Origin of the sequence: Robertmurraya sp. FSL W8-0741, assembly GCF_038004005.1 — a bacterium.
GTDB classification, from domain to species: domain Bacteria; phylum Bacillota; class Bacilli; order Bacillales; family Cytobacillaceae; genus Robertmurraya; species Robertmurraya siralis.
Genome location: NZ_JBBOQG010000001.1, coordinates 1,285,415 through 1,343,085 on the forward strand (window position 1 = coordinate 1,285,415; position 57,671 = coordinate 1,343,085).

Consider the following 57,671-nt stretch of genomic DNA (forward strand, 5'->3'; position numbering starts at 1 on the left):
TGTCCCGCTAATCCCCCAGGAGTCAAGCGCCCTTCGCTCCAATCCGCAGTTATATTCTTAAAACTTTGACTCAAAATTTATTTAGAGTCAAAGTTAAGCAACGAATCCCAAAAATGTATTATTATAAAAACACCATTTTAAATAAAACGACTCGACCCCGCCCGCGAAAAAGCGTCCACCCGGAGTGGAAATCTAACCACATTGGTGTTTCATCTATATTTTAAAATAAAAAAGTCCGTAAAAATACGGACTTTTTAAACGAAGGGGGGCCCAATTTAAGTTGAGGGGGTAAATTGAGCCTAACATCTATGATTAGGAAAGGTACTCGCTATGAAAAGGCACAGTCAATGCCGTTCCTACAGTTGGTAATGATAATCATTATCAACTATATCTTTATAATAATGCCATTTAAAGAGAATGTCAACAAAATCAGTAAAATTTTTTTCATGTGCTTGGTTAAACAGAATTGTTGAGCAAACGATTTATCTTTTAAATTGATTATTTTGACTGTTCTTCTTATCCTTGTCGCCCATCTCAGAGCCTGGTCCTGCATTTCCTTGAACGCTGGCTGCACTGACTCCGGCCTTTGATGGATTATTTTTCCGTTTTGCCATATAAACACCTCCACAAATAGAATTCAATGTTAACATGCCCGTTAATCATAAAATTATAAAAAGCAAACTTTCGAAAAAATTTAAAAATTACGCATCTAATTATTGCGGAAAGAGTACAAATATTTTATGATGATAGTAACAGATACCACTTTATGGTGGTTATTTCTATGTAAAAGCAGAAGGGATACCTCTTAGTATCAACATCGTTTAAAAAAGCAAATTCATAGTTGCTTTTGCATACGAGTTTCACTTTCCTTAATTCAGCAATATTTTTTTTAGTTAAAAAATGAATGAGTATTCATTCAAGGACTTGAAGGAGGAGATGGAATTGATTCAACAAATTAAAAAAGCTGCTGTTCTTGGATCTGGTGTGATGGGTTCTGGGATTGCCGCTCACCTAGCGAATATTGGAATCCCCACATTATTGCTTGATATTGTGCCTCGAGAACTAACGGACGCAGAAAAAGCGCAAGGCTTTACGCTAGATGATAAAAGGGTGCGCAATCGCATCAGCGAAACGGCACTCCAAAAGCTTTTAAAGCAAAAACCAGCACCTCTAACTTCCAAGAAGAATCTTGCCTTAATTGAAGCGGGGAATTTTGAGGACGATCTACAACGATTGAGTGACGTCGATTGGATCATTGAAGTCGTTGTAGAGAATCTCACCATTAAACAGCAAATCTTTGAAAAGGTTGATAAATACCGCAAGCAGGGAAGCATTGTAAGTTCAAACACTTCGGGAATTTCGGTGGAAGCGATGGCTGAAGGACGTTCGGAGGATTTTCAAAAGCATTTTCTCGGAACCCATTTTTTCAACCCTCCACGTTATTTAAAGCTCTTGGAAGTCATTCCAACGAAGCATACTGAAAAAGAAGTACTTTCATTCATGAAAACGTTTGGTGAGGATGTTCTTGGTAAAGGTGTAGTAGAAGCAAAGGACACCCCAAATTTTATTGCCAATCGAATCGGAACATATGGTTTGCTTATTACAGTTCGTGAAATGTTAAATCGTGGCTATAGTGTCGGTGAAGTGGACTCTGTTACTGGGCCGCTTATTGGCAGAGCGAAGAGCGCCACGTTTAGAACTCTTGATGTAGTTGGACTTGATACATTTGCTCATGTGGCACGAAATGTATATGACCAAGTTGAGGGCGCGGAAAAAGAAGTGTTCGAGGTGCCGCCATTTCTACAGAAAATGATTGAAAAAGGCTGGCTTGGAAGTAAGTCAGGCCAAGGCTTTTTCTTGAAAAAAGGGAAAGAAATTCTTGAAATCGATCCTACTTCCCTTGAGTATGGACCTCGTAAAAAACTAGAGGCACCTTCGATTGAGATGGCGAAGCAGGCAAAAGGTTTAAACAATAAAATGAAAACGCTTGTATTTGCGGATGATCGAGCTGGAGAATTATTATGGAATATTTTTAGTCCTGTGTTTGTTTATTCCGCAGACTTACTGGGACATATAGCAGACGACATTGTGGCGATCGATCGAGCCATGAAATGGGGCTTTGGCTGGCAGCAAGGACCATTTGAAGCATGGGATGCAATTGGTGTTGAAAAATCCGTGCAAAAAATGGAAGAGCAGGGTATAGCAGTTCCAGCTTGGGTAAAAGACATGCTTGCTCAAGGGTTTACCTCATTCTACAAAGAGGATGAACAAGGCCATTTGTATGTTTACGAAAATGGTGAGTATAAATTAGTAGAAGAAAATCCAAAAGTTATCAATCTAGCAAAAATGAAGAAACAAAAAGGGGTTATCAAAAAGAATAGCGGTGCAAGCTTAATTGATATCGGTGATGGGGTAGCATTGCTAGAATTCCACTCCAAAAGCAATGCAATTGGTTTAGATATTTTACAGATGATTAATTTTGCGATTGACGAAGTAGAAAAAAATTATAAAGGTCTTGTTATTGGTAATCAAGGGAAAAATTTCTGCGTCGGTGCCAATCTGGCGATGATTTTGATGGAAGCACAAGACGACGTATTCGAATTAGATATGGTCGTAAGACATTTTCAACAGGCAAGCTTAAAAATTAAGTATAGCCGCAAACCGGTTGTAGCTGCTCCATTTGGAATGACACTCGGTGGAGGTGCGGAGGTTTGCTTGCCTACGGCTCATATTCAAGCTTCCTCCGAAACCTATATGGGTCTTGTTGAAGCCGGAGTGGGTCTTATTCCGGGAGGCGGCGGAAATAAAGAGCTTTACTTGAAGCATTTGAACAGCTTGCCAAATGGTGTCGACTTTGATTTGCAAAAAGTGGCGAACGCTGTTTTTGAGACAATTGCAATGGCAAAGGTTTCAACTTCTGGAGAAGAGGCTCGTGAACTTAATTTCTTAAACAAAGCTGATGGCATCAGTGTTAATGGCGATCACTTAATTTATGACGCCAAGCAAGTTGTTCTTGCCCTTCATGAGCAAGGCTACACACCTCCAATTCGTAAAAAAGTCCCTGTTGTAGGGGAGCCTGGTTATGCAACACTGCTGCTGGGTGCGCAAAATATGTTCTATTCTGGTTATATTTCTGAACATGATATGAAGATTGCCAAGAAACTTGCCTATGTTATCGCAGGTGGAAAGGTTCCATATGGTACAGAAGTTGATGAACAGTACTTGCTGGATCTAGAAAGGGAGGCTTTCTTAAGTCTTGTTACAGAACCAAAATCCCAGCAGCGCATGCAGCATATGCTTCTTAAAGGAAAGCCGTTACGTAACTAGAGTATAGAAGGCAATGAGGTAAAAGAGCGATTTATACAATGCGATTAGTGAAATTAGAGTGAACATTGTTTTCATTCGCTCCTAATCTTGTGAGATTTTGTTTTAAGTCGTTATATGCTGCTGTTGATTCTGCCTTAGGCATTGCTCTTATTCCATTAAACGTTTGGAGTGAGTAAATGCAAAAAGCGGCTCAAAATAAAATCGGCTATAAGATTTTGAAACTGGAAGTAAAACTGGTTAGTAGATAACGAGATTTTACCTAAAAATGAGCAGAAAGAGAGGGAATAAGATGAGAGAAGCGGTAATTGTTGCAGGAGCGCGTACTCCGGTCGGAAAAGCAAAGAAGGGTTCGCTTGCAAATATGAGGCCCGATGATTTAGGTGCTCTTGTTGTCAAGGAAACGTTAAGAAGAGCGGGCGGGTACGAAGGAAATATCGATGACTTAATTATTGGTTGTGCCATGCCTGAAGCTGAACAAGGTTTGAATATGGCGCGAAATATTGGCGCTTTGGCTGGCCTACCTGACACTGTTCCGGCTGTAACAGTCAATCGTTATTGTTCCTCAGGTCTGCAAACGATTGCTTATGGAGCTGAAAAAATTATGATCGGTCATGCTGATACGGTTCTAGCAGGCGGAGCAGAGTCAATGAGCATGGTGCCGATGATGGGGCATGTCGTCCGTCCAAATGCCAAACTTGCTGAAACAGCTCCTGAATATTATATGGGCATGGGCCATACAGCTGAGGAAGTAGCAAAAAAATACGGAATCACACGAGAGGATCAGGATGCTTTTGCTGTACGCAGTCATCAAAGAGCTGCCAAGGCAATTCAAGAAGGGAAATTTGTTGACGAAATTGTCCCGGTCGAAGTCATAAATCGTTATGTGGACAGCAAGAACAAACTTGTCGAAAAAACATTTACTTTTAGCGAAGATGAAGGGGTTCGTCCTGAATCGACGGTGGCAACATTGGCTAAATTACGACCGGCTTTTTCAGTTACAGGTTCTGTTACCGCAGGGAACTCCTCGCAAACGAGTGATGGTGCTGCTGCTGTGCTGATAATGGATCGAGAAAAAGCGGAAGCACAAGGGCTAAGGCCGCTTGTCAAGTTCAGATCCTTCGCCGTTGGTGGCGTACCGCCTGAAATTATGGGTGTTGGCCCGGTTGTGGCTATCCCGAAAGCTTTGAAACTAGCTGGACTAGAACTGTCTGATATTGGTCTATTTGAATTGAATGAAGCATTTGCTTCACAATCCCTTCAAGTCATTCGCGAGCTTGGATTGGATGAAGAAAAGGTGAATGTTAACGGAGGGGCCATTGCCCTGGGACATCCGCTTGGCTGTACAGGTGCGAAATTAACATTGTCCTTAATACATGAAATGAAGCGTCGCAATGAACAATTTGGCGTCGTCACGATGTGTATCGGCGGCGGAATGGGTGCGGCTGGAGTATTTGAGCTGCTGTAAGCAACGTTAAATCTGGGGTGTAAATAATACATCTCTTTAAAATGAATGGAGGAATTTTCGCATGTCAAATCAAACTGAAAACCTAATTAAAGGTGGAAGCTTTCTTATTGAAGATGTGAGCTATGAACAAGTCTTTACTCCAGAGGATTTTTCCGATGAGCAAGTAATGATTGCCAAAACAACAGAGGATTTCGTTGTTAATGAGGTTTTACCTGAAGTGCCGTATCTTGAAAAGCATGAGTTTGATCGTTCTGTGAAACTGTTAAAATCAGCGGGGGAGCTGGGTCTCCTCGGAGCAGACGTTCCTGAAGAATACGGAGGTCTTGCGCTTGATAAGGTGAGCTCTGCGTTGATTGCTGAAAAAATGGCGATTGCCGGTGGATTTGGAATTACCCATGGGGCCCACGTCGGTATTGGTTCTCTTCCAATTGTCCTTTTTGGGAACGAAGAACAAAAGAAAAAGTATCTTCCTGAGCTGGCAACTGGAGAAAAAATTGCCGCTTATGCTTTAACAGAACCTAGCTCTGGTTCTGATGCACTTGGAGCAAAAACGGTAGCAAAGCTTAACGATGCCGGCACACATTATCTATTAAATGGAGAAAAACAATGGATTACCAACGCTGGATTTGCGGATGTATTTGTCGTTTATGCAAAAATAGACGGCGATAAATTCTCAGCTTTTATTGTTGAAAGAGAATTTCCTGGGGTATCCACCGGTGCTGAAGAGGATAAAATGGGAATTAAAAGCTCATCAACTCGTACGCTTATTCTTGAAGATGCGGAAGTGCCAGTAGAGAATTTATTAGGTGAAATCGGCAGAGGCCATATTATTGCCTTTAATATTTTGAACATTGGCCGCTATAAATTAGGCGTTGGTGCATTAGGGGGAGCGAAACGGGCATTAGAGATTACCATTCCATATACGAATCAACGTCAGCAATTTAAAACACCGATATCTGCTTTCAATTTAACAAAAGAAAAAATTGCGACGATGGCATCGAAATTATATGCTGCAGAAAGCTCCATATACCGCACCGTAGGATTATTCGAAGAGCGGATGAGCAAGCTTACTGATGAAGAAGTCAATGGAGGGAAGGCAGTAGCTGCCTCAATTGCCGAGTACGCAATTGAATGCTCTTTAGGAAAGTTTTTCAATACAGAAGTGCTTGACTATGTTGTAGATGAAGGAGTTCAGCTTCATGGTGGTTACGGATTCATGGAAGAATACGAAATTGCTCGTGCTTACCGGGACTCACGTATTAACCGAATATTTGAAGGTACAAATGAAATCAATCGTCTCCTCGTCTTAGGCACTTATTTGAAGAAGGCCCTAAAGGGCGAGCTGCCGCTCTTCCAAAAAGCGATGGCCTTACAAGAAGAGTTAATGATGCTGATGCCAGAAGAACCAGGTGATGAACCATTAGCACAAGAGAAGCTTCTTGTTGGCAATGGAAAGAAAATCTCGTTGCTTGCTGCTGGTCTTGCTGCTCAAAAATACGGAAAAGATGTCGATAAAGAGCAGGAAATCTTCGTAAATGTAGCTGACATTATTGCGAATGTTTATGCAATGGAATCTGTTATTTTGCGCACAGAAAAAGCAATTGCTAAAACAGGTCTTGAGAAGAATCAGCAAAAGCTTCTTTATACACAAATTTTCTGTCAAGAAGCCTTTAATAAAATCGAAGCAGATGCAAAAGAAACATTGGTGGCGGTTGAGAGTGGTGACACATTGCGGATGATGATTTCGACACTTCGTAAGCTTACTCGCCACACACCGATTAATGTCATTGCTAAAAAGCGCGAAGCGTCCCTTAAGTTAATTGATGCAGAGAGATACGTATTATAAGAGTTCAGACAAAGTTTTCTTAAAGTAAAGCTCCCTTCATATTGAGGGGAGCTTCAGACTGTCGACAAAATCCATCGAAAGGGCTCCCTATCGATGGATTTTGTCATTTTTGGATTGGAATTGCGCTAAAAACGTTGATTTCCTCTCCAGACGCTTGCTTTCCGGGGGGCGGTGAGCCTCCGGAGCAGTCGCTTGAGCCACTTGAAAAGTTTTCAGCCGTCTATTTTTGCAGTATTTCTAGAACTGCTTTCCTCTGTTCTGTCGAGGGAGAACGCAAATAACGTTGGTTCCGCAGATTGTTTTAAATATTGGACTCTTGCAGACTACATTTATTCTGGTTAGTCGAATTGGGAGCTTATTCGGACTTGACCTTAAAAGTTTCACTCGTTGTTCTGTCCGAATACACCTCTCATTCGGACAAATATCTTTCTCGCTTTTCCCGTTTGGTCCAAATACACCTCTCATTCGGACAAATATTTTTCTCGCTTTCGTTGTTCTGTCCGAATACACCTCTCATTCGGACAAATGTCTTTCTTGTTTTCCTTGTTCTGTCCGAATACACCTTATAAATGTCAACACAAATATGTACAATTTCACTTGCGTAAGGATGTACAAAATCACTCGTTTTCCTTTGTTAAATGATCCTTTAACCGATAGGAATCACCCACAATTGAAACGACTGTTGCGTGATGTAAAATGCGATCTAAAATCGCATTTGCTATCTTCGTCTCTTGAAAGATTTTATCCCACTCTTTGGAATTTATGACCATCTTTTGTTTCAAAGGGAATGCTTTCTTTTCAATCTAATTGTGCTAGTTTACCAGCTGGAGTTTCAAAACGAGCTGCTCCTTTAGGAGAGGTAATTATTTTGTCCTCATCAAAATATGCTTTAAGTTCTGGGTGTTCTCGCAATATAAGCTTTGAATGTAGAAGCTGAACCATCAAGACCATGATTATCCTTTAAATATTGCCAAAGCACTCTACGATAATAAAACTGCTGCTTTGAATCCTCTGATAGAAGTGCTGATATTATTTGATAATAAGCATCGATTTTTGAAGGCTTATCACGCTTACGTTTTGGAATAAAACCATTTAGATATTTATCAATTGTTCTACGATCCACACCCAAATCCCTAGCTAACTGACTTTTATTTATTTTCATTTTTAAATGCTCCATTACTTGTTTGAATTTTGGTAACTCCGAAGGACTGTTAATCTCAAAGTCTGTTTCTACATTTCATTTTATGTACATACTAATTACCCAAGATTAGTATGAATTCTGTTGTCAATTTTGTACATATTTATTCAAGCAATCCTGTACATATTTAAATTATCATTTGTACATTGCCTGCATAACTTGTTTTTAAGACCTCGTAAGGTTGTCCATCGCATCCCCTGCTTGTCCTTCGCATCCGCAAGGACACGTTCAATTGTCTCCTTGCGTTTCGCGTAGATCTGTTTGATTTCATTCATCGTTGTGACATAGATGTTCTGCCTCTTCTCTGTAAGATTAGGACGTTGTATAAGTTTTGGAGGGTGTTACCTTTCCGTACACGGGGATAGGAACGGACCTTCTGCACAAATCGCTGAATTTGATTGCTATTGCCGCTCTCCTTCCTTTGTTGTCGTTGTGTACTTGAAGACCTGCACTTGCAGGCAGCGATCACCATCCTAATACTGATCCTACACATAATCATGCTTTCGGAAGAGACCATCTTTTGTTTTGTTTGGACGGGGAATTCGTTAAAGTTGAAAGAAAGAGTCTATCTCGATCGTTGTGATGACCAGGCTCATATGGTACTATTCAAATATAGATGGCAAACTTTATCTAAATATGGATAACATAACATAGGTAGGTGAAAACATGGCATTAACCTTTTATTGGTATCCGAAATGTGGGACTTGCCGAAATGCTAAGAAGTGGCTCGATAACCATGAAATTTCGTATAAGGAAGTACATATTGTTGAAGATCCGCCTTCTCGTTCAGAGCTTGAGCACCTATATAAAAGCAGCGGATTGGAACTGAAAAAGTTTTTTAATACAAGTGGGATGAAATACAGAGAGCTTGGTTTAAAAGACAAGATGAAGACCGCTTCCGAGGACGAACTGCTTGATATTCTTGCTTCTGATGGTATGCTCATTAAGCGTCCGTTATTGACAGACGGCAATAACGTCATTTTGGGATTTAAAGAAAATGAATATGAAACAGGCTGTTGACAAACGCTCGCTTTCTTTGTTGCTCGTCTTGTCCGGTGCTCATTACCTATTATGGTAACTCCGCTCCTCCCAAGGCTTCGCGCCTCGAAAACAAACGTTTTCACTCAGCCTGAAGAGAACTGATTTTATTTTTGACTTTGTCTACACTCTGTATGAAAGTCTTTTTTCAGGACAATAAATATTTGTTGCAAAAATTTAATTCTGGTTACAATAACCTTTGCTCGTAAAAAACAAGGGGATTGATGGATAAAAAACGGTCATGATGATGCGGGTTCTTTGCGAAAAACATCGGAGAGATGGGAAAAACTCTTTAAAGACTATATTTTTTCCCTCGTAAAATCACGATGATGTTGTAGCGAAAAGTGCCGTGCAAAAATCAAATCTGCCTCGTAGTGAAGTATGGGGTTGAAATGTCTGTTTTAAGATGTTTACAAAAAATCTTCAATCAAAACGAAAACAGCGTTAATGTAACAGTACAATTATTTTGGAGGGATTTGCATGAACACACCAAAAGAACTGCGTTATTCAAAAGAACATGAATGGGTCAAGCTTGAAGGGGAAACAGCACGGATTGGAATTACGGATTTTGCGCAATCAGAATTAGGGGACATCGTCTTTGTTGAGCTTCCTGAGATCGGGGATGAGGTGGTTGCCAATGAACCATTTGGGAGTGTAGAATCGGTGAAAACTGTTTCTGAATTATACGCACCTATTAGTGGAAAAGTGGTCGCAATCAACGAAGATTTAAATGACAGTCCGGAATTTGTCAATGAATCTCCCTATGAAAAAGCATGGATGATTGTCATTGAGCCAGCCAATGCTAGCGATGTGGATGCTCTAATGTCTGCTGATGAATATGCAAGCTTAATTAAAGAAGACTAAACAAAAAAATAGTAGGCGCTCCTAATTAGGGGCGTTTTTTACTAGAAAATGATAAATCGAGCATAGGACATCCAGTTCGTTACAGTTTATGGTTCATGACAAGCAGGAGAAGAACCTTTCCTACTAGAATACATATAGTGTGGCAAATACAATTTTCGTTGATGGGTGATAAAGATGCTTGATTCGAACACAGAAAAGATTATCATCGTTGAAGGAACCTCTGACAAACGAAAGGTGAAAAGTATTATAAAGGAGCCAATTGAAATTATTTGTACGAATGGTACGATTAGTATTTCTCGCCTTGATGAGTTAGTGGATTATATAAGCGGCAAAGAAGTATATATTTTAGTGGATGCGGATGATGCCGGAGAAAAGTTAAGAAGACAATTTATTCGCGAATTGCCGGAGGTTGAGCATCTTTATATAGATAAGATGTATCGGGAGGTTGCAAGCGCGCCAGAGCACCATTTAGCTACCGTTCTTTTAGCAGCGAATATAGATGTGCATACAGAGTATTTGGAAAGTTGACTCTTGAAATAGCTGCGATGCTAAAAGTGCGAGTGAATATTTTTAATCACTGAATCGATTTTCATCAAGTATATCCTGCAACCGCTGATTAAAAAACAAATAATATTACGCTTAAGCTCATTTAGGTCTGCATTTACAATTTGAAATCCTTCTAAAGTCAAATGACCGTTCCTTTTTTAGCTGAAGTGTGTACATTAAAATAACTAAACCAGTTATACGGTTTATAGATATTTAAACTGAAATAAGAGAGGGGCAAAAATATACGCCTCCTCTCTTTATTTATTAATTCAAATCGTATCTCCGGCCTTTTATAAGATATGCCGCACTTTCAGCAATATTGGTGATATGGTCAGCAGTTCTTTCAAGATAACGATTGATAAATAATAATTGTACGAGCTGATTGGTTTCTTCAGGGTGCTCACTTAAGTAAGTGGTTAATTGCTTATACGTTTCATTGCTGTATTCGTCAACGACATCATCCATATCACCAACTTCTTTTGCTAGCACAATATTCTCATCAATAAATGATTGCAGAGCTTTTTGCAACATATTTATGCATGCATCCTTCATTGATTCAAGTTGTGTCAATGAAATTAAGGAATGTTCACTGCCTATTTTGATGGCAGACTTAGCAATATTTACTCCAAAGTCAGCAATCCTTTCTATCTCGGAGGAAATTTTTATAGCTCCAATAATTTTGCGTAAATCTCTCGCCACCGGTTGTTCTTTAACGGTAAGCCAAATGGCGAATTGATTAATTTCTTCTTCAAGATCATCAATTTCATTATCCTCTTCAATGACTCTTAAAGCTAATTCGATATCTTGTGTTTTAAAGGCGGTAAAAGCCTTTTCTAATGATGATATTGCCAATTCTCCCATTTCTGTCATCTTTGTTTGCAATTCCTGCAGGCTATTTTCAAAATTTTCACGAACGACCATTAATTTGCCTCCCCTTATCCAAACCGACCGGTAACATAATCCTCGGTTCTTTGGTCATTTGGCATTGAAAAAATCTTACTTGTTTCATCAAACTCAATAATTTCTCCACTTAAGAAAAAAGCAGTCCTATCTGATACACGTGCTGCCTGTTGCATATTGTGTGTAACAATAACAATGGTATAGTCATTTTTCATAGTTGTGATTAATTCTTCAACTTTTAATGTGGAAATAGGATCTAATGCAGATGTTGGTTCATCCATTAAGATGATATCTGGTTTCATGGCGATGGCTCTTGCTATACAAACCCTTTGTTGCTGACCGCCTGAAAGTCCAAGTGCAGAACTTTTCAACCGATCCTTAACTTCATCCCAAATCGCTGCACCGCGCAGGCTTTCCTCAACAATCTTATTTAACTTCGACTTATTTTTGATGCCTTGCATACGTGGACCATACGCAACATTATCATAAATGCTCATTGGAAATAGATTAGGCTTTTGAAAAACCATTCCAACTTTTGTACGGAGTTTAATTACATCATTAGAGCGATAAATGTCATCACTGTCAATGATGATTTCTCCGTTGATCTTTACACTGTCAATAAGGTCATTCATACGATTTAATGTACGCAAAAACGTTGATTTTCCACATCCTGAAGGACCGATTAACGCGGTTACTTCTTTTTCCTTAATATTAATGGATACATCATATAATGCTTGCTTGTCCCCATAAAATAAATTTAAGTCCTTTACACTAATTTTCGTTTGTTTACTAAGTTGAGTGTTATCTGCCGTTATTTCTTCGGTTATTTGTTTTCTCTCCACAAATGTTGTATTCAAGTATCTCACCTCTTTTTAATAGTCGGCCTTATTTAATTTCTTCGATATGAATGTTGCAGAGAAATTAAGAATTAGAATGATTACAATGAGAACAATTCCAATTGCTGCAGCAAGCTCAATATCTCCTGCTTCTTGTGTCACTAAAAAAGAGTGAACAGTCAATGTTCTCGCAGATGAGAAAATGCTAGAAGGCATTGCAGCAACGGTTCCTGCTGTTAAGAAGATAGCAGCGGATTCTCCGATAATTCTTCCCATCGAAAGAATGAGCCCAGAGAGTATACCGGGCATAGCACTTGGCAAAATGACCTTGTATAATGTTTGAAGTTTAGTAGTGCCTAGCGCGAGTGAGCCCTCACGGTAAGTTCGAGGGACCGTCTTTAATGATTCTTCTGTAGTCCGAATAATTACTGGTAATACAATAATCGTTAAGGTTAATGATGCAGAGATAATAGACATACCTAATTTCAGTGTAGTGACAAAAAATACAGCGCCAAATAATCCATATATAATAGATGGAATACCCGTTAAGCTTTCTGTTGCAAACCGAATTAATCGAACTAATTTGCCTTGTTTTGCATATTCCTGCAGGTAAACTGCAGCAAGGATTCCGACAGGTGTAGCGATGATAAGGGAGATGGCGATTGTGTATATTGTCGTGACAACCATTGGCCATATTCCACCATCACCTGATGGGGAATAGTCGCCAAATATAAAATTAAAACTAATCAATCCCATGCCTTTATAAAAGATGTAGCCGACAATTGTAACAAGTACTGCAACTGTTAAGAAAGCTGCAAACCAAAGCAGAGTAAGTAATAGGTTATCCTTCAGCTTTCTCAACTCAATTTCCACCTTTCGAGCTAATTCTAGCCAATGTAAAATTTAAGATTAGAATAAATGAGAATAAAACAATTCCTGTTGCAAATAGCATCTCTTGATGCGTACCAAAAGCATAACCCATCTCTAAAGCAATATTGGTCGTTAATGGGCGGACACTGTCTGTTAAACTAGTCGGTATAATTAAGCTATTTCCTGCAACTAATATAACCGCCATTGTTTCTCCTATTGCTCTACCCATCCCTAGTACAATTGCTGTCATGATGCCAGACTTTGCTGCTGGTACAACAACTTTAAAGATGGTCCCAATAGGGGAAGCACCTAAAGCTAAAGAGCCTTCTCTGTAAGTCTTGGGTACCGCTCGTATAGATGTTTCTGCAACTGTAACAACTGTAGGTAGCATCATAATCGCTAACACAAGGATTACGGCAATTAAGCTTTGGCCTTTAATTAACCCTAAATGATTTTGTAAAAAAGGAACAATGATTGCAAGTCCAAAAACACCATATAAAACAGAAGGGATTCCAGCTAAAAGCTGTACGGCCGGTGAGATAATTTTGGCAATACTTTTTGGTGCAATTTCAGCTAAAAAGATGGCTGTAAGTAACCCGATAGGTACACCAATGATCAAAGCACCTATGGTTGCATATAAAGAAGCTATAATCATGGGGAGAATGCCGAATTTATCTTCGCTTGGAACCCAGTCACTTCCTAATAGAAAATCCAAAAAACGATAACCTTCTGCTAGAAATGGATGGGCACCTTTATAAAATACAAAGCAAATAATCAGTAATAAACTGATGACGGAAAGAAGTGCACAAAACAAGAATAAATTTCCTGAGAATTTCTCTAATCTATATTTTCTTTTGTTGGACTTTCCGATCTTTTCTGTTTCTTTTTTTAACGGTAGGCTTGTCATCCCTTTGACCTCCAATATTGCTTATACAAATTGAACATTTGTTATTTTATGGGGATCGCTCCTGTTTCCGCAGCAATCGCTTGTCCTTCTGGACTTAATATATAATCAATAAATCTCTGACCTTCTTCTGTAAGGCTTTCTTCTTTATGGACAAATAGGAATGGACGAGCTAAGCTATATTTTTGAGAAAGGACATTTTCTGCAGTTGCCTCCACTCCATTGACATTCACTGTAGATACAGATTCATCTATATACTCGAATGAGATAAATCCAACAGCGTGCTTATTGGTAGCAACCGTCGTTTTAATATTCCCATTTCCGCTTGCCACTATAGCATTTCTGATTAATTCTCCTGAAGAATAGCCAACAATTTCTTGAAAAGCATCACGGGAGCCTGATCCATCCTCACGGGAGACGACGACAATCTCCAAGTCATCTCCACCAAGATCCTTCCAATTGGTAATTTTCCCGGTAAAAATGTCTTTTATTTGTTCCATTGTCAAATCCTTCACTTTGTTACTTGGATGGGTGACTACAACTATCCCATCATAAGCGATAATGGTTTCTTGTAAACGTGCTTTCTCCTCTTCCTTCAATTCACGAGATGACATACCAATCTCTGAGACATCATTTATGGCATTTGTAATACCAGCCGATGAACCAATTTGATTTATTTCTATCTTAATATTATCTATTTCCTCATATTTTTCAGCTAATTTCTCAGCTAACGGACCGACCGAGGTAGAACCTGAAATCGCTAATGTATGTGAATGGTGCGCAGAGGCACCCTTTTTTTCTTCTTTTTTTACCCCGCATGCAGATAATAGTAAGGTTAAGCAGAGCATCAACATTGCCATTTTTATTTTGTATCCCAATCTTATACCCCCAAAAAATGTTATCTGTTTTCAGTTGCCTTTATTTTGCCCCAATGTAAAGAATATCGATACTTTGTAAATTGAACATTAATGATTTGTAAAGGTTTTGTAAATGTTATTGAGTGAAAATTTTAAAAAAACAAAAAATAAAAGAGGAACAGATGTATTTTACTTAATAATTTTTTTATTGAAAGTATTTCGATAAAGATTTACTAAAAATCACCGTGAAGTTTTTAAGCTTATCCTACTTGCAAATGATTATGTATACTCTATTAAAATTCAAGTTGGATATTATTACCCTGATATAAATATATTTACAAAACTGAATTTGCTATATTAAAATAATTAAGTGTTCTTGTTAGAAAAGACGAGTACGTAATAAGAACACACTAGTTTTGGCTGAGTTTCCATAAAGGAAAGCGGGGGAACCAATTTGTGCAGATTGCACTTGGGGTGAATCCTTTTTAGTTAAGGTAGGGTATTACTCTTCATCCGAATCCGACAGCTAACCCCGTAAGCATTAGGAGAGAGAATTGATGAGCTCTTGATCACGAATCATCCCCTTTCGTGATTTTTATTTTCTCCAAATGCAAAACTTCCATTAATATCCTTCAGCATCAATTTTTCTTTTAACACTCGAATCAATTTTATATGAAACGAATAGCACTTATATATTCGTAGAAGCGGAAAATGAGATTGGTTCAAGAAAACTTACTTCAAGGAGGTCATTTATGTCTCAAACTAAAAAAATTTTAATTGGCTTGGGTTTAGGAGCTATTGTTGGATTAGTAGTAAATTTTTTGGGTCAGGAAATATTCCAGTATACCGATACTTATTTATTTGGACCGTTAGGAACGATCTTCATTAATTTGATTAAAATGCTTGTTGTACCAATTGTTTTTTTCTCAATTGTCCTGGGAGTAGCAGGGTTAGGAGATCCAAAAAAACTTGGAAGAATAGGCTTAAAAACAATAAGTTACTTTCTTTTAACGACTGCGATTGCGTTAACAATTGGGATCATGCTAGCGCTTGTTGTTCAACCTGGGGCTGGCGGAGGTTTTGATCTTTCTATTACAGAAAGTGAAGGTCAACAGTTTGTAGATGCTGAGGCACCACCATTTATCGATACTCTATTAAATATGATCCCTACGAATCCTGTATTGGCAATGGCTGAAGGAGATATGCTTCAAATTATCGTCTTTTCAGTATTCATAGGATTTGCGCTCACTGTTCTAGGGGATAAAACGAGAGGCGTTTTAAATCTAATGGAACAAGGAAATGAGATCATGATGTATCTTGTTAATCTTGTTATGAAAACAGCTCCGTACGGTACTTTCGGGTTGATTGCATCAGCGATTGGGAGCCAGGGCTTTGCGGCATTTAAAGCAATGGGGTTATATTTTGTCGTTGTACTAGGTGCGCTCTTGCTTCATTCCATTTTAACTTACGGGGGAACCGTGCTATTTTTAGCAAAACGCAACCCTGTTCAATTTTTTACAGGCTTTTTCCCCGCAATGACGGTAGGCTTCAGTACATCAAGCAGTAATGCTACATTGCCTGTTTCAATGGAAACTGCTCAAAAAAACCTAAAAGTTCCTGAATCAATTAGCAGCTTTGTTCAACCGTTAGGAGCGACAATCAATATGGATGGAACAGCCATCATGCAAGGGGTTGCCACCATATTTATTGCACAGGTATATGGGGTAGAACTAACCGTTGTGCAAATTATTACAGTTATTTTGACAGCAGTTCTAGCAAGTGTTGGAACTGCAGGTGTGCCTGGTGTCGGTCTCATCATGCTTGCTATGGTCCTAAGCTCTGTTGGATTACCTGCAGAAGGTATTGCCCTTATTATCGGCATTGATCGCTTGTTAGATATGACACGTACAGCTGTCAATATAACAGGCGATGCAGCGTGCGCAGTATATATTGCAGAAACAGAAAAGAAGCATTTAGACCCTAATGTGTAGAAATTAAATAAACAAACTCAATCTTCTTACACAATCATGATCCTACTTTAGGATAAGGTGTGGAGATTAAGTTTCCTTTGAGGCTCTTCTATTACAACTTTCGAGAAGAGTCTCTTCTCGTGTTATTATATAAATAGGAATGATTATATTTTATTAGGGCAACTAAACATGTGAGGGAGCAAGCGAAATATGAAAGACTTGAGCGCACAAGATATACTCAATTTAATGGAACAAGAGGACGTTTTTTTCCTTTATTTATATACACCTCTATGTGGTACCTGTCAGGTGGCAGGAAAAATGCTTGAAATCGTGGAGAAACTATTTCCAAATGAAACTTGGGGAAAATGTGATTTGAATTATATTCCAAATTTCGCTTTAGAGTGGGAAATTGAAAGTGTACCATGCTTATTGCTCTTTAATGGGTCGCACATTATGAAGAAGGTTTATGCTTTTCATTCAGTCCCTTATTTATATGAAATAATTAAAGAAACGGTTTAAAGTCAGTGGCTTAAAAAACAGTGTGACGAAAGGTTGGCTCCCTTTTGACACACTGTTTTTTAATTTTGCAATTTTTTGTTTACTTTTAATTGTTCTGGGATTATGATATTTAGGAATGCGAAATAAACAAAGGAGAACCATCACATGCCTTTTTTTCAGGAATGGTCTTCACAAATTAAAAGCTACAATCAAAATATTAAACTTTCTATTTTAGCGAATGTTTTTGCTCAAATTGGGTTTGGAATCTTCATGGTTATTTACAATTTTTATATTAGGGAGCTTGGTTATGCTGAACAGGTAAATGGTCAAGTTATTTCCCTGACATCGTTAGCAACTGCATTGATTCTTGTGCCGGCAGGAATGATAAGTGATCGTTTTGGTCGAAAAAAAGTGATGCTAATGGGCAGTATTTTAACAGGAATTGTTTTTGTTTTAAGGGGTGTTTTTGAAGCTCAAACACTTTTACTTATATTAGCGTTCATTACAGGGTTAACGATGGCTTTTATTCAGGTTTCATCCATACCTTGGCTTGCTGAAAATTCAAAGTCCTTTCAACGAGTCCATCTTTTCAGTATTTATTCAGCCGTTATGACAGGTGCGAGTGTGATTGGAAACCTGTTTGGTGGAATCTTTACTGATGTCTTTTCACTGTTTCTTTCACCGCTTATGAGTATAAGAGTAACGTTAATTATTGCAGGTCTATTTTATTTCTCTTCATTTATCCCAATATTGAAATTTCAAGAGAATCGAGTGGTCAAAAAAGAGAAAAAGCTGCCATTAAAGGAGAAAATACAGCAGCAACGAGAAGGGTTCAAAATCATCCTCTTATTCGCGATAGCACAATTAATTATAGGAATTGGAGCAGGGCTTGTTATCCCTTATTTGAACTTGTATTTTGCAGATAGATTTATGGCTTCAAACTCAATCATCGGGATAATTATTTCATTAGGCCAAGCTGCTACAGCAGTCGCGATGATCATAGGACCAATGATGGTTAAAAAGTTTGGAGAGGTAAAAGCAGTTGTTATTCTTCAATTATCATCTTTACCTTTTCTTTTACTTACAGCATACACTGAAAATTTAACATTAGCAGCAATTGGTTTTCTGTTTCGGCAGGCGTTGATGAATGCGGGAAATCCGATTCAAACGTCGCTGATGATGTCGAAGGTTAATGATTCTGTAAAAGGCTTAGCGAATTCGATAAATCAAATGGTTTTCAATCTTGGATGGGCCGTGATGGGACCCGTCTCAACTGGAATTGTGATCATGTATGGAGCGTATTGGGGGTATGCAATAGTCTTTACGATCACAGCGTCTCTTTATTTAATTGGCTCTATTTATTTCCTTACTGTTTTTAAAAGCATAAATCGTCCAGCTGGTGCTTCGACAGCAAAATCGGCTCAATCACAATAACCAACATATTTCTCGGGAAATTTTTACATAAAAACGTTGTATTTTCAGTACAGTCGCTTAAATTGATATTGATGTGAGGTGTATGCTGGTATTTGTCGAATCAATTTTAAAGGGGTTTTTCTTCTTGAATCGAAATAGTTCAAGTAAAAGAAATGAAATTATTTTCATATAGGAGGGCTACCATTGCTGGAATTGCTTCGTATATTGGTTGATGAAGTAAATGAAAGAAGTCACTTAACCCCTTTATTACATAAAACAATATCTGTTCAATTGATTGCTGATGAAGAACAAGCGATTTTACAAATTGAAGATGGAGTGCTGCGGATTTATGAGGACGAAAGGAATGCCGCTAACGTTTTTATAATGGGTAAAAAACAAGTTATGGAAGCAATTATAACGGGAAATTTGAAATTGAGAAAAGCAATTGCAGCCCAAGAAGTAGATTGGCAGGGGAGTTTGAGAACCGCTTTATTATTAGAATCTTTATTTCGTCTAGCAATTCCAAACTATATCGAAAAGAGACCAAAGGCTTTCAAATAATCAATTGACTTAACTGTTAACACTTCTTAGAGGATTGGGGAATCCATTCGAGTGTTTAATATTTTCATTGACATGTTCGTTATTACATGTTATGATAACACCCATATTCAACATGGAATTTAATAGTGTGCTCTTATCAAGAGAGGTGGAGGGATGTGCCCGATGAAGCCCGGCAACCGTCAAGTGATTGAAATGGTGCCAATTCACACAAAGCATTGCTTTGATAGATGAGAGAAAGGACATTTTATAACGCATGCCTTTCTGCTTGTCTGCAGGAAGGCATTTTTATGTAGTTTGGAGACGAAAATTATTTCTATGTTGGAACAGCATGTTCTTATGAATGAAAAACGCTTGTGAGCTAAAGCTATGAATGGCATAGTTGCCAGTGTTTATAAAACTTGGTTATCTCATAAGAATAATAGGATTTAAAAGTAGGTGAATAATATTTGATTTCCATACAAAATGTGAAAAAAGTGTACTCTTCTCTCAAAGGAAAAGTTGTAGCTGTCGATGATGTCAGCATGGAAATAAATGCAGGTGAAATTTTTGGCGTAATTGGTTATAGCGGTGCGGGAAAAAGTACACTGATAAGAATGCTTAACGGTTTGGAAATTCCAACGGCGGGCTCTGTCACTGTTGCTGATAAACAAGTGTCGCAAATTAAAGGTCAAGAACTGCGCAAGGCTCGCCAAGAAATCAGCATGATTTTCCAGCATTTTAATTTACTTTGGTCTAGAACAGTTCGCGAGAATATTGCTTTCCCATTGGAAATTGCCGGTATTCCAAAGAATATCAGACTTAAAAGAGTGGATGAATTGATTAAGCTTGTTGGTCTTGAAGGTCGAGAGGATGCTTATCCCTCACAGCTAAGTGGTGGTCAAAAGCAAAGGGTGGGAATTGCACGTGCATTGGCGAACAATCCTAAAGTGCTGCTTTGTGACGAAGCGACTTCTGCACTCGATCCACAAACAACAGATTCCATTTTAGAGCTCTTGGTCGATATTAATAAACGTTTAGGTTTAACGATTGTTCTCATTACTCATGAAATGCATGTGATTCGCAAGATTTGTCATCGGGTTGCTGTTATGGAAGATGGGAAAGTGGTTGAGACCGGGAAGGTGTTAGAAGTATTCAAAAACCCGCAGCAGAAAATTACGAAGCGGTTTGTTTCGCAGGTGACAGAGCCAGAAGAAACGAAAGAAACGATTGAGCATTTACTTGAACGTTACCCTCAAGGTACGGTAATCCAATTAGGGTTTGTTGGTGAGTCTGCAGAACAGCCATTAATTACAAATCTTATTCGTAATTTCGAAGTGACCGTTAATATTTTGCAAGGCAAGATTTCTCAAACGCAAAACGGCTCATATGGTACATTGTTTATCCATATTGACGGAGAGGCTTCAGAAACTTCAAAAGCAATTGATTTTATTACGTCCCAGCAGGTTGGAGTAGAGGTGATAAAACATGATAAATGAGCTCTTTCCAAATGTGAAATGGGATAAAATGTGGGAAGCAACAGTAGAAACGCTTTATATGACAGGGATTTCGGTAGTTGCAACCTTTATTATCGGCATTATACTAGGTTTATTACTCTTTTTAACAGCTAAGGGAAATATTTGGGAAAATGCATTTGTGAATAAAATTATTAGTGCTTTTGTTAATGTATTTAGATCGATTCCTTTTATTATTCTGATTGTTCTCCTTATCCCCATTACGAAATTCTTGCTTGGTACAATGATTGGGGAAAATGCTGCCTTGCCAGCATTAATTGTTGGAGCTGCTCCCTTTTACGCAAGAATGGTTGAAATTGGCTTAAGGGAAATTGATAAAGGGGTTATTGAGGCGGCTCGATCGATGGGGGCTAAAACAAGCACGATTATTTGGAAGGTATTGCTGCCTGAATCAATGCCAGCGCTCGTTTCCGGTATTACGGTGACTGCGATTGCTCTAGTCGGCTATACAGCAATGGCTGGAGTTATCGGAGCTGGTGGACTCGGAAACCTTGCTTACTTGGAAGGATTCCAACGTTCAAGAAGTGATGTTACGTTAATGGCAACGATTATTATTTTAATCATTGTATTTGTCATCCAATTTATTGGAGATGTCATAACAAATAAATTAGATAAACGATAAGGAGTGTTTACTATGAAAAAATGGTTAGCTATTTTTGCATCTTTTGCACTAATTTTATTTTTAGCTGCATGCGGAAGCACGAATAATGATGCTGAAGATGGCGGCAATGCAGATGGAGAAGGGGCCGAAACTGAAACTGAAGAAACGACTACCCTTGTTGTAGGAGCATCAAATGTTCCACATGCTGAAATTTTAGAAAAAGCGAAGCCAATTTTAGCGGAAGAAGGAATTGAACTTCAAATCGAAACGTTCCAAGATTATGTTCTTCCCAACCAAGCATTAGCGGGTGGGGACTTAGATGCGAATTACTTCCAACATATTCCGTATTTGAATGCGCAAATTGAAGAGCATGGCTATGATTTCGTTAATGCAGGTGGAATTCATATCGAACCTATCGGTGTGTATTCAAAGAAATATGATAGCTTAGATGCTTTACCTGATGAAGCACATATTATTATTAGTAGTTCTGTCCCAGATCATGGTCGTATTTTATCACTTCTTGAAAAAGAAGGCTTGATTACTCTTAAAGAAGGTATTGAAAAAACAGCAGCAACCATTGATGATATTGTCGATAATCCGAAGAACTTACAATTTGATACAGAATATGAAGCATCTCTTTTGCCACAAATTTATAATAACGATGAAGGTGACGCTGTTCTTATAAATTCCAACTATGCAATCGATGCTGGATTAAATCCACTTGAAGATTCAATTGCAATTGAAGAAAGTGATTCACCATATGTGAATGTTATTGCTGTTCGCAGTGGAGATGAAAATAAAGAAGCGATTAAAAAGCTTGTTGAAGTACTTCGTTCAGAAGAGATCCAAAACTTTATTTTAGAACAATATGAAGGTGCAGTTGTTCCAGTGTCTGAATAATCATGAGAAAACCAGTTCCATTTTTGGAGCTGGTTTTTCAATGTCGTCTACTAAGCTTATTTATTGTGGATAACTATTTAATGGGTGCATCTACGCTTAGCGTATGCAGTAAAATCTAAAAAATATTGGTAATTGGATTTTTGCAACTTAATTGTTTGTGCGGAAGTGAGTATGAATCCTAGGAACAAACTGTTTTCGATGTTCCGAAAATCTCCAGCTGTTGATTTTTGGGGATTGAGCGATCATCATCCTATGTTGAGCAAGCAAGCCTGCAAAACTATGTTGTTTTTATCATTGATGTGGTGAGTAAAGTCTACAATTAGAATGGTGTGAAGATATCATTTATTTTAAAGGATACTGGTTGAATTGTAAGAAAAGTTAACAAGTTTCGACGCTTATTCCTGAATATTGCTATTCAAAGGGAAATATGCTTGAATTTCCATTTTGAGTTATAACCTGAGTGGTGCTAACATTAAACACGTAGTAAATCGCTTGCCTTATGTGACAAAACACGAAAGGAAGGATATTATTAGTTATTTTCATATCTCCCTGAAAAAGGGGGCGAAACCAAAATGATGGTACTTCAGATGAATTATACGAGTGAAATGGAAAAAGCGATGCACGGAGCCCACAATGTTTGCTATGCTACCTATTGCCGAAAGCATGAAGTGAGAATGCGGGTTGAAAGACGGCGTGAACAGGAATACATTCAAAGTCAGCGTCTTGTAGCAGATTTAACTAGAAATCAATTAAGGTAATTTATAGCTCAGCACGATTTGAAGCAAGTATATAATATAATAAGGAAGAAAAACAAAAAACCAGTGTTTTAGCTACACTGGTTTTTGTCATATGCATTGGTTTTGCCGAACTGTCATATGGACAAGCAGCTTATCTTGAGCTTATTGGAAGCAAAATAAGGTTAAGCATCCCGGCGAAATGGTTTCCGGATGATTCAAAAGTCCTGCCATGAAGATAAACGCTGTGCATGAGAGGAGGATATTCCTGATTAGGAGTTCATGCAGACAAAGAACAGAAAAAAGGGCCAAGTGTGTCCTCATAGAGGGTTCATGAGGACAAAGAACGTCAAAAAGAAGACAGCTCTGTCCCACATACTATTCGCGGCCATTATACAATACAAATTAGTCCGAATTGCCAGACAGCAGCCTCAATAAAGGTGTCGCAAATATGCCTAAATCGTTTGCACAAATTAAAACAAATATTCCCTTTCTAACCTAATTAAAAATGATGTTCATTCTCACTTAGAACATCAATACATACATGGGAAGGTTACGGAAAAAAATATATTGAACAAATTTTATAACAACCGTTAAACATAAATCCTTATTATGGAGACTGTGCTGTGTCTATGTGGGAACTAGATAAAAATTTTTATGATATATTTTGCTATGTTTTAACACTGCTAAAGAGTTGCTAACACTTTTCATTTGTTATAAGATTGTAATGAGAATAAAATGAGAATCAACGATTGGCCTTGGCCAGCGAGGATAAAATCTTTTTTTATATTACGGAGGTATTATTATGGCAGGATCTACTTTAACAATTAAAGACCTTCATGTTTCAATTGAGGGTAAAGAGATATTAAAAGGAGTAAACCTTGAAGTGAAGGGTGGAGAAATCCACGCAATCATGGGACCAAACGGGACTGGTAAATCTACTTTATCATCTGCGATTATGGGTCATCCAAAGTATGAAGTAACTCAAGGCAGCATCACATTAGATGGGGAAGATGTATTAGAAATGGAAGTAGATGAGCGTGCTAAAGCTGGTCTTTTCCTCGCAATGCAATACCCAAGTGAAATTAGTGGTGTTACAAATGCAGACTTCTTGCGTTCAGCTATTAACGCTCGCCGTGAAGAAGGCGATGAAATTTCGTTAATGAAATTTATTCGCAAAATGGATTCACAAATGGAATTCCTTGAAATGGACCCAGATATGGCTCAGCGTTATTTAAACGAAGGCTTCTCTGGCGGGGAGAAAAAGCGCAATGAAATTCTCCAATTAATGATGATTGAGCCAAAAATCGCGATTCTTGACGAAATTGACTCAGGTCTTGATATCGATGCATTAAAAGTTGTTTCAAAAGGAATCAACGAAATGCGCAACCCTGATTTTGGCTGCTTAATTATCACTCACTATCAACGTCTATTGAACTACATTACTCCTGACCATGTCCATGTAATGATGCAAGGTCGCGTTGTTAAATCTGGTGGTCCTGAGCTTGCACAGCGTTTAGAAGCAGAGGGATATGACTGGATCAAAAAAGAACTTGGCATTGAAGACGAAACTGTTGGGCAAGAAGCATAAGTGTTAGGAGGATCGCAATGACTACTGAAATAAAATTACCATTTGATAAAGAGTATGTTAGCTCTTTCTCTCGGGAAATGGGAGAACCAGCTTGGTTAACGACTCTTCGTCTAGAGGCACTTGAGAAAGTGGATGCACTTCCTCTCCCTAGACCTGATAAAACAAAAATTGATAAATGGAACTTTACACAATTTGAAAAACATATTGTGAAAAGTGATGATTTCGCTTCATTAAATGATCTTCCAGAAGATGTGCGAGTACTAGTTGACATTGAGTCAGGAGATCAGAATTTATACATTCAACGAAATAATCGTCCTTCCATTCTTTCTGTATCGAAGGAACTGCAAGAAAAAGGCGTAATTTTTGTTGATATCTTTACTGCTGCTAGAGAGCATGGAGACCTTTTACAGCAGTATTTCATGAACGATGGAGTCAAGGTTGATGAACATAAATTAACCGCGCTTCATGCAGCGTTCTTAAATGGTGGAGCATTTTTATATGTTCCGAAAAATGTTGAACTTACTTCACCCATTCAATCTGTGTTCATTCATGATGAAAAAGAAGCGAATATGTTCAACCACGTATTAGTAGTTGCAGAAGATAATAGCTCAATTACTTATGTTGAAAATTATATTTCAACAGTAGATTCAGCAGAAGGAATCTTCAATATTGTGACTGAAGTGATTGCTGGAACAAATGCTAAAGTACAGTATGGAGCAGTTGATACATTAGCAAAAGGAACAACCACGTACGTAAATCGTCGTGGTGTTGCAGGAAGAGATGCTCGAATCGAGTGGGCGCTTGGCTTAATGAATGACGGTAACACGATTTCTGAGAATGTTACAAATCTTATTGGTGATGGTTCCTTTGGTGATACAAAAACGGTTGTTGTTGGACGTGGGGAACAGGTTCAAAACTTTACAACTAAAGTTGTTCACTTTGGAAAACATTCTGAAGGATATATTTTAAAGCACGGCGTTATGAAGGATAAAGCAAGCTCTATTTTTAACGGAATCGGTAAAATTGAGCATGGTGCTACAAAGTCGAATGCAGAGCAAGAATCACGTGTTCTCATGTTAAGTGAAGGGGCTCGTGGGGATGCGAACCCAATTCTACTTATTGACGAAGATGATGTAACAGCAGGACATGCTGCATCAGTTGGCCGTGTTGATCCTCTTCAGCTTTATTACTTAATGAGCCGTGGAATCTCTAAGATGGAAGCTGAAAGATTAATCATTCATGGATTTTTAGCACCAGTTGTAAATGAATTACCAATCGAAGGGGTTAAAAATCAACTTCGTGCCGTGATTGAAAGGAAAGTAAAGTAATGAATGTCGCGGATGTTCGTTCATATTTTCCGATTCTCAACCAGGAAGTCAATGGGAACCCCCTTGTTTACTTAGACAGTGCAGCTACTTCCCAAAAACCTGTTCAGGTCATGGAGGCACTTGAAACCTATTATTGCGAATATAATTCGAATGTTCATCGTGGTGTGCATACATTAGGAACGAGAGCAACAGATGGGTATGAAGGTGCAAGGGAAAAGGTCAGAAAATTTATTAATGCTAAATCTACTCAAGAAGTTATTTTTACTAGGGGAACGACAACAGCGTTAAATACAGTGGCAGCAAGCTTTGGTAAAGCGAATGTACAGCCGGGGGATGAGATTGTCATCACGTACATGGAGCATCATAGTAATATCATTCCTTGGCAACAGCTTGCAAAAGCAACAGGAGCTACGTTGAAATATTTGCCATTACAAGAGGATGGAACGATTTTACTTGCGGATGTATCAGAAATTGTTAATTCCAAGACGAAAATTGTTTCTGTCACAATGGTATCGAATGTTTTGGGAGTTATGAATCCGATTAAGGAGATTGCGAAAATTGCCCATGAACATGGAGCAGTTATGGTAGTCGATGGTGCTCAAGCAGCACCACATATGAAAATAGATGTTCAAGATTTAGATTGCGATTTCTTAGGTTTCTCAGCTCATAAAATGTGTGGTCCGACTGGAATTGGGGTACTTTATGGGAAGAAGCATTTATTAGAAAATATGGAGCCAATCGAATTCGGTGGGGAAATGATCGATTTCGTTGACCTGTATGACTCTACCTGGAAGGAGCTTCCTTGGAAGTTTGAAGGAGGAACACCGATTATTGCTGGAGCGATTGGCTTAGGCGCTGCGATTGATTTTCTAACAGAGATTGGATTGGAGAATATTCAAGCCCACGAGCATCGCTTGGCAGCCTATGCTTTAGAAAAAATGTCTGCAGTAGAAGGAATGACAATTTACGGACCGTTAGACCCGAATAAGCGTGCAGGTCTTGTAACCTTTAATATTGCAGATGTGCATCCGCACGATGTAGCTACCGTTTTAGATGCGGAAGGGATTGCTGTTCGCGCAGGCCATCATTGTGCGCAACCACTGATGAAATGGCTTAAAGCATCAGCAACTGCCCGTGCCAGCTTCTATCTGTATAACACAGAAGAAGATATTGATAAGCTTGTTGCGGGGCTTATCAAAACAAAGGAGTATTTTTCTGATGTCTTCTAATCTTGATCAACTCTACCGACAAGTCATTATGGATCATTATAAAAATCCTCGTAATAAAGGTGTCTTAGAGGATGATAGCTTAACAATTAACATGAATAACCCTACATGTGGCGATCGCATCCAATTAACTTTAAAGGTTAATGATGACAAAGTGATTGATGCAAAGTTTGAAGGAGAGGGCTGTTCGATTTCGATGTCATCTGCTTCGATGATGACACAGGCTATAAGAGGGAAATCGATTGAGGATGCCTTAAAGCTCTCAAAGATTTTTTCGGATATGATGTTAGGGAATGAATATGATGAAGATATCGATTTAGGCGATATCGAAGCACTTCAAGGAGTGGCTAAATTTCCAGCGCGAATCAAGTGTGCAACATTGGCTTGGAAGGCGATGGAAAAAGGACTCAAGGAAGATGAACAATAAAGGAAGTGTGAAAGGGCGCAATTTGGTCCTTTCCACTTTATAAAAGGAGGAAGACTTTCGATGGCTAAAAAAGCGCCTGAGATCGGTGATTATAAATACGGCTTTGCCGACAAAGATGTCTCCATCTTCCGATCAAAACGTGGTCTTACACGTGAGATTGTTGAAGAAATTTCAAAAATGAAGGAAGAGCCTCAATGGATGCTCGATTTCCGTTTAAAATCTCTAGACCACTTTTACAGCATGCCAATGCCTCAATGGGGTGGAGATTTAAATTCTTTAAACTTTGATGAGATTACGTACTACGTAAAACCATCGGAAAAAACAGAACGCTCTTGGGATGAGGTACCTGAAGAAATTAAGCAAACGTTTGATAAGCTTGGTATTCCTGAAGCAGAGCAAAAGTATTTGGCTGGGGTTTCAGCACAGTATGAGTCAGAGGTTGTTTACCACAATATGCAAGAAGATCTTGAAGCGCTAGGAATTGTCTTCAAAGATACTGACTCTGCTTTAAAAGAAAATGAAGATATTTTCCGTGAGCATTGGGCGAAAGTAATCCCACCAACAGACAATAAATTTGCTGCATTAAATTCGGCGGTTTGGTCTGGTGGTTCATTCATTTATGTACCAAAGGGAGTAAAAGTGGAAACTCCGTTACAAGCTTATTTCCGTATTAACTCTGAAAATATGGGACAATTTGAGCGTACATTGATTATCGTTGATGAAGGGGCACATGTTCATTATGTAGAAGGGTGTACGGCTCCTGTTTATACAACCAACTCACTCCATAGTGCTGTTGTTGAAATCATCATTAAAAAAGACGCTTATTGCCGTTACACAACAATCCAAAACTGGGCAAACAACGTTTACAACTTGGTTACAAAGCGTGCCGTATGTGAAGAAAACGCAACGATGGAATGGATTGATGGAAACATTGGTTCTAAACTCACAATGAAATATCCGGCTGTTATTTTGAAAGGTGAAGGTGCTCGTGGAATGACTTTATCTATCGCGATTGCAGGTAAAGGTCAGCACCAAGATGCTGGTGCTAAAATGATGCACTTAGCACCAAATACATCTTCAACGATCGTATCAAAATCCATTTCAAAACAAGGCGGTAAAGTAACGTATCGCGGAATTGTCCATTTTGGACGTAAGGCTGACGGTGCACGCTCTAATATTGAGTGTGATACGTTAATCCTTGACAACAAATCTACTTCAGATACCATTCCGTACAACGAAATCTTAAATGATAACATTTCATTAGAGCATGAAGCGAAGGTATCAAAGGTTTCTGAAGAGCAGTTATTCTACCTCATGAGTCGTGGTATTTCTGAGGAAGAAGCAACTGAAATGATCGTAATGGGCTTCATTGAACCATTTACGAAAGAACTTCCAATGGAATATGCTGTTGAAATGAACCGTTTAATCAAATTTGAGATGGAAGGTTCTATCGGATAATGAACGATTAACCCTTGTTTATCAAGGGTTTTTCTTTTTGTTTGCGCTGTATTGAATCTCAGTACTTAATTTCTTTAACTTTTACTGAATAGCATCTACAGTGCAGAAGTCCTTAGCTATTTTCTTAGATAATGACTTACTATTGTTGTGCATAATTGAGCAACTTATGAATTGGTGATTACAGCCAATTAAGTAAATAACTCAGTATTGATTTGTAAATATATTCATATGGTTATGATAAAAATGGCAAAAAGGTTTCAATCCATTATTTTCAAAGTAAATTAGGTTTAGTCTATGATGTTAAAGTAAAAAGTGGATGGAGTGCCAAATGGTAAATTATGTATCAATTACTAATTAATGCGACAAATAAACATGAATTGGAAAAACTATTGATTTTGTATATTATAGGTGTAGTAGACGGTTTAGAAAGTGAACTAGTAACTATTGATGAAGCTGAAAAATTATTATTTAGTCCTTATACAATAGATTTAGTTGATTCTAAGGGAATCTCAAAAGAAATAATAGACATTATTCATTTGGGTACTGAATTGGAAGATGTGCAAAGTTTGATACCTGATAAGTTATCTGAAAGTTTAAAAGAAATTAAAGATAAAAGTATTAAAATATTAGCAAAACAAAGCGTATACAAAATTGAGAATAAGATAATTTGCAATACTAAATAATACGGTTTCTCTTACTTTTGAGGAAGCCAGTAAAAAAGTCTTTGGGCTTGTCAAGTAACGTGTGTAGTTATTCTAGATATTTTTTCACACGTTTCTTCAGGTGGTCGTGAACTAAATAGTTGATTCATGACCATCGCCCATTGTTAAATGTTTCATAGAATAAAATATAGAGGAAATTTAGTTTACACACTTGCAATAGTCCTCAAAATTCTCGCAATGAATCATCAAATCCTCGCAATCATATCCAAAACTCCCACAAAAACCTCCGCAATCGACATCAATAATTAAAGCAGTTAAAATTTTTCACTTATTTGTCGATATGAGAATTGAATCAAAAATATAGACATTTTTTGCATGTTTCCAATTATCCAAATGAATGACTCAAAATGATTAACACATGGTAGAATGTCAAGAAGGAAGGGTAGAGCTTGAGAAAAACAGTTTTCGTTATTTTGCTAGTTTTTGTTATTTTGCCATTGACGGTTAGTAATATCCAGGCAGCGCAGCCTTTTAAGGATGTAGGTTCAACACACCGTGCTCTGGTATCAATCAATTATTTGGCGGAAGGAGGAATTGTCTCAGGTAACGGTAACGGCCATTTTTTACCGGATAAAACGGTTACAAGAGCAGAAGCAGCAACCATGATTGGAAGAGCCGTTGGACTAGATGGTACAAAAAGAAATACACGTTTTCATGACGTTGGCAGTCAGTCCTTTGCATCGGGATATATTCAATCTGCAGTTGACGCAAAAATTATTTCTGGATACGTAGATGGTAGCTTTAAACCGAACAATCCAGTTACAAGAGGAGAAATGGCGTTACTTATAAGTAGAGCTTTTCATTACAATGCAACGAATACTGCCAGTGCTGCTGAAGCATTAATGAAGAGAGGAATAGCACAAGGAATTACACAGACTGATTTTGGTTATACATATAACATAAAACGTGCTGATTTTGCCGTTTTCTTAGCTCGGTCAATCAACTATAAACTGAGGATATCGCCACAAGTAAGCTTTAATATAGAAACGGAAGTAACAGCTAGTTCTTTGAATGTGCGAACAGGTCCATCAACCGCTTATGGAGCTGTTGGTAGTATTCCAAAAGGAACAAAGGTGCAAGGTTCTTATATTGTAGGAGAATGGATGTATATTCGTTCTTCCAAGTTAGAAGGTTTCGTTAATAGCAGTTATTTAAGTGGTACGGATACACCTAAGCCAGGAGAGAATAATGGTCAATCAGTAGCCTCACAAATGATCGTGATTGATCCTGGACACGGCGGACATGACCCAGGTGCTTCAGGTTTTGGGCTTAAAGAAAAAGATGTAGTTTTAGACACAAGTTTGAAGGTAAAAGCCTTATTAGATAAGACTCCTTTCAAACTCACGATGACGCGGGAAACCGATGTATATCCTACATTAGCCAAACGTGTAGAAATTGCAAAGGCGGCAAAAGGGAATATCTTTGTGAGTATACACGCAAATAAGTTTAATGGTGCTGCCAATGGCACTGAAACCTATTATTATTCGGCTGCTACTAATCCTTACGTAGCTGATAGTAAGCTATTGGCAACTAAGATTCAAAACCGATTGCTGGCTGCATGGAATTTGAGAAACAGAGACGTTAAGAAAGGAAATTTCCATGTTATTCGTGAAAATAATATGCCTGCTGTTTTAGTAGAAATGGGTTTTATTGATAATGAAAAAGATGTTGAAAAATTAAAATCACCAGAATGGCGGCAAAAAGCAGCAGAGGCGATTTTCTACGGGATTTTGGATTTCTATAAAGAAAAAGGTTTTAATGTAACTTCTTATTATAGTATAAAATGATTGAATGAAAACAGGAACAGGAAAAATCAACTTGAGGTTAGGCATGGCTCGGTAATGTACCGGACCATGCCTTTTTGATTTTTTTAGGAAATTATAGACTTTGTAGTTGCGTATAAGGCTTTTGATAGTGTATCTACGCCTGTCCTAAGTAGTCGAGGCTTAATAAACTTCATGGGCCAGTGATAAAAAAGCTAAGTGCAACCCCTTAGGTTTTTTTATCGTTTGTATGGCGATGATCAGTAAAGTATTTCTCTCCTTTTTCACTAATAAGTTATGTTCCTCAACTTCACGATAATGTAAGAATTTTCGTCACGAAATCGTAAGAAGTGATTGCTATACTTACTTTTAACAAGTGGTGATAGAAATTGGAGGAGAGTAGAAATGAGTATTTTAGCAACCAATAAGCTCAGAAAGATTTACGGAGAAGGAGATAGCGAAGTTCGGGCCCTTGATGGAGTTTCTATCAGCATAGACGAAGGGGAATTTGTGGCAATCATCGGAACGTCTGGAAGTGGGAAGTCGACATTATTAAATATGTTGGGCGGTCTTGATCGTCCTACTTCTGGTCATGTTATGTTCAGGAACAGGGACATTTATACAATGAAAGATGAGGAACTAACCATTTTTCGCCGACGTAACATTGGATTTGTCTTTCAAAATTATAATTTGGTTCCAATTCTCAATGTATATGAAAATATTGTTTTGCCTATCGAGCTTGATGGTGCGAACCCAGATAAACGCTTTATTAATGAAATTATCGAGACTCTAGGTCTTGAAAATAAGTTGACCGCAATGCCAAATAATCTTTCTGGAGGACAGCAACAAAGGGTGGCGATTGCAAGAGCTTTAGCAGCTAAACCGGCAATTATTCTTGCCGATGAGCCTACTGGTAATTTGGATAGTAAAACGAGTCTTGATGTATTATTGCTGATGCAAACGATAAGTCGGCGCTATCACCAAACGACAGTGATGATCACGCATGATGAAGAAATTGCCCAAATGGCAGAGCGAATGATTCGAATTGAAGACGGAAAAGTTGCCAAGGAGACGAAGGAGCATGCATAAAAATAATAATCAAACAGCAATTAAACGTCTTTCCAAACGCTCCATTCAAAAAAACCGAACAAGAAACATGTTTGCTGTTATGGCAATCATTTTAACTACTTATATGATTGCTACTGTATTTAGTATTGGCATAAGCTTTGCGAAGAATTATTCCACCATGACAATAAGAGCGGCTGGAACAACGGCTTCTATCTTTCTCGATCATCCTACAGAGGAACAATATTATAAAATTAAACAGCTTGACTATATAGAAGCGGCTGGAATTCAAGTGAAAGCTGGGACAATTGAGCAGTATAAAGAAGATAACGCAAATGTTGCGATTCCTATGATTTTCTATGATGAAAGTCAGTGGGAAAGTATGTATACTCCTGCCATTAGTCATATAAACGGAGACTTTCCTGTTCGGAAAAATGAAATGATGTTATCTGTAGAAGCATTGAGCCTGCTCGGAATAGAGAATCCTAAATTGGATATGACAATTCCTCTTTCCTATGTTACCCAAAATGGTGAAATGTCAGAGAGTTTTCGACTTTCTGGCTGGTTTACAAATTACAAAGACTATGGAAATGGTGGAGTAGGGATAGCTCTTGTCTCTCAACAATATATAAAAAACAGCGGCTTTACGTTGGAGGAGAATGGGATCTTATCGATTTCAACAAAAATAGGAGCACAGAAGGAAGAGGCTTATTCAAAAATAGAAAAAGATATAGCGTTAAAACCTGGACAAGAGCTTTATAGAGCTTTTGATACAAGTGAAGAAAGCTCAAATATTACAATGACCGCAATAGCAGTAATATGTTCAATCTCCCTTTTTATTGTATTAAGTGGCTATTTGCTTATTTACAATGTGGTCTACATATCTGTTGCAAAGGATATTCGCTTTTATGGAATGTTAAAAGTTATTGGTGCTTCGCCAAAACAAATTAGAAAGGTTGTACGTAATCAAGTATACCGTCTATCATTTGTCGCCATTCCGTTAGGGTTAGCTTTAAGCTTTATAACTTCTTTTGGTGTTGTGCCAATGGCGATGAAAATATTTCAGGATGACAGCATGTACAGTGCGATGCCAAATGATCTTTCTTTTCATCCGATTATTTTTGTTGGAACAGCCTTGTTTGCTTTTTTCACAATCTTTCTTAGTTGTCGTAAACCTGCAAAAATGGCTGGAAGTGTTTCACCAATAGAGGCGTTGCGGTATACAGGTGTTGTGAGCAAGAAAAAAAATAGAAGTTCTACAAAAGGTAGCAAACTTCATCGCATGGCACTTCATAATGTTTTTCGAGTGAAGAAAAGGGCATTTCTTGTATTTGCCTCTTTAACACTGGGAATTCTCACTTTGCTTAGCGTAAACGGCTTTCTGGATAGTTTGAAAGTGGAAAACTATCTTGATACTTACTACCCTGATGACTTTGTCTATCAAAGTACAGCAGTGGATAAAGAGGTATTTGATGATCATTTTTTAGCAAAGCTATCCAAAATGGACGAGATTTCAGAGATGGAGATCATTACATCTGTACGTTCAGGTGTTGTGTATGATGATGTGCTGTTAACGCCCATTTTAAAAGGAGTATATTATCATGATCCGTATTTTAAGGGACAGGAACAATTTACATCATATAAAGAATTTCTCTCACATGTAGAAAGTCTTGAGGATTATGGAACGAGACTGATTGCCGTTGGTGACGATTATGTCGAATCTTATAACAAGACCCATCATCAGCAAATAGATTTAAGGGCATTCAAAAAAGGAGAAACGGTCATCATTAGCAATTCCATGAACTATGAAAATATGGAAAATATGATTGGAAAAAAAGTTGTTTTAAAAGAAAAGGATACGAACAAAGAAACTTCGGTTATGATTGGTGGAGTTTTTAATTCGAAAGAAAGTGAATACGAGCTCTATTCTTATAGGTTTGGTGAAATACCAGCTATCTATGTTAGTGAGACGTTTATGAATAAATTTACCAATAATGCCACAGCATTTTTTATAAAAATGAATGTTGATGATTCAAGAGAACCAGCTGTGAAAAACAGGTTAAAAAATATAAATACACAAGTTTCGTCTGGAGAATATGTATTTGAAGCTAAATCCGACGTGACAGCCGCTTTTGATTCAACGATAACGAGCATGAATATATTAGCAGATAGTATCTCGATACTTCTTATTTTCATTGGATTGTTAAACTTTGTTAATGTTATGGTAACAGGTGTGCATAGTCGACTTAAGGAATTGGCTGTATTGGAGAGTATTGGAATGACCAAGAAACAAGTTCATCGAATGCTTACTTACGAAGGCTTCTATTATGCGTTCATTACATTGATAATAATGATGACACTTGGGAATGCAGTGATTTATGCAATGTCTGTTGTCACTCCAAAAATTGCTGATTATGCTACTTTTGACTATCCTTTCATTCTGATGAGTACATTGATTGTAATCATTTTTATGATTTGTCTGCTAGTACCGAATATTATTTACAGGCTAATTGTAAAAGATAGCGTCACCGAAAGACTTCGTGAAACGGAAACTAACTAGCGAGAAACTTAGGATATATATAAATCGTCCTAATATGATAGAGAAGTCTTTCTCACTATACGATTTAAGGTAGGTGAAAATCATGGCAACGATTCTTCTATTAGAAGATGACAGGCTCTTAAACAGAGGAATTCAACTTGCATTAGAAAAGGACAAGCATGAAGTAGTTGTCGCTTATAATTTTTTTGAAGGGGTTGAAAATTACTCAAAACAACATTTTGACCTATTTTTATTAGATATATGTTTACCTGATGGCAATGGTTTAATGTTCTGTAAAAAAATCCGTGAAAACAGTAGCTGTCCTATTATTTTCTTAACAGCCAATGATACGGAGCGAGATATGTTAGAGGGGTTTCATGCTGGGTGTGATGATTATATGGCTAAACCATTTTCCATTGAGGTGCTCAGGCATAAAGTAAAGGCTATTCTCCGGTGCTTTCAAAACAATAACGAGGAACAGAAACGATTCCAATACAAGGATTTAGAGGTTAACTTTGAGCGTATGCTTGTCAAAAAAAATAAGGTAGAGTGTAAATTAACAGCAAAAGAGTATAAATTACTTGAATACATGATTATAAATAGAGGTAAGGTTCTAACTCGTTCTATGCTTTTAGAACGAGTTTGGGACGTTGATGGGGATTATATTGATGAGAATACGTTAAGTGTTCATATTCGTCGTTTGCGACAAAAACTGGAGGACGATGTGAAAAATCCTCGATATATTATTACTGTATTTGGTATTGGTTATACCTTCGGAGCGTAATGATGAAAAAAACAGAACAATTACGAAAAGGGATCTATCTAATTTCCATTGTCATTGCGTTGGCGATTCCGATTATTGCATGGTTAATCAATGAAAGAGCATCAATCATTTTTTTATGTGGGGTAGGAACCTTTACATTGTTTTTGGCATTAATATTTATGGATAACCTCTATAAATCTCATATAGACAGGATGCTCATTGACCTTTCAAATCTTATTGATAGAATGATTGACTTAGAAGAGCGGCAAGTTTTTTCAGATGTAGAAGATACCTTGCTTTCAAAGCTACAATATCAGGTGATCAAACTAAGCGGTATCTTAAGAGCGCAAAATAAGGCAATGAATCAGGAAAAAAACGAAATCAAATCCCTGATTTCGGATATTTCGCATCAAATAAAAACACCCGTTGCCTCTTTAAAAATGTTTAGTGATTTGTTGCAGGAGCCGAATTTAACAGCAGAGCAGCATCGAGAGTATTATCAAATGTATAGTCAATCACTTGAAAGACTTGCCTTTTTAGTAGATAACTTGATAAAAATGTCCCGCCTTGAAGGTGGAATTATTGAATTAAAGATGCAGATGGAAAGTGTAAATGATGTTATTCTTCAGGCGGTAAAACAAGTATATGAGAAAGCAAAGAAAAAAAATATTGATCTTTTATTTGAAGAGAATAAAGAAACGATGATTATTTTGGATAAAAAGTGGACCATTGAGGCCATTTTTAATGTATTGGATAACGCTGTGAAATATACTCATGCGGGAGGCAAGGTCGCTATTTCGGTGATGAGCTATGAATTTTTTGTTCGCATAGACATTTCTGATAATGGCATAGGCATTAGGGAGCAAGAACTAGCAAAAATTTTCAAGCGGTTTTATCGCGGGCAAAATACAGTTGATGTGGAAGGGATAGGAATTGGTCTTTATATTTCTCGGAAAATTATTACCGAACAAGGTGGTTATATAAAAGTACAATCTTGTAAAAATGGCAGTATTTTTTCGGTGTTCTTACCTCTAAATAGATAAGCATGTATAATGAAGAGATAGAATGTACATGCTTATCTCCAGTAATTATTATGCTTATATTTTTAAATTTGATCATGTCCAAAACGAATACTTGAATTTTTCTTACTCTTCATTTTATACAGATTGAAAGAGCAGTGGGAAAAGAGGTAATAAGTAATTTAAGAGTACTGTTAGTAGAGTGTATTTTGTAAAAATGTGAGAGTTGGTGAGGAATATGGAAGTTTTTTTAAAAAGATTATCCCAACATAGAGATAAATTAAGTCAATTAGAAAAACAGGTGATGGAATATATTTTGGAGAATCCTGAACGTATTGCTCATTCCAATTTAAAGGACTTATCCAGGGAATTATTTGTCTCTACTGCAACGATTAGCAGAACATGCAAGCAGCTCGGATATGATGGATTTCAAGATCTTAAATATACATTAAGTAAATATATGACTCGGGAGAGGGAAGAAGAAATGACTACTTCTCCTAATGGTTTATCCTCTCATATTCACCGAGTAAAAAAGGAATTGGAATTAACATTACAGCAAATTGATGAAAAACAGATGATGAAAGCAGCCCAGTATATAAAAGAAAGTAATTATGTAGAATTTTTTGGGGTGGGTGCGTCTCTGCCAGTTTGTGTTGATGCAGCAAGGAAGCTTACATTTTCAGGGAAAATATGCAATGCACGTGAGGATTGGGATGAACTTCGAAGTGTTGCTAATAGTATGGGAGAGAATGATTTAGCGATTTTGGTTTCGTATAGCGGAGAGACGTTACATATTTTAGAGTTTTCCAATATTTTAAAAGAAAGAAAGGTCAAAACAATTGCATTAGTAGGTAGAAAAAATAGTCGCTTAAAGGAGGAAGTGGACCTAACTTTCCATGCTTATATTACGAGCTGTTATGATGGAGAGCTCGATATGAGTTCAAGATTTCCATTGGCCGTCCTTTTAGATTTCATTATCCTTACCTATTTAAACAAGCTTTGATCAAGCTAACATTTTTTACTTTGTGATATGCACTCCTTTTCACTTAAGAAAAAGACTTAATGTAAGCGCTGTACAAAAAATGTATCGCCGTACAATCATCTTGAAAACGCTTGCTGTAGCCTGTAGCGGGAGTTATTCTAGCGATAGAGTATGGAGATAAAGGAGATGCAGATATGGGAAAGGACAGAAGTGTAAGGTCAAAGTTTTGGGAGTTTTTTCAGGGACTAGGCAAAACGTTCATGCTGCCAGTAGCATTGCTAGCTTTCATGGGGTTAATGCTAGGGATTGGCAGTTCGTTTACGAGTTCTTCAACCATTGAAACAATACCGTTTTTAGGAAATTCTGTTTTACAAACGATTTTTAGCTTTTTGTCGACAATCGGCGGATTTGCATTTACGTATTTACCCGTTTTATTTGCTATGGCTATCCCGTTAGGGCTTGTTCGTTATGAAAAAGGAGTTGCTGCTTTTTCTGGATTTGTCGGATTCGTTATTATGCATTTATCGATTAATTTTTATTTAACCGAAACAAATCAATTAGCAGAGGCAGATAAATTACGAGAAGCCGGTCAAGGAATGGTAATGGGCATTCAAACATTAGAAATGGGTGTTCTTGGCGGCATTATTGTCGGAATTATTGTTTATTTATTGCACAATCGTTTTTATGATATTCAATTGCCTAACTCATTTGCTTTCTTTGGCGGGGCTCGTTTTGTCCCCATTATTACAGCATTCACATTAGCGATAGTCGGAATCGTATTACCGATGATTTGGCCAATTTTCGCCATGGCTATCACTGGAATTGGAAATACGATTCAAAAGGCGGGCGTATTCGGGCCATTTTTGTTTGGTGCAGGGGAACGTTTACTACTTCCATTTGGGCTCCATCATATACTTGTTGCCATGATTCGCTTTACAGAGGCAGGGGGTACACAAATTGTTGATGGTCAAACGATTTCTGGAGCATTAAATATTTTTTATGCACAACTGCAAAGCGGTGCTCCTATTAGTCCATCAGCAACAGCATTTCTCTCTCAAGGAAAAATGCCAACCTTTATGTTCGGACTGCCAGCAGTTGCTCTAGCAATCTATCATACTGCACGTCCTGAAAACCGCAAAAAAATTAAAGGTTTATTAATCTCTGGTTTTATTGCTACATTTGTGACAGGGATTACGGAGCCAATTGAGTTTTTATTCTTATTTATTGCTCCAGTATTATATGGAATTCATGTCATCTTGACAGGACTAGGCTTTATGGTCATGGCTCTGCTTGGTGTTGTGATTGGCAATACAGATGGCGGTATTTTAGATTTCCTTATTTTTGGAGTGTTACAAGGAATGGATACGAAATGGTATCTTGTTCTAGTTGTTGGTGTGATTTGGTTTGCAATCTATTATATCGTTTTCCGCTATGCTATTTTGAAATTCAATTTAAAAACACCAGGTCGTGAGGAAATTGCTGAAGATGTGAGCACGAAAGAGGTAGCTTATAAGAAAAATGGAAAATATGACGTCGAGCGTATTTTAGCAGCCTTAGGAGGAAAAGAGAACCTCGATTCACTTGATAATTGTGTGACACGTTTACGTATAGTGGTTGATGATATGAACAAAGTCAATCAAGAAGAGTTAAAAAGCTGCGGCGCACTTGGAGTAGTGGTTCTTGATGAACACAATGTACAGGTCATTATTGGAACGCAAGTAGCAGCAGTGAAAACGGAGCTTGAAAAAATGATTTAAAAGAATAGCGGAAACGGTTTGTTTTGCATGTTAGAGAAGGAAAAATGAAAAGTCATAATTCCTCCTTTATAATAGCAAGCTTACCGTTAGAGCTAGAACAACGAGGTTAGAACAATGACATTTTCTTTTGATCAAGTGATAAATAGAGTAGGATCTTACTGTACACAATGGGATTACATCGAGGATAGGTTTGGAGAAAAAGATCTGTTGCCATTTTCTATCTCGGATACAGATTTTAAATGCCCGGAAAATATGCTTCAAGCGCTGCATAAGCGCTTGAAGCATGGGATTTTTGGCTATACTAGATGGAATCATGATGATTTTAAAGGGGCAATTGCGGCATGGTATAGCGAAAGATTTTTAACTGAAATCGAAAAAAAATGGATTGTTTACAGTCCGACAGTCATTTATACCATTTCTAAAATGATTGAATTGCTAACAGATGAAGGAGATTACGTTATCACGCAAACACCTGCATACGATGCCTTTTTCAAAGTAGTTAAAGATAATAAGCGAATTTTGTCTGCGAATAAATTAAAACAGCATAACGGCAAGTATGAGATTGATTTTGAGGACTTGGAAGAGAAACTATCGCATGCAAAAGCGAAAGTATTGCTTTTATGCAGCCCCCATAATCCAACAGGTCGTGTGTGGACAAAACAAGAATTAGAACTAGTAATGGCATTGTGCAAAAAGCATAAAGTATTTATAATTTCCGATGAAATTCATATGGATATTGTGCGCAAGCCTTATCACCATATCCCGATCCTGAATGGAGGACAGGACTTAGAAAACATCTGTATTTGTACATCGGCAAGCAAAACTTTTAATACTCCAGGATTAGGTGGTTCATATGCATTAATTCCTAATTTAAGGCTGAGGGAGAAATTTTTGCTAACTTTAAAAAATAAAGATGGTCTCTCTTCAGCAAGTACTTTAGGTGCTCTTGGAATCATGACTGGATACAATGAATGCGCCTCATGGGTGGATGAGTTAAATGGATATATTGAAGGAAACATGATCGTGATCAAAGAGTATTTAGAGGAATATTTACCGCAGGCATCTTTCCATATTCCTGAAGCAACCTACTTAGCATGGATTGACATGACGAATTTCTCATATACAAATGAAGAACTGCAAGAAGCTCTTGTGCATCATGGTAAAGTTGCTATTATGTCTGGTGAAACTTATGGGGAAGGTGGAAAGGGCTATTTGCGCATGAATGTTGGCTGTCCCCGTTCAAAAGTAATCGAAGGATTAAAGAGGTTGCGAAATACGATCGAGTATTTAGAAAGCAGAAGTTGAATGTTACGAGAGACGCCCACTGTAGAATAAATGCAAGAGCATCCATTAGGCTGCTCTTTTTTGTTGCGTTTAGAAATGGTCGATCTCGTTGCTGTCGCAAAACCGCTGCCTTCGCATATTTACGTCCGGCGCAGAAGTAGATTAAATATTTAATCCCGTTTGTACGGCAATGTGCATGCCAAAAAGCGCACGCAAAGGGACAGTTTAAATTGTGGAGAATCTCTCTCTGGGCTTTTCTGCTTCTGTGTTCATTTGAGTTCCATCGTCCTCAACAGCCTTATAATTCAGTGAGGAAGTCGGATAAATTTGAAAGCGAGCGCTAATCTGGTCGGGGACCGAAACGGAACTCAGGATCATTTTGCAATCTTATGGAGCGCTTTAGGTTGACAGGAGCTTATTATTTTGAAATAAAATGAGTGTATTGAATCCATTTCATAAAGCTCCCTATAAAGGGCTGCCATATCATGCTTCGTTTTTTTAATTCATTTTACTAAAATCGATTCACTCTAAAAAAGTGCTTATTATTTTGTGGGTAGTGAACTACTTAGATGTTTAGGTTTCTTATAGGTGGAATGGCCACGCAATCGCTCTTGACAAACACGCCAATGGTTTGTGTGTGGGGTAACAAGGGCAAAGGGGGCAAAAAGAAGGCATACCAAATAGCTCTTGGTTATTTCCATTTTAAACCATTGGCAAGCTCAGTTTGTCAAGAGTTCGCTCCGCCGATTGCTGAACAGCTCAAAAACTCAAGGGCTCTGCTAAACAAAAAGTGAGGCAAACCTCTGTTGGATAATCCATTGTTGAGCGAACTCAATGAGTTTTGTCCATCGGGCTGGGTATGGTTGGCAAGGCTGATAACTCTGGATGAACAACAGGTACTTTCCCTTCTAGGGATGCATGAGGACAAAGAAAGCCAAAAATAAACAAAGTGTTTCCTCATAAAGGGTTCATGGGGACAAGGAAAGCTGAAAAAAAGCAAAGCGTGTCCTCATAGAGGTTCATGGGGACAAAGAACGCTGAAAAAAAGCAAAGTGTGTCCCCATAGAGGGTTCATGAGGACAAAGAAAGCCAAAAATAAACAAAGCGTGTCCTCATAAAGGGTTCATGGGGACAAAGAAAGCCAAAAATAAACAAAGCGTGTCCTCATAAAGGGTCCATGGGGACAAAGAAAGCCAAACCAAAGCAAAGTGTGTCCTCATAGAGGGTTCATAAGGACAAAGAAAGCTGAAAAAAAGCAAAGCGTGTCCTCATAGAGAGTTCATGAGGACAAAGAACGTTAAAAAAAAGCAAAGTGTGTCCTCATAAAGGGTCCATGGGGACAAAGAAAGCTAAAAATAAACAAAGCGTGTCCTCATAAAGGGTTCATGGGGACAAAGAAAGCTAAAAATAAACAAAGCGTGTCCTCATAAAGGGTTCATGGGGACAAAGAAAGCCAAAAAAAAAGCAAAGTGTGTCCCCATAGAGGGTTCATGGGGACAAAGAAAGCTGAAAAAAAGCAAAGCGTGTCCTCATAGAGGTTCATGGGGACAAAGAACGCTGAAAAAAAGCAAACCTTGTCCTCATAGGGGGTCATGAGGACAAAGAAAGCCAAAAATAAACAAAGCGTGTCCTCATAAAGGGTTCATGGGGACGAAGAAGGCCAAAAAAGCAAAGTGTGTCCTCAAAAAGGGTTCATGAGGACAAAGAATAGCCAGAATAGAGCAACCGTGTCCTCATTCGGTGATCAAAATATTAGAAGGGAATTTATTTTTACCCCTGACGGCGCCAAAGTAATTGTGATTTAGCATTTGATGAGAGAAGCTATGGTCAAAATGGGAATATTCCAGTTAAAAGCTTGAGGGTCTTTTTAAAACTGTTTTTTCTCCTTTGAGGACAGGGCATTTAACTTCCTTTGAATAGTAAGAACAGGCATTTTTTTAAATATGTGAAAATCTTCTCGCTCCTTGATCTTATCAAGCGTTTTGGCACAGTGAGGGCTTTAAAATAGCCACTTTAGAAAAACAGTTCTTATCCCTGAAAAGACAGGCACACCTTACATTGAAATTGTCCTTTGGCTCCATTATTGGCATAAAGAAAGTCCGATGGAGCACCACACTGGGGCAGACCATGGATTTTGAGACCCTTATTTTTGTATTTCTATGTCTTCGAACTGGTTTCAATGGTTTGCTCCGCGAGAAGTCAAGTTTTTCGGGGACGACAATGACGGGAAGTTCGTCTACCTGAAGCTTTCGAAAAGGTTTATTTACGGGAGTTTCTACGGATTTATCGAACATACTCTTCCCCACAAGAAGGGTAAGCAATGTTCGAATGCTTTGTTCTTGATAGTTTATAAAAGTTAATAGATAGGTTATAATTTGAGGGTACAACTTGTCACTTCCTATTTTAGGGATTTTGGTGTCGTGTGGTAACCTCATCAAACCTTAGAATTCAGAAGATGGCAATTTTTTTTGTTTACAAAGCCCTCTAACTAGGTCATTTATAACCTATTTCTTATAAAAGTTTTGATAATACGATTTTTTGGAGGGAGGTGGAAAAATGATCTATGTTGGACTAACTGGCTGGGGAGACCATGATAGCCTTTATGAGCTTGAAGCATCGAAGAAAAATAAATTGGCCATCTATGCTTCATATTTTCCAACAGTGGAAGTAGATTCAAGTTTTTATGCGGTTCAGCCACTAAAAAATGCTCAAAAATGGGTGGAGGAGACTCCGGCGAGTTTTCAATTTATCGTCAAGGCGTATCAAGGAATGACGGGGCACCAGCGGGGGGAAATTCCTTTCAACAGTAAAAAGGAGATGTTTCAAGCTTTTAAAGATTCTCTTACTCCTTATATAGAGGCCGGCAAGCTTGCTATGGTATTGTTTCAATTTCCTCCTTGGTTTGACTGTAAAAAAGAGAACGTGCAATACTTGAGATGGTGCAGGCAAGAAATGGGTGATATTCCGTCTGCGTTAGAATTCAGACATCAATCTTGGTTTTGGCCGGCTTATTATGAGCGCACACTTCAATTCATGGAACAAGAGCAATGGATCCATAGCATTTGTGATGAACCACAAGCTGGTGAGGGCTCAATACCGATCGTTTTAAAAACGACAAGAAAAGATAAGGTACTTGTCAGATTTCATGGTAGAAATATACATGGCTGGCAGAAGCGAACAGATGTCAATTGGAGAGAGGTTCGCTATCTGTATCGTTATAATGAAGAGGAATTGCGGGAATGGGTTAATCGCTTAAAGATGCTGCAAAATGAATGTCGAAACGTATATGTTGTTTTCAATAATAACTCTGGGGGAGATGCTGCAGATAATGGCAAAGAGTTGATTGAGTTAATGAAAATTGAATATGAAAATCTTGCACCAAGACAGTTAGATTTATTTTAACATTACTCTGGGAGTTATCGATTGATTTATTATCAATAGGGCAAGTACCAGGTACGATCGGCTCTTTTGGCGGGTTAGGCGGCGGAGGGAGTGAGCATCGTCCCAGCATTGTTAGTTTTTTTAGTACATATACAGACTATTTCTCTTTAATTATATGTGGGCATATCAATTGGCAATATGCGCTTCTTTAATTCCTGATAGTTGGTTCGGACCATTATGAATTTGAATGGCCAGCAAAACGGTTGTACATATTCTTAGATTCATCTTAAATTTAATCGGCTTCCCGTTAATCTATCAAGGATTTACAGAAAACGGGAGCCTAATATTTTACACGCTTTTCCTACTCCTTGCATAGATTATGAAAGAGAGGAAGGGAGCGTTGAAAATGATTGATTTATCACCGATTAAAATTGGAGATCATACATTTTTAAGCGTGTCTGTTGTTCTACCTAAAACCAATTTGCTTGTTGTAACGAGTGATAAAGGCTATATTATGTGCGGTGCATTGGACGTTGCGTTATTAAATGAAAAGCTTAAGGATAGGAAAGTAATTGCTGGTCGTGCGGTCGGAGTGAAAACGATCGAGCAGCTACTAGAAGCCCCGCTTGAATCGGTTACTTATGAAGCGGAAGCACTAGGTATTCGCAAAGGTATGATCGGAAAAGATGCATTATTAAAAATGGTGTAATGATTTTTTTAAAACCCATGATTAAGGACGCCATATCAAAATGTCAGCGGTTGGCAGAGAGTACTAGCATCCGATTGTCAACAGATAAAAACCATCCGTTCATGAGCAGGATGATTTTTACCATTTCTCACACATTTTGACAAATTACGTGAAAAAACAGTGCTATAGTCTGATGAGCGACTATAAATGAAAGGATATGGTAGAATAAAGGCAAACAAAAAAAGTACCAGAAATGGAGTTTGACATGAGATATGTAGCAACAACGTCTGTGGAACCTGGGGCCATCCTTGCGCGATCCATATATAATGACAAAGGGCAGATTCTATTAAGCGAAGGTGTTCAGTTGCAAGAAAGCCTGATCCAGCGGTTATTAGATATCGGGATTCCATATATTTATGTAAAAGATGCACAGACAGGTGATATTGATTATAAAGACGTTATTCCAAGAGAGTTAAAAACAAAAGCGATTTCGTCCATTCAAGAAACATTTCAGCAAATAAGAGCAGTAAAAACTTTACCTGGTTCAGTTGTGATTGAAAAAGCTTCACAAATCTTGACAGGTATTATTCGTGAATTATATGCCCAAATTGAGAATGATGAAAACCTATTGTCACTGTTATCTGATGTCTACACTTATGATGATTATATTTTTACCCACTCCTTTAATGTAACATTATATTCCTTAGCTATTGGGAAGGAGCTCGGTTTATCAACGAAAGACCTTGAAGTTCTTGGGTTGGGAGCAATTTTACACGATGTTGGAAAAATGAAAATACCAACAGAGGTTTTGTTTAAGCCAGGAAAGTTAACAGCGGAGGAATTTAAACAAATTAAGAAGCACGCCGAAGATGGCTTTGATATGTTGCGCAATGTTAAAACCGTCTCATTATTAGTCGCCCACTGTGCTTATCAGCACCACGAAAGACTAAATGGCTCCGGCTATCCCCGTGGAATAAAAGCCGATGAAATTCATCTTTATGCTAAGATTATTGCAGTGGCAGATGTGTTTGATGCCGTTACATCCGATCGTATTTATCGAGGGGCGATGCTTCCACATAATGGATTGGAGATTCTATTTGCTGGAGCTGGCACCCTTTTTGATGAAGAAATCGTGAAGGCATTTCGCCGTTCTATTGCCATTTATCCAGTCGGACTAACGGTAACACTAAGTGATGGTCGCATAGGGGTTGTAGCGAAACAGAACGCCCATGTTAGTGATCGTCCAATTATAAGAATCATTGAAGAACAGGGAAGAAGCGTTTCACCTTATGAAATCAATCTGGAAGATGAGCTCTCGTTAGTCATTACAGGCTGTGATACAACATTTCATGTAAAAGATTCAGCAAATTGAGATAGTCCTTCTTTTTACAGCATACATATAGCTTGTAAAGGGGGGATTTTTTTTGGCTAAGTTTCGCGGTCGGCTACCCCGAAGAGGTCCGTTGCCGTTCAAATATGTGCTCCTTCTAACGGTTGTTTTTTTTACTATTTCAACAGTAGCGGGGCTGTGGATCATTAATAAAGGATTGAAGCCAACGCTTATGTCTTATGCAGAATCGCAAACAAGGCAGATTGCTTCACTGATTATTAATGAAGCGTTGTTGGAAAGATCCGTTGTCGATATTAATGATGTTATTACAAAAGACACGGAGACGTCTCTTACGAATTTTGATACGGCGAAAATTTATTCGATGTTACGAGATACGACTCGCTTAATTTTGAATAATATTAAAAAAGCGGAGGAAGGAGATTTAGAAGAGCTGCAGAGGATTTCAGAATTTGAATTTGAACAAGTTGAAACGAGTAATGGCAAAGGTATTGTTTACTACGTACCATTAGGGCAAGCGACAAATAATGCTCTGTTAGGGAATTTGGGTCCACGAATCCCTATCCAATTTACGGCAATTGGTGATATGGAATCCAATATTGAAACAGAATTTAAGGAAGTCGGAATCAATAATGTTTATATTGAAGTGATTATAAGGTTGAAGGTTAATGTTCAAGTCATCATCCCGTTTGCTACCGAAGTGGCAACATTAGAACAACGGATTCCGATTGCGTTAGGAATTTTAGAAGGAGACGTACCGCTGTATTATAATAATGGTGGGCAAGGTGCTCTTCCTTCCATAGAATTACCAGTAGACGAGTAAGGGATGGAATGTTATATTAGAAACATAATTTCATAAACCTTATCATTTCGGTGGGGTAGAGGTGCATAATTTAAGAGTAGGCTATGTGAGGATGACAACGTTGAGCATAGGTGAAAGGAGATTGTGCCGAAGTAATATGACGTGTCACCGTTTTATTACTGGGGTTACTTTGAATAAGGGTAACACTGTCATTATGGGATATCCATAATGGGGAGCTACAGGTCGGATGGAGAAACGAATTACTACAGCAAAGAGTAATGATAGAGTTTTTCTATCATTACTCTTTTTTTGTTATAGGATGAACCATCTGGGTCAATTCCACGGAGCTGGAATTAAGTACTAAATGACATTATCTTAGGCTCCCTCCATTTAACAGAGGAGGAACAAACATGTCAAACACATTTTTTTCATTATTACCCCCAATTGTAGCAATAATAATGGTTATTTTAACAAGAAAGGTACTGCTCTCGTTAGGGGTAGGGATTGTTGCTGCCGCATTTTTGCTGGCGGAATTTAAGATTGGTGAAACTTTGCTGATTATTCTTGAGGCCATAAAGGGAATATTTATTGATAATGGGGCTCTTAATACTTGGAACGTCTATATTATTTTTTTCCTGCTTATTCTTGGAATGATTACGGCATTCATATCTATTTCTGGTGGAAGCCGTGCTTTTGGAGAATGGGCAATGAAGCGCGTACGTACAAGAACTGGAGCTCAGCTAGTTGGAGTTGTTTTAGGAATTATTATTTTCATTGATGATTATTTTAATGCTCTGGCTGTAGGGCAAATCTCGAGACCAATTACAGATGGTCAGAAGGTCTCCAGGGCAAAACTTGCTTATTTAATTGATTCGACATCTGCACCGGTTTGTGTTGTTTCGCCTATTTCAAGCTGGGGAGCTTATATTATTGCGATTATCGGATCTATTTTTGCTACACATCAGATTACGGAATACACTGCATTCTCCGCTTTTATTCAAATGATTCCAATGAATTTATACGTTTGGGCTACATTTGCAATAGTTTTCCTTGTGATGTTTCGAAATATCAATTTGGGACAGATGAAGCTTCACGAAGAGAGAGCAATTACAGCAGGACAATTATATGATCCGGAAAAATCCATTCCTGGAGAGTTGAAAGAAGATTTACCAGTTAGCACTAACGGTACGGTTGGCGATCTTGTATGGCCAATTATTGCATTAATTGTTGGAACAGTAGGAGCTATGCTCTGGACAGGAGCAAATGCAGTGGAGGGAAAAGCAGCTCTTCTCGCCATATTTGAAAACACAGATGTGGCTGCGTCCCTATTATATGGTGGTCTAATTGGATTATCCGTTACGATGCTTTTGTATATCCGTCAAGTGACTGTGAAAAAAGGAATCTCGGGAAGTACCTTTTCAATTGGTGTTGTAGAAGGAATAAAGTCAATGCTGCCAGCAGTCTATATTCTTCTATTTGCGTGGTTGATTATTGATCTTGTCGGCCAATTGGAAACAGGTAAATATTTAGCTGGAATTGTTGAAAATTCGCAAATGAACACTGCCTTTCTACCAGTTATTCTTTATGTTATTGCTGGTATCATGGCATTTGCTACTGGAACATCATGGGGCTCCTTCGGGATTCTGTTGCCAATAGCTGGTGAAATTGCAGTTTCTACTGATGTAACACTTTTATTGCCGGCAATGGCAGCCGTTTTGGCTGGTGCAGTATTTGGAGATCATTGTTCTCCTATTTCTGATACGACTATTCTGTCATCTACGGGAGCTGGTTCAAATCATATGGATCATGTGTTAACTCAGTTGCCGTATGCAATCATATCAGCAGTTATAGCTGCATGTGGATATCTTTTCATCGGCTTTACAGGAAGTACACTTGTTGCACTTGTAGTCGTCGCGATTCTTTTAGGGGTATTTTATTTTCTATTTGGCAATCAAAACAAGGAAGTGTTGAAATAGATAGAAAGAAGTGAAAGGGAAGATGAGTGGATTCGTCTTCCTTTTTGCTGGATTCGAAAGGCTGCTTAAAATTGCGTGCTCCGTAACATAACTTTACGAATGGAAGAATAGAGATTTATTGGAGAAATCAGTTTGTTTACGATAATAATCAAAAGAAAGAAATACTTTATTAGAAGAATTATTACTTTTTCTAAAATAATGTTTTGACAGATAGAAAAAAACTAGCTATACTAATTTTAGTTAAAGTGAATAGTCTGAAAATATAAAAAGTTTCCATTCTTCATTGAATTAAGGAAAAAGGATGGATTCGTCATGGGAGGGAGAAAGGACTATGGAAAATCGTCCGCAATGGGGGACAAGAGCAGGTTTCGTTTTAGCCGCAATTGGCTCTGCTGTTGGCTTAGGGAATATTTGGCGATTCCCGGCAGTTGCATATGAAAATGGAGGAGGGGCATTTTTCCTGCCGTATTTGTTTGCCTTACTGACAGCTGGGATTCCTCTACTCATCATGGAATTTACTCTGGGCCATAAATATCGCGGTTCGGCCCCATTAACATTTGCACGTTTGAATAAAAAGTTTGAATGGTTGGGCTGGTGGCAGGTCGCTATCTCATTTGTGATTGCCACATATTATTCGGTTATTATTGCATGGGCGCTTTCTTTCACTGTATTTTCTTTTGATTTAAAGTGGGGAAGTGACACCGAAGGATTTTTGTTTGGAGAATATTTACAGTATAGTGATCCAGGGACAGTTGGAGGGATTGTTCCAGGCGTATTTATTCCATTAATACTTGTTTGGATCATTACATTAGGTATTTTATTTAAGGGAGTCAAAAAAGGAATTGAAGTAGCAAACAAAGTAATGATTCCAGCACTTGTTATATTATTTTTAATCGTAGTAATTCGTTCGGTTACATTAGAAGGAGCTGCCGTAGGGCTAGAAGCTTTTTTCAAGCCAAATTGGAGTCAAATTGCCAATCCTCAGGTATGGGTAGCGGCATATGGACAAATCTTCTTTAGTTTATCTATTGCTTTTGCTATTATGATTACGTATTCTAGCTATCTTCCGAAGAAAACAGATATAACTAATAACGCATTTATTACCGGTTTTGCCAACTCAAGTGTTGAATTGCTAGCAGGTATTGGGGTATTTGCTGCTCTTGGATTTATGGCTACTCAAGCAGGCGTTAGTATCGATGAAGTGGTCGCCGGTGGTGTGGGATTGGCGTTTGTCGTATTCCCGCAGATTATTAATGAATTTCCAGCATTAAATGGATTCTTTGGCTCTCTATTCTTTATTTGTTTATCTCTTGCAGGATTAACATCATTAATTTCAATCGTTGAAACTTTTGTTGCGGGAGTAGAAGATAAGTTTAAAGTATCTCGAATAAAGTCGGTGGCTATTGGTGGTGGATTAGCAGCGCTCATTTCCATACTTTATGCGACAAGAGGCGGACTAAACTTCTTAGATGCGGCTGATTACTTTATTAACCAGTTTGGTGTTGCACTTGCAGGTCTTGTTGAAGTTATTGTAGTTGCTTGGTTCTTAAAAGAACTTAAGAATATCCGGGATCATGCAAACAACATTTCCGATATTCGCATTAGTACATGGTGGAATATAAGTTTAGGCATTATCACACCAATTGTACTAGGATTTATGATGGTTCAAAATATTATTACGAATATTAAAGAAAATTATGAAGGTTATCCAACTAGCTTCCTTCTCTATTCTGGATGGGGAGTCGCAGTTGCAGCAGTGATATTAGGGATTGTATTTTCAACATTTAAGTGGCAAAAAAATATGCAATCTGTACCTGAACAAAAGGGGGTCTCTAAATAATGTCGGTAAGTTCAATTGTCATGATGGTTGTCGGTATGGTCATTATTTGGGGAGGCTTAGGGGCAAGTATACTTCATGCCGTGAAAAAAGCAAGACAGGCTAAATAAATCGATTAAATAGGAACGGGCAAAAGGTTATGCAGCCTTTTGCCTGTTTTTTGGTTTTTCTGTTCATTCCTACCGAAATGTAAATCATCGTTATTTTCTAGCCTTTTGCCGTTCTTGTCTTTCCCAAAGTCTTAAGTGTGGATATGGATCAAACGACCATTCTGTATAGCCATTATCCTTATACATTCCATAATGGAGGTGAGGCGGAAATTTCCCTGATGTTCCTGGTGGGCCATAACCAGAACTGCCCACACCACCAATTGGCATGCCAGGTTCAACAATTTGTCCGAGCTTTAAGTCTTTAGTAAATCCGCTTAAGTGAGCGAAATAATGATAGTTATTATGAATGTCACGAATACCTACTCTCCAACCTCCGTAGCGGTTCCATCCCTTCATTTCAATTATCCCGTAGGATGTCGCCCGTACTGGAACCCCATAATCGGCAAAGATATCTGTACCTTCATGAATTCTTCGACCGCCCCAGCCTCGTGCATCTCCCCATGTATTTTTATAGCTATGATTGCTTCTTAAAGGAACGGGGAAGGCATGGCCTTCCAGATCAATTCTGCCAAAATGCTTATAAATTTTCGCCTTGTCAATGATGATTCCGACCGTTTTATCCCGCTTATAGTAATCCCATAATGCGATTTTTATATTGTCATGATTAACTCCGTATGTCAGAAGGTATTGAGCAAAAGCATGGATGACATCTTCATCATCGTTCATATCAGCTTTCCCATCACCGTTTCCATCATAGCCCATTCCGTTAAAAAATTTGATTGAGGTAAGATTTTGATCCTCCAGGTTTGGGTTTAATATTCCGACCCACTCTTCAGGTTTAAAATAAATACCGATAACTCCATCTGTGTCAGGGAGATCACGCCTTGCGTTGCGAATATTGCGCTCATACTGATCGACAGCAGCCATATAGTACCACGGAATATTGGTAACTGCTTCTACACTTTTATAGAGATTCATTCTTTGATTATATACATTCTCTTCCTCTTTTGCTTGAACGGGGCTGAAGCTAATTAACAGGAAAAATATGAATATGGGCAAAATTAATCGAAAATAGCGCACAAGAATCCTCCTTTAAAAATGGTCTATCCTAAATAAGTAAGGAGTTAGGAATAATTTCAAAGCCGCTTTCTTTTAAGTGATTCACATAACTTAGTTTGTGACATTGATTGGAATAAATAAATATCAATAAATGGTAATAGAGGACAATAAAAACAACTTTCTTGTCTGATGCTTTTCAGTATGATAAAGTGACATGAGTAGTATTTTGGTACATATAAACACTGATCATTAAAGGGATGGTGTAGAAATTGAGTCAGAAGCAGGAGCAATTACGTAAACCTGAGTGGTTAAAAATAAAGCTGAACACAAACGAGAATTATACAGGTCTGAAAAAAATGATGCGTGAAAAAAGCCTTCATACAGTTTGTGAAGAAGCGAAATGTCCTAATATTCATGAATGCTGGGCTGTAAGACGAACAGCAACTTTCATGATTTTAGGTGATACATGTACAAGAGCTTGTCGGTTCTGCGCTGTAAAAACGGGACTGCCAACAGAGCTCGATTGGCAAGAGCCAGAAAGAGTCGCTGATTCTGTTGCACTTATGAATTTAAAGCACGTTGTAGTAACTGCGGTTGCACGTGATGATTTAAAGGATGGAGGAGCGGCTGTTTTCGCTGAAACTGTCAGAGCGATACGCAGAAAAAGTCCTTTTACCAGCATTGAAGTCCTTCCATCGGATATGGGCGGAGTGTATGAAAATCTGGAAACATTAATGAATGCAAAACCAGATATCCTCAACCACAATATTGAAACAGTTAGAAGGTTAACCCCAAGAGTTCGTGCCAGAGCAAAGTATGAGCGTTCTTTAGAATTTTTAAAGCGTGCAAAAGAAATGAATCCAGACATCCCGACAAAATCAAGCTTAATGATTGGTTTAGGGGAAATGAAGGAAGAAATTATTGAAACAATGGATGATCTACGTGCAAATGACGTCGATATCATGACGATTGGACAATATTTACAGCCAACAAAGAAGCATTTGCCAGTAATCAAATATTATCACCCAGATGAGTTCCAAGAGCTAAAAGAAATTGCCTTAAGTAAAGGATTTAGCCATTGTGAAGCAGGTCCACTTGTTCGTTCATCATACCATGCAGATGAGCAAGTAAATGAAGCAGCGAAGCATAAGCAAATGCTTGCAGAGCAACAAGCAAATGAAGCATAAATAAAAAGAGTTCGGCTTTGAAGCTGAACTCTTTTTATTGTTTTAAGAAACGAGCAATTTCGTTGGTTTTGCATGGTAATTTTTATTTTAGGGCAAGTCGTGATCACTCTGACGAGCCACTAGAAGTGCTGTGACCATTGTTTGCTATTATCGTGCTTCATCTAAGATAGTTTGAAAAGTATTTCATACGCTTTTTGTTGTTGCTACTGTCCTTGAGGTGATTTCTTTATTTCTTTAATCAGTTGATCAATGGCATACTCGGCTTTTCGACTATCAGAGTCCATCGTAGCAAAGCTTTCAACATTTTTTCTTAAAGCAGTATTATCGGTGACAAAAATGTCAAACCAACGTGGAACGACAGACATTGCTGTTTTTTTAACTTGATCGGCTTTTTCCTTGCGATTATCAGAATCGGTTGCATAAACAATGATCACTTCTTCTCCTGTTACAAGGGTAGAGACATCATCTACATTAGGAATATCCGTACATAGCTTGCTTATGATATCAGCAGTCTTTTCTCGATCCATCGCTGCATAGTGATCATTTGCGACATTTGTCCCGGTTACCGGTGCTTTTTGATGGCGAACATAGCCGAAATCTTCCGGTTCATTTTTTCCATTTTTATTATAAATATCTGCACGCTGGTCATTAACATTAATCGTATTTCCACTTTCATTATAAAGCCCTTCCACTGCTGAGTCGTTATTGCATGCAGCTAATAAAAGCAGGAAACCGATACTAACGATAAGAGAACGTTTATTCATCATCTACACCTCCACATTTGTAGTATGAACAAATGTAGAAATTTTTCACTTAGTAAATTAATCAAGTTCAAATTTATACCCTTATTGTGAAAAAGGCGGTAGACAGTATATAATGAGAACATAGTGTGTCAAAAAGAGGTGATGGGTTTGATCTGCATCAATAATATATGCTACGAGATCATTGAGGAAAGAGGAGAAGGTTTTAACGAAGAGGCTTTTCAAGGCAGATATAGCGATATTTTAAGTAAATACGATTATATAGTAGGTGATTGGGGCTATGGTCAACTTCGCCTAAAAGGGTTTTATGATGATAAAAATCAAAAAGCAACTTTTGATACAAAAATCAGCACATTGACGGAATATATTTATGAATTTTGTAACTTTGGCTGTTCTTATTTTGTTGTAAGGAAAGTACAGGGGTAAAGAGCGCACCAGTGAAGACACACTGGTCGCTCTTTTTTCTATTCATCCTTTTTATCGTGGATAGGATGGGAACCCTCCATTTGTCGTGGAGTATCCTCATGTAGTGTTCGATTTTCATACGTAAAACCACTGTTAGAGCGTTGCCCTTTTTGCCAGTCACCATCTTTATTTTGCACTGGTTTTTGCTGAGCAATCGGCGATCCGAAAGGCCCTTCAGGGAACTCTTCCGCATTTATAACTTCCCGTTGTTTCTCGACATTGGAAAAATCCTGGTATTGTTCATTTCTCTTGTGCGCCACTTTAAATCACTCTCCTTTCTCGTAGTATTAACTAATTATTTGTAAAAAGGAAAGGTAACTTTTGCTGTTCTTAGTGTTGTAATGTGGGAGTTCCAAGAAAAAAAGAGGCTGCCTTTTTTGACAACCCCATGAATGTTAAATCACTTCATATAAAAACTGCCTTAATTCTTCCGCATCTTCCTCGGATAATTGGAATGCATACTCTAAATAGCCTTCTTCTTTTAAGTCATCTGGACCGATGATAGCATAGCGGCTTCCCTGCATATCAAGGACGATTTGTTTTCCATAATGACGATCAGATTGAATAATCGCTAAATCGAATCGATTGTTTTCTCCCATAAAACTTACAAACCGAGTTTTTGTATCGACTAAATCGTTATATAAGTAAAATCTTTCTGACATAATACCCCTCCTTTGCTTCGCTTATTAAGTAAACATGAGTAAGTGTGGTTTACTCTCAAGATGATGATGCGTTTTAATGTATCTAACCGTTTTTGTTTTACTGCGCATCACAATAGAGTCAGTTTCAGCTAAATCGCCACCAAGAAAACGCACTCCATTTAATAGCTCTCCATTAGAAACTCCAGTTGCTGCAAAGATTGCGTCATCCCCTGAGACTAAGTCGTGTAATAATAATAATTGTCGAGGTTCTTGCAAACCCATCTTTATGCATCTCAGTTCTTCTTCAGGAGAATGAGGCACTAATCGTGCCTGCATATCTCCGCCGAGTGCTTTTAGGGCAGCGGCGGAAATTACTCCTTCAGGTGCTCCGCCAATTCCGACGAATAAATCGACTCCGGTTTGTGGCAATGCCGTGGCGATTGCAGCTCCAACGTCACCGTCACCAAAAAGCTTGACCCGAGAGCCTTTCGCTCTTATTCGTTCGATCAATTGCTCATGGCGTTCTCGTTCTTGAATGATAACAGTGAGATCTTGAACACGTTTGTTATTTGCTTTTGCTACTATATCAATCGTTATTTCGATCGGATCAAGCAAGCTAATTTTCCCTGCCGCTTGTTTGCCAACTGCAATTTTTTCCATATACATATCTGGTGCATGGAGCAATGTTCCTTTATCAGCAATCGCTATTACAGCCATTGCGTTATTATGACCCTTTGCTACAATACTTGTTCCTTCTAACGGATCAACCGCGATATCCACCTTTGGCCCTGTCATTGTCCCTAGTCGTTCTCCAATATAGAGCATCGGAGCTTCGTCCAATTCTCCTTCACCAATGACGACGGTTCCATCCATATTAACAGAATCGAACATTTTTCTCATGGCATTTGTTGCTGCTTCGTCGGCCTCGTTTTTCTTTCCTCTCCCCATCCAGCCGGCAGATGCCAATGCTGCCGCTTCGGTTACTCGGACAATTTCCAATGCTAGCTCACGTTCCAAAACCTTTCCTCCATTCAACTCTTTTCCAGTAATATGTCAGCACTTCACATTTTATCCACAATCGTATATTGTGATTTTATTTCACTTCTCTATCTTAACAAAAAAAAGGCCATTCAACATTGCTATTCTTGACAAATGATTCACAACTTTTAAATGCTTTTGTTTTGTAAAAATAGTAGACTTTCACAAAGAAGGGAAATATACGCAATACTAAAATTGTGCTACAATATCGTTAGCATCGATGTGAACACTTGAGAGGACTGATCCCATTGGCTCAACTTAAAGATATTGGTACAAATGTACTGAAGTGGACAAGAATTGTTTTGCCATTTAAGAGACTGCGTTATTTTCCCCCACAGTTTATCGTTAGAAATCCTGTTGTTGAAGGGGTCAAATTGGCTTTTAAGCAAGGATGCGAAGTTGCTATATTAGTGTTCAACATCAACAATTTAAAGGAGTTGCATGGTCTGCTAGGAGAAGACTATTATCGAGCTTTCATAAAAGAGTTGAAGCTCTCCTTTCGTACGGTCGTTCAACTAGAGCTATGTGATGAGGATGTGTTAGTCCTCCACGATCACTATAGTGATGGATTTACACTGTTTTTAAAAGTTGACCAGAATTGGGGCTGTGTTTTTGAAATTGACGCAGCATTGAGTAAAGTGATAAAGGAAGTTAAGCAGAAGCTGTCTCTTTCATTTCCTTGCGCACAACCAGAATTTGAATCTGGTTACATGTTTATTGAAAAGAAACACTATTCGATTCAGGAAGCGATTTACAAGGCTCATCAGCAGGCATTAGCAATGGCTGAGAAACGAATCGACTCCGAGTTTAATGAAATGTTATATATGATCCGAAAAATTGTCTCTAAAAAAGAAATCAGGCTTTTGGCGCAGCCCATTATAGATGTAGAGTCAAAGGTTGTGAGAGCATGGGAAATGTTAACGCGTGGACCAAGGGATACTGCTTATGAAAGCCCGCTGACCTTGTTTTCGGTAGCTAGACAGACTGACTATTTATATGACTTAGAAATGATCGTACTCGAAAAAACATTTGAACAAATCCAAAAAACAGCGTGTAAACATGCTATTTTTGTTAATTTCACTCCACTTTCCTTGGGCAATAAAACTTTTATTCGCGACTTGAATAAATTGCTGGAGCGTTATAAAAATATACCTCCGAGTCAATTTACGATAGAGATAACCGAACGTGATTCAATTGAAGGAATTGAATTGTTATTAGACAACATTAAGGCATTGCGGTGCATCGGTTTTCAAATCGCAGTAGATGATACGGGTTCAGGCTATGCCAGTTTGAATACAATAAGTGCGATCATGCCAGATATTATCAAAATTGATCGCTCTGTTATTCAAGATATTGATAAGAATCCAGTCAAGGAATCAATGCTAAAGGGATTGTTATTAGTAGCGAAAGAAACAGGTTCCCTTGTTGTGGCAGAAGGAATTGAAAACGCAGAAGAGGCGTCGGTATTATCACGTAATAATGTTGACCTTGCTCAAGGCTATTTCTTTGCAAGGCCAGAATCCCTACAAAAGAGCTTAGCATCGAGTTAATTTTGCTTATTGATGAAAGGATTGAAACAGATGTATTTTGTCGACCGAGAAAAAATCGAAAGCAT

At 38.1% G+C, this 57,671-nt stretch carries 50 protein-coding genes, 5 pseudogenes and 3 riboswitches (1 of these 58 cut by a window edge); of the genes and pseudogenes, 40 read left to right on the forward strand and 15 right to left on the reverse strand.

Annotated features, from left to right (window positions below):
- Positions 1–482: 482 nt before the first annotated feature.
- Entirely contained in the window at positions 483–614 is a 132-nt protein-coding gene (locus NST02_RS06210) for a YuzL family protein (RefSeq protein WP_095311467.1), read from the reverse strand.
- A gap of 331 nt (positions 615–945) precedes the next feature.
- Here NST02_RS06210 and NST02_RS06215 point away from each other — a divergent pair, with 331 nt between their 5' ends.
- The 3 genes from NST02_RS06215 (at position 946) to NST02_RS06225 (ending at position 6,638) form a co-directional block, all read left to right on the forward strand.
- Complete coding sequence (locus NST02_RS06215; protein WP_340949996.1) at positions 946–3,327, forward strand: 3-hydroxyacyl-CoA dehydrogenase/enoyl-CoA hydratase family protein; 2,382 nt, start codon at positions 946–948, stop codon at positions 3,325–3,327.
- A 289-nt stretch (positions 3,328–3,616) separates the two neighbouring features.
- Positions 3,617–4,792: an acetyl-CoA C-acetyltransferase gene (locus tag NST02_RS06220; protein WP_095311465.1), complete on the forward strand. Its 1,176-nt coding sequence runs from the start codon at positions 3,617–3,619 to the stop codon at positions 4,790–4,792.
- Positions 4,793–4,853: 61 nt separating this feature from the next.
- A complete protein-coding gene (locus NST02_RS06225; protein ID WP_095311462.1) occupies positions 4,854–6,638 on the forward strand; it encodes an acyl-CoA dehydrogenase family protein in 1,785 nt (594 codons plus the stop codon).
- 617 nt (positions 6,639–7,255) lie between these two features.
- Here NST02_RS06225 and NST02_RS06230 read toward each other — a convergent pair.
- From NST02_RS06230 to NST02_RS23755, 3 pseudogenes are all read right to left on the reverse strand, one after another.
- Positions 7,256–7,402: pseudogene (locus NST02_RS06230) on the reverse strand (ATP-binding protein); the annotation flags it as partial.
- Between the two features lie 37 nt (positions 7,403–7,439).
- Positions 7,440–7,854, reverse strand: a pseudogene (locus NST02_RS06235) (IS21 family transposase); the annotation flags it as partial.
- A 146-nt stretch (positions 7,855–8,000) separates the two neighbouring features.
- Positions 8,001–8,162: pseudogene (locus NST02_RS23755) on the reverse strand (transposase); the annotation flags it as partial.
- Positions 8,163–8,502: 340 nt separating this feature from the next.
- Between NST02_RS23755 and NST02_RS06245 the strand changes: the two are divergent.
- From NST02_RS06245 to NST02_RS06255, 3 genes are all read left to right on the forward strand, one after another.
- A complete protein-coding gene (locus tag NST02_RS06245; RefSeq protein WP_095311459.1) occupies positions 8,503–8,856 on the forward strand; it encodes an arsenate reductase family protein in 354 nt (117 codons plus the stop codon).
- Positions 8,857–9,354: 498 nt separating this feature from the next.
- A complete protein-coding gene (gene gcvH / locus NST02_RS06250) occupies positions 9,355–9,738 on the forward strand; it encodes a glycine cleavage system protein GcvH (RefSeq protein WP_095311456.1) in 384 nt (127 codons plus the stop codon).
- 174 nt (positions 9,739–9,912) lie between these two features.
- Positions 9,913–10,266 carry a toprim domain-containing protein gene (locus NST02_RS06255; RefSeq protein ID WP_340948465.1) on the forward strand — a complete coding sequence of 118 codons (354 nt, stop codon included), beginning with the start codon at positions 9,913–9,915 and terminating at the stop codon, positions 10,264–10,266.
- Between the two features lie 282 nt (positions 10,267–10,548).
- Here NST02_RS06255 and phoU read toward each other — a convergent pair whose 3' ends face one another.
- Genes phoU through NST02_RS06280 form a run of 5 tightly spaced genes read right to left on the reverse strand, consistent with a single transcriptional unit; the run spans position 10,549 to position 14,672 of the window.
- Positions 10,549–11,205 carry a phosphate signaling complex protein PhoU gene (gene phoU / locus NST02_RS06260; protein WP_095311452.1) on the reverse strand — a complete coding sequence of 219 codons (657 nt, stop codon included), beginning with the start codon at positions 11,203–11,205 and terminating at the stop codon, positions 10,549–10,551.
- 14 nt (positions 11,206–11,219) lie between these two features.
- The gene (gene pstB, locus NST02_RS06265; RefSeq protein ID WP_340949997.1) at positions 11,220–11,999 is read right to left on the reverse strand and encodes a phosphate ABC transporter ATP-binding protein PstB; all 780 of its coding nucleotides are present in this window, start codon (positions 11,997–11,999) and stop codon (positions 11,220–11,222) included.
- 57 nt (positions 12,000–12,056) lie between these two features.
- Positions 12,057–12,881: a phosphate ABC transporter permease PstA gene (gene pstA / locus NST02_RS06270; RefSeq protein WP_095311450.1), complete on the reverse strand. Its 825-nt coding sequence runs from the start codon at positions 12,879–12,881 to the stop codon at positions 12,057–12,059.
- A gap of 1 nt (position 12,882) precedes the next feature.
- The gene (pstC, locus tag NST02_RS06275; RefSeq protein ID WP_340948468.1) at positions 12,883–13,797 is read right to left on the reverse strand and encodes a phosphate ABC transporter permease subunit PstC; all 915 of its coding nucleotides are present in this window, start codon (positions 13,795–13,797) and stop codon (positions 12,883–12,885) included.
- Between the two features lie 41 nt (positions 13,798–13,838).
- Positions 13,839–14,672 carry a phosphate ABC transporter substrate-binding protein gene (locus tag NST02_RS06280; RefSeq protein WP_340948470.1) on the reverse strand — a complete coding sequence of 278 codons (834 nt, stop codon included), beginning with the start codon at positions 14,670–14,672 and terminating at the stop codon, positions 13,839–13,841.
- A gap of 387 nt (positions 14,673–15,059) precedes the next feature.
- Positions 15,060–15,208, forward strand: a riboswitch (cyclic di-AMP (ydaO/yuaA leader).
- Between the two features lie 195 nt (positions 15,209–15,403).
- Between NST02_RS06280 and NST02_RS06285 the strand changes: the two genes are divergently transcribed.
- The 22 genes from NST02_RS06285 to NST02_RS06390 all read left to right on the forward strand — a co-directional run bounded on the left by NST02_RS06285 (position 15,404) and on the right by NST02_RS06390 (position 40,784).
- Positions 15,404–16,642: a dicarboxylate/amino acid:cation symporter gene (locus NST02_RS06285; protein ID WP_095311443.1), complete on the forward strand. Its 1,239-nt coding sequence runs from the start codon at positions 15,404–15,406 to the stop codon at positions 16,640–16,642.
- Between the two features lie 189 nt (positions 16,643–16,831).
- Positions 16,832–17,140, forward strand: a complete 309-nt coding sequence (locus tag NST02_RS06290) for a thioredoxin family protein (protein ID WP_095311440.1) — start codon at positions 16,832–16,834, stop codon at positions 17,138–17,140.
- Positions 17,141–17,284: 144 nt separating this feature from the next.
- The gene (locus NST02_RS06295; RefSeq protein WP_340948475.1) at positions 17,285–18,553 is read left to right on the forward strand and encodes an MFS transporter; all 1,269 of its coding nucleotides are present in this window, start codon (positions 17,285–17,287) and stop codon (positions 18,551–18,553) included.
- 183 nt (positions 18,554–18,736) lie between these two features.
- Entirely contained in the window at positions 18,737–19,093 is a 357-nt protein-coding gene (locus NST02_RS06300) for an SCP2 sterol-binding domain-containing protein (RefSeq protein ID WP_170211389.1), read from the forward strand.
- Between the two features lie 130 nt (positions 19,094–19,223).
- Positions 19,224–19,327: riboswitch (SAM riboswitch) on the forward strand.
- A 212-nt stretch (positions 19,328–19,539) separates the two neighbouring features.
- The gene (locus NST02_RS06305; RefSeq protein WP_137744765.1) at positions 19,540–20,568 is read left to right on the forward strand and encodes a methionine ABC transporter ATP-binding protein; all 1,029 of its coding nucleotides are present in this window, start codon (positions 19,540–19,542) and stop codon (positions 20,566–20,568) included.
- Positions 20,558–21,226: a methionine ABC transporter permease gene (locus tag NST02_RS06310; RefSeq protein ID WP_137744764.1), complete on the forward strand. Its 669-nt coding sequence runs from the start codon at positions 20,558–20,560 to the stop codon at positions 21,224–21,226. Before NST02_RS06305 ends, NST02_RS06310 begins: the two co-directional genes overlap by 11 nt.
- A 12-nt stretch (positions 21,227–21,238) precedes the next feature.
- Positions 21,239–22,105 (forward strand): MetQ/NlpA family ABC transporter substrate-binding protein, encoded by an 867-nt coding sequence (locus NST02_RS06315; RefSeq protein WP_340948477.1) that lies wholly within the window; start codon positions 21,239–21,241, stop codon positions 22,103–22,105.
- Positions 22,106–22,677: 572 nt separating this feature from the next.
- A complete protein-coding gene (locus tag NST02_RS06320) occupies positions 22,678–22,863 on the forward strand; it encodes a hypothetical protein (protein WP_095311427.1) in 186 nt (61 codons plus the stop codon).
- A gap of 781 nt (positions 22,864–23,644) precedes the next feature.
- The gene (gene sufC, locus NST02_RS06325) at positions 23,645–24,430 is read left to right on the forward strand and encodes a Fe-S cluster assembly ATPase SufC (protein ID WP_095311422.1); all 786 of its coding nucleotides are present in this window, start codon (positions 23,645–23,647) and stop codon (positions 24,428–24,430) included.
- 17 nt (positions 24,431–24,447) lie between these two features.
- Positions 24,448–25,758, forward strand: coding sequence for a Fe-S cluster assembly protein SufD (gene sufD, locus NST02_RS06330; RefSeq protein WP_137744763.1), 1,311 nt, complete (start codon positions 24,448–24,450; stop codon positions 25,756–25,758).
- On the forward strand, positions 25,758–26,987 hold the full coding sequence (locus tag NST02_RS06335) for a cysteine desulfurase (RefSeq protein WP_137744762.1): 1,230 nt from the start codon (positions 25,758–25,760) through the stop codon (positions 26,985–26,987). Before sufD ends, NST02_RS06335 begins: the two co-directional genes overlap by 1 nt.
- Positions 26,974–27,411, forward strand: a complete 438-nt coding sequence (sufU, locus tag NST02_RS06340; protein ID WP_137744771.1) for a Fe-S cluster assembly sulfur transfer protein SufU — start codon at positions 26,974–26,976, stop codon at positions 27,409–27,411. The genes NST02_RS06335 and sufU overlap by 14 nt, the downstream gene beginning before the upstream one ends.
- Before the next feature lie 60 nt (positions 27,412–27,471).
- Entirely contained in the window at positions 27,472–28,869 is a 1,398-nt protein-coding gene (sufB, locus tag NST02_RS06345) for a Fe-S cluster assembly protein SufB (protein WP_095311416.1), read from the forward strand.
- A 338-nt stretch (positions 28,870–29,207) separates the two neighbouring features.
- Complete coding sequence (locus NST02_RS06350; protein WP_095311414.1) at positions 29,208–29,552, forward strand: DUF3969 family protein; 345 nt, start codon at positions 29,208–29,210, stop codon at positions 29,550–29,552.
- Between the two features lie 428 nt (positions 29,553–29,980).
- On the forward strand, positions 29,981–31,378 hold the full coding sequence (locus tag NST02_RS06355; RefSeq protein WP_095311412.1) for an N-acetylmuramoyl-L-alanine amidase: 1,398 nt from the start codon (positions 29,981–29,983) through the stop codon (positions 31,376–31,378).
- 381 nt (positions 31,379–31,759) lie between these two features.
- A complete protein-coding gene (locus NST02_RS06360) occupies positions 31,760–32,443 on the forward strand; it encodes an ABC transporter ATP-binding protein (RefSeq protein ID WP_095311410.1) in 684 nt (227 codons plus the stop codon).
- The gene (locus NST02_RS06365) at positions 32,436–34,979 is read left to right on the forward strand and encodes an ABC transporter permease (RefSeq protein WP_340948481.1); all 2,544 of its coding nucleotides are present in this window, start codon (positions 32,436–32,438) and stop codon (positions 34,977–34,979) included. The genes NST02_RS06360 and NST02_RS06365 overlap by 8 nt, the downstream gene beginning before the upstream one ends.
- Before the next feature lie 82 nt (positions 34,980–35,061).
- On the forward strand, positions 35,062–35,742 hold the full coding sequence (locus NST02_RS06370) for a response regulator transcription factor (protein ID WP_095311406.1): 681 nt from the start codon (positions 35,062–35,064) through the stop codon (positions 35,740–35,742).
- On the forward strand, positions 35,742–36,764 hold the full coding sequence (locus tag NST02_RS06375; RefSeq protein WP_340948483.1) for a sensor histidine kinase: 1,023 nt from the start codon (positions 35,742–35,744) through the stop codon (positions 36,762–36,764). The genes NST02_RS06370 and NST02_RS06375 overlap by 1 nt, the downstream gene beginning before the upstream one ends.
- 214 nt (positions 36,765–36,978) lie before the next feature.
- A complete protein-coding gene (locus NST02_RS06380; RefSeq protein WP_095311401.1) occupies positions 36,979–37,743 on the forward strand; it encodes a MurR/RpiR family transcriptional regulator in 765 nt (254 codons plus the stop codon).
- A 173-nt stretch (positions 37,744–37,916) separates the two neighbouring features.
- Positions 37,917–39,479: a maltose/glucose-specific PTS transporter subunit IIBC gene (malX, locus tag NST02_RS06385; protein ID WP_095311399.1), complete on the forward strand. Its 1,563-nt coding sequence runs from the start codon at positions 37,917–37,919 to the stop codon at positions 39,477–39,479.
- A 114-nt stretch (positions 39,480–39,593) separates the two neighbouring features.
- Positions 39,594–40,784: a MalY/PatB family protein gene (locus NST02_RS06390; protein ID WP_095311397.1), complete on the forward strand. Its 1,191-nt coding sequence runs from the start codon at positions 39,594–39,596 to the stop codon at positions 40,782–40,784.
- A 758-nt stretch (positions 40,785–41,542) separates the two neighbouring features.
- Here the strand turns inward: NST02_RS06390 and NST02_RS23760 are convergent.
- Positions 41,543–41,714: pseudogene (locus tag NST02_RS23760) on the reverse strand (DDE-type integrase/transposase/recombinase); the annotation flags it as partial.
- A 776-nt stretch (positions 41,715–42,490) separates the two neighbouring features.
- On the opposite strand from NST02_RS23760, the pseudogene NST02_RS23765 reads away from it, so the two are divergent.
- From NST02_RS23765 to NST02_RS06425, 8 genes and pseudogenes are all read left to right on the forward strand, one after another.
- A pseudogene (locus NST02_RS23765) lies at positions 42,491–42,609 on the forward strand (short chain dehydrogenase); the annotation flags it as partial.
- A gap of 710 nt (positions 42,610–43,319) precedes the next feature.
- Positions 43,320–44,165 (forward strand): DUF72 domain-containing protein, encoded by an 846-nt coding sequence (locus NST02_RS06395; RefSeq protein WP_340948486.1) that lies wholly within the window; start codon positions 43,320–43,322, stop codon positions 44,163–44,165.
- Between the two features lie 385 nt (positions 44,166–44,550).
- Positions 44,551–44,853, forward strand: a complete 303-nt coding sequence (locus NST02_RS06400) for a YunC family protein (protein WP_340948487.1) — start codon at positions 44,551–44,553, stop codon at positions 44,851–44,853.
- Between the two features lie 244 nt (positions 44,854–45,097).
- Complete coding sequence (locus tag NST02_RS06405) at positions 45,098–46,204, forward strand: HD-GYP domain-containing protein (protein ID WP_212933617.1); 1,107 nt, start codon at positions 45,098–45,100, stop codon at positions 46,202–46,204.
- Positions 46,205–46,256: 52 nt separating this feature from the next.
- Entirely contained in the window at positions 46,257–47,003 is a 747-nt protein-coding gene (gene yunB / locus NST02_RS06410) for a sporulation protein YunB (RefSeq protein WP_095311374.1), read from the forward strand.
- A 48-nt stretch (positions 47,004–47,051) separates the two neighbouring features.
- A riboswitch (Lysine riboswitch) is annotated at positions 47,052–47,229 on the forward strand.
- A gap of 163 nt (positions 47,230–47,392) precedes the next feature.
- Complete coding sequence (locus NST02_RS06415) at positions 47,393–48,958, forward strand: Na+/H+ antiporter NhaC family protein (protein WP_340948489.1); 1,566 nt, start codon at positions 47,393–47,395, stop codon at positions 48,956–48,958.
- Positions 48,959–49,289: 331 nt separating this feature from the next.
- Complete coding sequence (locus tag NST02_RS06420) at positions 49,290–50,798, forward strand: sodium-dependent transporter (protein ID WP_095311370.1); 1,509 nt, start codon at positions 49,290–49,292, stop codon at positions 50,796–50,798.
- Positions 50,798–50,905: a methionine/alanine import family NSS transporter small subunit gene (locus tag NST02_RS06425; RefSeq protein ID WP_095311369.1), complete on the forward strand. Its 108-nt coding sequence runs from the start codon at positions 50,798–50,800 to the stop codon at positions 50,903–50,905. Before NST02_RS06420 ends, NST02_RS06425 begins: the two co-directional genes overlap by 1 nt.
- A gap of 90 nt (positions 50,906–50,995) precedes the next feature.
- Here NST02_RS06425 and NST02_RS06430 read toward each other — a convergent pair whose 3' ends face one another.
- Positions 50,996–51,985 carry a M23 family metallopeptidase gene (locus NST02_RS06430; RefSeq protein ID WP_280526667.1) on the reverse strand — a complete coding sequence of 330 codons (990 nt, stop codon included), beginning with the start codon at positions 51,983–51,985 and terminating at the stop codon, positions 50,996–50,998.
- A 248-nt stretch (positions 51,986–52,233) separates the two neighbouring features.
- Between NST02_RS06430 and lipA the strand changes: the two genes are divergently transcribed.
- Entirely contained in the window at positions 52,234–53,151 is a 918-nt protein-coding gene (gene lipA, locus NST02_RS06435) for a lipoyl synthase (protein WP_340948490.1), read from the forward strand.
- A 203-nt stretch (positions 53,152–53,354) separates the two neighbouring features.
- On the opposite strand, the gene NST02_RS06440 is transcribed toward lipA, so the two are convergent.
- Positions 53,355–53,918 (reverse strand): YhcN/YlaJ family sporulation lipoprotein, encoded by a 564-nt coding sequence (locus NST02_RS06440; protein ID WP_244988908.1) that lies wholly within the window; start codon positions 53,916–53,918, stop codon positions 53,355–53,357.
- A 144-nt stretch (positions 53,919–54,062) separates the two neighbouring features.
- Between NST02_RS06440 and NST02_RS06445 the strand changes: the two genes are divergently transcribed.
- Positions 54,063–54,338 carry a YutD family protein gene (locus NST02_RS06445; protein WP_137743672.1) on the forward strand — a complete coding sequence of 92 codons (276 nt, stop codon included), beginning with the start codon at positions 54,063–54,065 and terminating at the stop codon, positions 54,336–54,338.
- Between the two features lie 38 nt (positions 54,339–54,376).
- Here NST02_RS06445 and NST02_RS06450 read toward each other — a convergent pair whose 3' ends face one another.
- The 3 genes from NST02_RS06450 to glpX form a co-directional block, all read right to left on the reverse strand.
- The gene (locus tag NST02_RS06450) at positions 54,377–54,637 is read right to left on the reverse strand and encodes a hypothetical protein (protein WP_137743673.1); all 261 of its coding nucleotides are present in this window, start codon (positions 54,635–54,637) and stop codon (positions 54,377–54,379) included.
- Between the two features lie 135 nt (positions 54,638–54,772).
- Positions 54,773–55,039, reverse strand: a complete 267-nt coding sequence (locus NST02_RS06455) for a DUF3055 domain-containing protein (protein ID WP_137743674.1) — start codon at positions 55,037–55,039, stop codon at positions 54,773–54,775.
- A 24-nt stretch (positions 55,040–55,063) separates the two neighbouring features.
- Complete coding sequence (gene glpX / locus NST02_RS06460; RefSeq protein WP_340948493.1) at positions 55,064–56,035, reverse strand: class II fructose-bisphosphatase; 972 nt, start codon at positions 56,033–56,035, stop codon at positions 55,064–55,066.
- Between the two features lie 269 nt (positions 56,036–56,304).
- Here glpX and NST02_RS06465 point away from each other — a divergent pair, with 269 nt between their 5' ends.
- Positions 56,305–57,606 carry an EAL domain-containing protein gene (locus NST02_RS06465; RefSeq protein ID WP_137743676.1) on the forward strand — a complete coding sequence of 434 codons (1,302 nt, stop codon included), beginning with the start codon at positions 56,305–56,307 and terminating at the stop codon, positions 57,604–57,606.
- Between the two features lie 30 nt (positions 57,607–57,636).
- Positions 57,637–57,671 carry the 5' end (the start) of a DUF86 domain-containing protein gene (locus NST02_RS06470; RefSeq protein ID WP_137743677.1) on the forward strand. 403 nt of this gene lie beyond the right edge of the window, so the window shows 35 of its 438 coding nt (coding positions 1–35); it begins with the start codon at positions 57,637–57,639; its stop codon lies off the right edge, out of view.

Coding starts and splice junctions, on each gene's coding strand:
- NST02_RS06335 (WP_137744762.1), top strand. CDS start 25,758: ATGAATGTCGCGGATGTTCGTTCATATTTTCCGATTCTCAACCAGGAA.
- phoU (WP_095311452.1), bottom strand. CDS start 11,205: ATGGTCGTTCGTGAAAATTTTGAAAATAGCCTGCAGGAATTGCAAACA.
- NST02_RS06400 (WP_340948487.1), top strand. CDS start 44,551: ATGATTGATTTATCACCGATTAAAATTGGAGATCATACATTTTTAAGC.
- pstC (WP_340948468.1), bottom strand. CDS start 13,797: ATGACAAGCCTACCGTTAAAAAAAGAAACAGAAAAGATCGGAAAGTCC.
- NST02_RS06210 (WP_095311467.1), bottom strand. CDS start 614: ATGGCAAAACGGAAAAATAATCCATCAAAGGCCGGAGTCAGTGCAGCC.
- NST02_RS06405 (WP_212933617.1), top strand. CDS start 45,098: ATGAGATATGTAGCAACAACGTCTGTGGAACCTGGGGCCATCCTTGCG.
- NST02_RS06285 (WP_095311443.1), top strand. CDS start 15,404: ATGTCTCAAACTAAAAAAATTTTAATTGGCTTGGGTTTAGGAGCTATT.
- sufD (WP_137744763.1), top strand. CDS start 24,448: ATGACTACTGAAATAAAATTACCATTTGATAAAGAGTATGTTAGCTCT.
- NST02_RS06295 (WP_340948475.1), top strand. CDS start 17,285: ATGCCTTTTTTTCAGGAATGGTCTTCACAAATTAAAAGCTACAATCAA.
- NST02_RS06290 (WP_095311440.1), top strand. CDS start 16,832: ATGAAAGACTTGAGCGCACAAGATATACTCAATTTAATGGAACAAGAG.
- NST02_RS06315 (WP_340948477.1), top strand. CDS start 21,239: ATGAAAAAATGGTTAGCTATTTTTGCATCTTTTGCACTAATTTTATTT.
- NST02_RS06375 (WP_340948483.1), top strand. CDS start 35,742: ATGATGAAAAAAACAGAACAATTACGAAAAGGGATCTATCTAATTTCC.
- NST02_RS06390 (WP_095311397.1), top strand. CDS start 39,594: ATGACATTTTCTTTTGATCAAGTGATAAATAGAGTAGGATCTTACTGT.
- NST02_RS06370 (WP_095311406.1), top strand. CDS start 35,062: ATGGCAACGATTCTTCTATTAGAAGATGACAGGCTCTTAAACAGAGGA.
- sufB (WP_095311416.1), top strand. CDS start 27,472: ATGGCTAAAAAAGCGCCTGAGATCGGTGATTATAAATACGGCTTTGCC.
- NST02_RS06350 (WP_095311414.1), top strand. CDS start 29,208: ATGTATCAATTACTAATTAATGCGACAAATAAACATGAATTGGAAAAA.
- NST02_RS06440 (WP_244988908.1), bottom strand. CDS start 53,918: ATGATGAATAAACGTTCTCTTATCGTTAGTATCGGTTTCCTGCTTTTA.
- NST02_RS06395 (WP_340948486.1), top strand. CDS start 43,320: ATGATCTATGTTGGACTAACTGGCTGGGGAGACCATGATAGCCTTTAT.
- NST02_RS06225 (WP_095311462.1), top strand. CDS start 4,854: ATGTCAAATCAAACTGAAAACCTAATTAAAGGTGGAAGCTTTCTTATT.
- gcvH (WP_095311456.1), top strand. CDS start 9,355: ATGAACACACCAAAAGAACTGCGTTATTCAAAAGAACATGAATGGGTC.
- NST02_RS06415 (WP_340948489.1), top strand. CDS start 47,393: ATGTCAAACACATTTTTTTCATTATTACCCCCAATTGTAGCAATAATA.
- NST02_RS06360 (WP_095311410.1), top strand. CDS start 31,760: ATGAGTATTTTAGCAACCAATAAGCTCAGAAAGATTTACGGAGAAGGA.
- NST02_RS06255 (WP_340948465.1), top strand. CDS start 9,913: ATGCTTGATTCGAACACAGAAAAGATTATCATCGTTGAAGGAACCTCT.
- NST02_RS06245 (WP_095311459.1), top strand. CDS start 8,503: ATGGCATTAACCTTTTATTGGTATCCGAAATGTGGGACTTGCCGAAAT.
- NST02_RS06425 (WP_095311369.1), top strand. CDS start 50,798: ATGTCGGTAAGTTCAATTGTCATGATGGTTGTCGGTATGGTCATTATT.
- NST02_RS06420 (WP_095311370.1), top strand. CDS start 49,290: ATGGAAAATCGTCCGCAATGGGGGACAAGAGCAGGTTTCGTTTTAGCC.
- NST02_RS06310 (WP_137744764.1), top strand. CDS start 20,558: ATGATAAATGAGCTCTTTCCAAATGTGAAATGGGATAAAATGTGGGAA.
- NST02_RS06320 (WP_095311427.1), top strand. CDS start 22,678: ATGATGGTACTTCAGATGAATTATACGAGTGAAATGGAAAAAGCGATG.
- sufC (WP_095311422.1), top strand. CDS start 23,645: ATGGCAGGATCTACTTTAACAATTAAAGACCTTCATGTTTCAATTGAG.
- NST02_RS06455 (WP_137743674.1), bottom strand. CDS start 55,039: ATGTCAGAAAGATTTTACTTATATAACGATTTAGTCGATACAAAAACT.
- NST02_RS06380 (WP_095311401.1), top strand. CDS start 36,979: ATGGAAGTTTTTTTAAAAAGATTATCCCAACATAGAGATAAATTAAGT.
- NST02_RS06365 (WP_340948481.1), top strand. CDS start 32,436: ATGCATAAAAATAATAATCAAACAGCAATTAAACGTCTTTCCAAACGC.
- NST02_RS06220 (WP_095311465.1), top strand. CDS start 3,617: ATGAGAGAAGCGGTAATTGTTGCAGGAGCGCGTACTCCGGTCGGAAAA.
- malX (WP_095311399.1), top strand. CDS start 37,917: ATGGGAAAGGACAGAAGTGTAAGGTCAAAGTTTTGGGAGTTTTTTCAG.